This window comes from Flavobacteriales bacterium (genome assembly GCA_026129465.1).
In the GTDB taxonomy this organism is placed as follows: domain Bacteria; phylum Bacteroidota; class Bacteroidia; order Flavobacteriales_F; family PHOS-HE28; genus PHOS-HE28.
Genome location: JAHCIA010000001.1, coordinates 3,783,015 through 3,840,685 on the forward strand (window position 1 = coordinate 3,783,015; position 57,671 = coordinate 3,840,685).

Genomic DNA, 57,671 nt, shown 5'->3' on the forward strand with positions numbered 1-57,671 from the left:
TCAGGCCAGGCCTTGCGCAGGTCCGTGCCATCGATGTTCCCCCACACGGCCCGCAGCGGTTTCCAGCGTGCCAGTTCGACCGCCACGGCCGCGCCGCCAATGTCGCCCGCATGCCAGATCTCATCGCAGGCCGCGAAGTGCTCCTCCAGCCGGGGGTCGAGCCAGCCGTGGGTGTCGGAGAGGAGACCGATGCGCATGATGGGCCGTGAAGATGGGCGATCCGCCGATGCGCTCGATGGGCGGATCGGGCAGGATATTCCCCCGGGGTACCTTTGCGCCCCGCGTCCTGGGCATATGGTATGGTATGCCCATGGCGGCTGTTCCGAGCATGCCCCGCTACTTCCTTGAACTCGCCTTCAACGGCACGGCTTACAAGGGCTGGCAGTTCCAGCCGGCGGCGCCCAGCGTGCAGGCCGAGCTGGAGCGTGCCCTGCGTTTCGCGCTGCATTTGGAGAAGGTGAACGCGGTGGGCTGCGGACGGACGGATACCGGGGTGCATGCGTCGCGCTACTATGCGCACTTCGATGTGCCTGACGACCGCAGCTTGGGCGAGCGCTTCGCCTACAGCCTGAACAGCCTGCTGCCGGGGGATATCGCCGTGTACCGCACCATCCCCGTGGCCGACGACGCGCATGCGCGGTTCAGCGCCACCGAGCGCGGCTACGCCTACCGCATCCACCGGGAGAAGGATCCCTTTTTGCAGGACCGCTCGCATCCGTTGCGTCCCACGCTGGACGTGGAGGCCATGAACACGGCCTGCCAGGTGCTGATCGGCCGTCAGGATTTCAGCAGCTTCTGCAAGGCGGGCAGTGATGTGAAGACGATGATCTGCGATGTACGGCAGGCGGAATGGGCCACGAGGCCCAACGGCTACCTCTTCCGCATCAAGGCCGATCGCTTCCTGCGCAACATGGTGCGCGCCATCGTGGGCACGAGCCTTCGCATTGGCAAGGGCTTGGCCACGCCGGAGCACATGGGCACCGTGCTCGCCGCGCGCGACCGCCAGGCGGCAGGGCGGGCCGCTTCCGCTTGCGGCCTCTACCTGGAACACGTCGTCTATCCATTCATCGACACGGCGACCGGGCCGCTCAACACCGGGCTGGCCACATGAGCAACGCCGCCGCCACCACCGCCACCACGTCGCCCGCATCCACCAGCGCGCAGGGCAAGGCATTCGACGGCGCGCTCTTCCGCCGCGTCTTCGCCTTCACCGGGCCCTACCGCCTCACGTTCTGGATCACCTTCACGCTCACCATTGTGCTGGCGGGCCTTGGCGTGGTGCGCCCGTTGATCATGGGCCGTATGATCGACGACCACGCCATGACCGGTGACGCGCAGGGCCTGCTGCATGCCGCCTTGATCGTCTGCGGCCTTCTGGTGGTCGAGACCATCATCCAGTTCTACCAGGCCTACTGGACCAGCTGGCTCGGCCAGGCCGTCACCTTCGACCTGCGGCAGAAGCTCTACGCGCGGATCATGGGCTTCAAGCTCCGCTGGTTCGACCGCACGCCCATCGGCACACTGGTGACCCGCGTGGTGAGCGACATCGAGACCATCGACCAGATCTTCTCCCAGGGCCTGCTGCTGATACTGGGCGACCTGCTGAAACTGGCCGTGGTGGTGGTGGCCATGTTCGTATGGAACTGGGAGCTGGCGCTGCTGAGCATGGTGCCCATACCGCTGTTGCTATGGTCCACCAACATCTTCAAGAACAGCATCCGCAAGAGCTTCCAGGATGTGCGCACCCAGGTGGCCCGTTTGAACGCTTTCGTGCAGGAGCACATCCAGGGCATGTCCGTGGTGCAGCTATTCGGCCGTGAGCGGCAGGAGTACGAGAAGTTCCAGGCGATCAACCGCGAACACCGCAAGGCGCACATCCGCAGTGTGCTCGCCTACAGCATCTTCTTCCCGGTGGTGGAGATCCTCAGTGCCATTTCGCTCGCCTTCCTGGTGTGGTGGGGTGTGAAGGATGTGCTGGGCGGTGGCGCCACGGTGGGCGACATCTTCATCTTCATCTTCTTCATCAACATGCTCTTCCGGCCCATCCGTCAGTTGGCCGACCGGTTCAATGTGCTGCAGATGGGCATGGTGGGCAGCGAGCGCGTCTTCAAGGTGCTGGACACCGAGGCCGGCATCGCCGATCGCGGTACGCTGGGCACGGAGGACCTGCGCGGCGACATCGCCTTCGAGGGGCTCTGGTTCGCTTATGCGGAGGACGACTTCGTGCTGAAGGACGTGAGTTTCTCCGTGCGGGCAGGGGAGATGGTGGCCCTGGTGGGCGCGACGGGGTCTGGCAAGAGCTCCATCATCAACGTGTTGAGCCGGGCCTACGACCACCAACGCGGGCGTGTGACGCTGGACGGGCGCGACATCCGCGACTACCGGCTGGCCGACCTGCGCCGCAGCATCGCCGTGGTGCTGCAGGACGTGTTCCTCTTCAGCGACACGGTCCACCACAACATCACGCTGAACGACCCCGCCATCACCCGCGAGGATGTGATCGCGGCAGCCCAGGAGGTGGGTGCGCATGACTTCATCATGCGGCTTCCGAAGGGCTATGACACGGAGGTGCGTGAGCGGGGGGGCATCCTCAGCACCGGACAGCGGCAGCTGATCGCCTTCATCCGCGCGGCAGTGCACCGCCCCAAGGTGCTGGTGTTGGACGAGGCCACCAGCAGCGTGGACAGCACCAGCGAGCAGCTCATCCAGCAGGCCACCGAGCGGCTCACGAAGGGGCGCACCAGCATCGTCATCGCCCACCGCCTCAGCACCGTGCAGGGCGCCGACCGGATACTGGTGCTCGATGCGGGCCGTATCGTGGAGTCGGGCGACCACCAGGAGCTGCTGGCCCAGAACGGCCGCTACCGCAAGCTGTACGATCTGCAGTTCCGGTAGCAGGGTGGCTTGCCGCCATTGACGCAGCGGTCGTGACCGTTCCCCGTGGGGTATTAACTCGGGCGCGGCATGGTGCTTAGGTTTACATGACACCATGGTTCCACCACCATGTTCCCAATATCGAACTGGCATGGTAAAGGCGACAGGGCCGCTGGTCCGATCGCGCGATGGGCATATGCTGTGATCCTGCATATGCTGTTCGCTCCGGCGTCGGAAGCCGCGCCGATCAAGGGACTTCCGGAGGATGTGATCGCCGGGCAAGGTGCCTTCCTGGAGAACAGGGGCCAGTGGGACGATCCATCGCTGTTCAGAGCAGCCCACGGTGACCTGCATGTTTTCATGGAGCGCGATGCGATCACATTGTCGTGGGTGAGCGCAGGCGGTCCGGACGGCCATGCGGGATGTCCGAAGCAAGGTGCCATTCCATCGCCGAGCCACGTGAAAGGCCACGCCTGGCGCATGCGGTTCCAGGGTGCATCACCGGATGTGCTCGTGGCGGGGGAGCGGCCGGGCCAGGCACGATACCATTTCATCAAGGGGCAGGATCCACAGCGCTGGGCCTCGCATGTCAGGTCCTATGAGGCGGTGCGTTACCAGGGGCTGTGGGACGGTGTGGATATGCTGTTCCACCAGAACGGTACGGGTTTCAAGTACGATGTGCTACTTGCCCGGGCGGACCAAGTGGGCGTGGTGGGCTTCCTGTATGAGGGACATGACGGGATCTTCCTCGATGCCGAGGGCAGGTTGACCATTGTGACCTCCATGGGTGAATTGATGGAGATGGCGCCTGTGGCGTGGTATGCCGATGGCCGCAGGGAGGCCGTGCCATGCCGGTTCACATTGGTGGGCGACCAGGTGGGTTTCGCATTCGCACCGGGTGTGGATCCGGCCCGCCCGGTGGTCATCGATCCGCAGTTGCTCGCATGCACCCTTTCCGGTATGACCCAGTTCTGGACCGGGACGGTCAGGGCCGTTAGCGCCACCCATGACGCCATGGGCAACCCGATCATGTGCGGATACACGGCATCACTGTTCTTCCCGGTCACCCTTGGTGCCTTCGGGCAGACCTCGAACAATGTCATCGGGGATCCCGAGTGGGCATACGATATCGTCATCGGCAAGTACTCCGCCGATGGAACGCAGTTGTTGTTCGGCACATACCTGGGCGGTACGGGCACGGACCTTCCCATAGCCATGCGTGTCGCGCCGGATGGCGAGTTGATCCTTTATGCCAATACTGCATCACACGACTACCCCGTAACGCCGAATGCGTTCGACCCTTCCTTCAACGGAGTGGGGGACATGGCCATCACACGCTTCACCCAGGATGGGTCCGGGCTGGTCGGCTCCACGTACGTGGGATCCGGAAATGTGAATGGGTACAATTCATTGGTCTTCGAGTATCAGGACAATCACCAGGGAGATCTCAAGCTTGATGCTCAGGGGCGGATCTGGGTGGTGGGGGCCACGCTCGGTGCTTCGTTCCCCACCACGCCGGGGGCCTACCAGCCACCGTTCATGAACTTCCAGAACGGTGTCATCTTCTGCATGTCGCCCGATCTCTCCACCATGGTCCACGGCGCCTACCTGGGCACATTGAGCGCGGACATGATCCACGATATCGCCTTCAACGCCGCAGGTGAACCCTACGTGTGTGGTGCGACCATGGGAGCATTGCCCACCACCCCCGGTGCCTACCAGCCCGTGAACCAGGGCGGCGTGGATGGGTTTGTGGTGCATTTCAGCGCCGATCTCTCCACCATTCTCCATGCCACCTACGTGGGTACTCCGGCCTGGGACGAGGCCAATTTCATCGTGATCGACAATGCTGGTGACGTCTATCTGCATGGTATGTCATCGGGGGTGCAAATGGAGCTTCATCCCGCGGATATCCATCACCATGCGGATGGCACCAACTTCTTCATGAAACTCGATGCCAGCCTTTCCACGCGCATCTTCAGTTCCAGGGTGCATCCACCCCTTTCGGATGGCAACGGCAACATTTTTCCACCCATTCCGGTGGCTTTTGATGTGGACCTCTGTGGGCGGTTGATGAGTACCATCATTTTCGCCAGGCCCGATCTGGAAGTGACCCCCGATGCCCTCTGGTCCACGGGTGGTCTGTACGTGTCGGTGTATGCGCCCAACATGGCGGGCTTGGCGCAGGCTACGTACCTGCAAGGCTCCAACCATGCCTATGGCGGGCGGGCGCGCTATGATGAGGACGGTGTGCTCTATCTCGCCGCTTGCAATGATGTGATCCCCTTCGGAGTATTTCCCACCACCCCCGGGGCTTTCGGGCCGGCACTCTTGACCGTTTATGGGGAAGGTGGGATCTACAAGCTGCGCATGGACGAAGTGACCATTCCGCCACAGCCCTATGCATCACCCACAGTCGTCTGTGTGAACGACACGGTGCAGTTCGGTCAGCTTGGTGTGGGAGTAATGGCCGTATGGGACTTTGGTGACGGCAGCCCGACGCAGACCTCCGTGGGGACCTGGCATGTGTATGATGCGCCCGGGGCTTACCAGATCGCCTTCATCACCATGGGCGATGGCATCTGCGACCATGGGGACACCATCTTCCTGGCCGTACAAGTACATGCCCCGGTCGCGCTATCGGCCGCGTTCGATCTGGCAACCGACTTCTGCGCAGGACTTCAGGTGGATGCCGTGGCGGATGATGTCCCGGATGTGCTGCACGCGTGGTCCACGGGCGATGGTGCGGAATATGAAGGACCGGTGCTGAGCCATGTGTACCAAGCGGCAGGCGGCTACTGGATCACGCATGTGGTGATCTCCACGGGAGTGTGCGCCTCCTCGGATACGGCGCAGCAGTGGGTCACGGTGGAACCGGGTGTCTTGGTCGCAGCCGCGTTCGATGTGGAATTGACCACGGATTGCAGCGGGGTGCTCTTTGTGGCAACGGATGCAAGCACTGGTATGGCACCGGTCCATTCCTGGGACATGGGCGATGGAACGCTGCTGCAAACGGCTTCTGTAGAGCACCTCTTCGCGGTACCCGGTTCGTTCACCATCACGCTGTTCGTTACGGACAGCCTGTCATGCAACCTCGCCGATACGGCCCAATATGTTCTGGCCGTGCCGGATGTGACCGTGCTGGAAGCCGGCTTCACATGGGAGTTGGTGCCGGGCTGCGGCCAGGTCACCGTGATCGCTTCCGATTCCAGCATCGGGGTGGCGCCTGTGATCCTCTGGACCACCAGCGATGGTGCCAGCTACACCACAACGGACATCACCCATGTCTTCACGGAAGCCGGTGCGCATACGCTGACCCTGACCGTGAGCGACCCCTTGGGTTGTGCGCCACCTTCGAGCTTGGAACTGCCCGTGCTGGTGGAGCCGGAGGCCGTGCCCCAGGCGGCATTCGCCGCGCAGCAGGTGGGCAATTGCGCCATGCTCACGGTGGGTATCGTGGATATGAGCACCGCAGCTTCTTGGGCCATCGCCACCTGGCACATGGGCGATGGCACCACCTATGAACAGGCTCCGGAGTTACACACCTACGCCAATGCGGGTTCTTATGTGATCACCTTGTCGCTGGTGGACCCCTTGTGTGGCACTTCCGCCCAGACACAAACAACGGTGATCATGGAGGGCGCCATCCATGTGGTGATCGAAGGCGATCCGGTGTTGTGCCCCGGTGCCACCAATGAAATGATGGCCGTGGCGGAGGAGGGGGCCTTCACCTGGTCCGGCGGTCAGTCTGGCCCTTCCATCTGGGTCGATTCCCCCGGCACCTATACGGTCACGGTGGTCACGCCACTGTGCCAAGGGAACGCATCACTCACCGTTACAGAGCCGCCCCGGCTGGCTTTGGGCGACACGCTGGATGCCTGCCCTGGCAGGGCGGTACATATGGCCTCCAACATCGCCGGCCAGGAAGCGCTTTGGAGCAACGGGGCCACCGGCCTGTCCACCCATATCCTTACGCCCGGCGACCATTGGCTCACCCTCGTGGATGCATGGGGATGCCTGCAGTCGGATACCATCCACCTGCGCGTTATCGAGGACGATGGCGCGGTATACGTGCCCAATGCCTTCACGCCCGACGGGGACGGGTTGAACGACCATTTCGCGGTATTCGGTGCCACAGGGTTGTTGCGGGAGATCGAGGTCTTCGACCGCTGGGGCCACCCCTTGTGGCACGCCAGGGGGGAGGGGCACCAGTGGGACGGGACCACCCGCAGTGTGGCGCTGCCGGCCGGTGTGTATGTGTATCGCATCCGGTACGACCATCCGTGCGAGGCCGGTGGACGCGAGCGCTATGGGCATGTGACCCTGGTGCGGTGATCGGGCCACGTTCGGCGGGCGCACCGCGTCATGAGGGGGCGTTGTTATCTTGCACAACCTATGATCAGGACCATCACCCTCACCGCTTCCCTGTCGATCTCCCTGGGTCTTGCCGCCCACGGCCACGACCACAAGAGCGCCGCCCTGCAATTCCACCTGAACAAGGGCCAATGGCCCCAGCAGGTGCTCTACAAGGCCAGTACCCCCACGGGTGCGGTCTTCGTTGAGCGGGATGCCTTCACCTACCTGGTGATGAGCGGAGGGGACCGGATGACGCACGCCCAACAGGACCGTCCTGCCGAGCCCTTGCACATGCACGCCTTCAAGGTGCGCTTCGAGGGCGCTTCGGCGCAGCGCCACAACGGGAGCCATGCCTTGCCGCACTACGTGAACTACTTCCTGGGCAACGACCCCGCGCAATGGGCGGGTGGGGTGCCTGTTTATGCCCAGGTGGACCTGCACGAGCTCTATCCGGGCATCGGCATGCGCATCGATGGGCACGACGGCATGAAGTACGACTGGCTGGTGGCGCCCGGCGCGGACCCCGCGAACATCGTGATGCGCTACGAGGGCCAGAATGCCCTGCGCCTGGAGCATGGGGTGATCTTCGTGGAGACCACGGCCGGCCGTGTGGTGGAGCAACGCCCCGTGGCCTGGCAGATGGTGCATGGCGCCAAGCGGCCGGTGGAATGCCGATACAAGCTGGAGGGCGACCGCGTCCGATTCGACCTGCCCTACGGCCATGACAAGCGCTATCCCCTGGTGATCGACCCTGTGGTGGTGTTCAGCAGCTACAGCGGCAGTTTCGGTGACAACTTCGGCTTCACCGCCACCTATGACGACAGTGGCCATCTCTACGGGGGGGGCATGGTACGCAGCTCGGGCTATCCCGTAACGGTGGGCGTGGTGCAGCCCAACTACGCGGGTGGAGAGAATGACATCGCCATATCCAAGTTCACGCCCACCGGCAATGCGCTGGTTTGGAGCACCTACATCGGTGGATCGGCCAACGAGGTGCCGCACAGCATGGTGGTGAACAGCAACGACGAGCTCTACATCCTGGGCACGACCAACTCCCTGAATTTCCCCACCACGGCCGGCTGCTGGCAGACCTCCTTCGCCGGGGGCACCAACCCGCCTTTCGCGGTGACCTCCTATGGCTTCAGCTATTCCAATGGCAGCGACATCGTGGTGGTGCACCTGAACAGCACGGCCACGGCCTTGATAGGCAGCACATACGTGGGTGGCAGCGGCAACGACGGCCTGAACCAGCAGATACCCACCAACCGCAACTACGGTGACCCCTTCCGCGGAGAGATCATCATGGATCCCGAAGAACGGCCGTTGGTGATCTCCAGCACGGTGAGCGCCAACCTATTCACCTCGCCCAACGCGGTACAATCCAGCATCGCCGGTGGTGTGGACGCCTACGTCTTCCGGATGGATCCCCAACTGACCACCATGTTGTGGGCCACCTATTTCGGCGGCGCGGGAACGGACGCCGGCTTCGGCATCCAGATCTCCAGCACGGGCGAGATCTACATCACCGGCGGCACCACCAGCACCAACCTGCCGGCAGGCCAGGGGCCGGCGGCCTTCGCAGGTCTGCAGGGCGGCACCGATGGCTTCATCGCCCGCTTCCACCCATCCGGCGCCCCCTTGTTGTCGCGCACCTACGTGGGCACCACCGGGTTCGACCAGAGCTACTTCGTGCAGCTCAACAACCAGGATGAGGTCTTCGTGGTGGGGCAGACCACCGGACCCTATCCGATCACGCCCGGCAAGTACAACAACCCCAACGCCACCCAATTCCTCCACAAGTTCAGCGCGGACCTCTCCACTTCCATTTGGAGCACGCGGATCGGCGGCTTGGGCAGCGAACACATCTCGCCTTCGGCTTTCCTGGTGAGCAATTGCGACCAGATCTACTTCAGCGGATGGGCCGGCAGCACCAACTCTTTCGGCTCCGCGGGCCTGAGCAGTTCCACCTTCAACCTGCCGGTGACGCCCGACGCCTTCCAAAGCACCACCAACGGAAGCGACTTCTACCTGATGATGCTGCAGCCCGAGGGGGAGGCATTGGGCTACGCCACCTTCTTCGGCGGCACCAGCGCCGAACACGTGGACGGCGGCACCAGCCGCTTCGACAAGAATGGCATCGTTTACCAGGCCGTGTGCGCCGGTTGCGGCCTGCTCTCGTATCCCACCACCCCAGGTGTCTGGAGCAACACCAACAACAGCAACAACTGCAATCTCGGTGTCTTCAAGATCGACTTCGAGCAGGCGGTGATCGTGGGCATCGACGTGGACGCCAGTGGGCTCACCGCCTGCCTCGGTTCGCCGGTGATATTCACCGCCGTTGGTACCGCCTCCGATTGGTGGTGGGACCTGGGCGACGGCACCACGGGGCTCACCGGCACACCCATCACCCACACCTACGGTGCACCAGGTGAGTATACCGTGATGCTGATCGGCACGGACGAGAACTCCTGCAACTTCGCCGATACGGCCTACGTGTCCGTGACCATCATCGATCCGCCGGAGGTGGAGGCCATGTTCGATTGGGCCGCCACCAGCGATTGCCAGGGTTCCTCTGCGGAGTTCTTCAACATGGGCACGCCCGGCATGAACTACGGCTGGCTCTTTGGTGACGGATCCACCAGCAGCACCACCAACCCCTTGCACACCTATCCCGGCCCCGGCACCTATGAAGTGACCTTGACGGTGACCGACCCATTGTGCGGCGCAACGGCCTCCATCACCCAGACCATCGAATTGGAGGTACCATCCATCGAAATAGAGCTGCCGCCCGTGGCGTCGATCTGCGATGGCGTATCCATCCTGGTCGACGCAGGCCCTGGTTTCGATACATACAATTGGAGTACAGGGGCCACAAGCCAGACGATCACCGTGAGCCAGGCCGGCACCTACTGGGTGATCGTGACCGAAGGCATCTGTGTGGGAAGCGACACCGTGGTTGTAGCCCTGCAGCCGCCGCCCCCAGGCCTGCCCGATGTGCTCGCCTGCCCCGGCGACCCCGTGTCGTTGTCCGTGCCCTTCCCGGTCTCCACCGTGCTGTGGAACAACGGCGCCACCACGCCCACGATCACCGTGGAGGACAGTGGCGAGTATTTCTATTTCGCGGTGGACACACTGGGCTGCATCGTGCGCGACACCATCCAGGTGGAGCGCATCACCCTCTCGGAAAGTGTGACCAATGTGCCCAATGTTTTCAGCCCCAATGGCGACGGCCTGAATGATTCCTTCAAGGTGGACGGCAACTACTTGGAACGTTTCAAGATGGAGATCTTCAACCGCTGGGGCCAGATGATGTTCGAGAGCACCAACCCGCTGCTGGGGTGGAATGGTGGCCTGGACAATTCCGGCTCCAAGGTGCCGGATGGCACCTACTACTACGTGATCTCCTTCAAGGACCGCTGTTCGGACGAGGAGCTTACCACGCGCACCGGGCACGTGACGCTGCTGCGGTAATGCCCGTGGTCAAAGCTTGAGGAACCTGGCGGTCCGCGATGCTTCGCAGGCCGCCAGTGCTTCCGGGGTGCCGGTGAACACGATGTGCCCACCTGCTTCGCCGCCTTCCGGTCCCAGGTCGATGACGTGGTCGGCGCACTTGACCACCTCCGTGTTGTGCTCGATGACGATGAGGCTGTGGCCGTTCGCGAGGAGCATGGCGAAGGCTTTCAGCAACTTGGCCACATCGTGGAAGTGCAGGCCGGTGGTGGGTTCGTCGAAGATGAAGAGCGTGGGCTTCTCGTCCTGGCCCTTGCCCAGGAAGCTGGCGAGCTTGATGCGTTGCGCCTCGCCGCCACTGAGTGTGCTGCTGCTCTGGCCCAGTTTCACATAGCCCAGGCCCGTTTCCTGCAGCGGCAGCAGTTTGTTCACCACGCGCTCACTGGCCTTGTCGCGTGGCGCGTTCTCCCGGAAGAAGGCGATCGCGTCGTCCACGGTCATGTCCAGCACATCGGCGACATCGCGGCCCGCATAGCGCGCGTCCAGGATCTCCTCCCGGAAGCGCTTGCCTTTGCAGGCGTCGCACGTGAGGCTGATGTCGGCCATGAACTGCATCTCGATGTGCGTGACACCCTCGCCCTGGCACTCGGGGCATCGGCCGCCCTCCACATTGAAGCTGAAGAAGCTGGGCTTGTAGCCGCGCGCCTTGGCGGTCTCGGTCTCGCTGAACAGTTGGCGGATCTCGTCCCAAGCCTTCACGTAGGTGACCGGGTTGCTTCGGCTGCTGCGGCCAATGGGGTTCTGGTCCACCAGTTCCACGGCCTGCACGCGCTTGATGTCGCCTTCCAGCGCGCCGTGTTCGCCGGGCCGCTCGCCAAAGCCTTCCAGCGCGCGTTTCAACGCCGGATGCAGCACGCGCTTCACCAAGGTGGTCTTGCCGCTGCCGCTCACACCCGTGACCACGGTGAGCATGTTCAGCGGGAACTCCACGTCCAGGTCCTTCAGGTTGTGCTCACGGGCGCCCTTCAGCACCAGTTTGTCCTTCACCGCCCGGCGGCGCTCCGGGATCGCGATCCGTTCACGGCCGGTGAGGTAGCGCGCCGTGAGGCTTTCGCTGTGCAGCAGATCGGCGTGCGTGCCGCTGAAGACCACCTGGCCGCCGTGCGTGCCGGCCATCGGCCCCATGTCGATGATGTGGTCGGCGGCGCGCATCATCTCTTCATCGTGTTCCACCACGATCACCGTGTTGCCCAGGTCGCGCAGTCGTTCCAGCACGCCGATGAGCCGCCGCGTATCGCGGGGGTGCAGGCCGATACTGGGTTCGTCCAGGATGTAGAGACTGCCCACCAGGCTGCTGCCGAGGGATGTGGCGAGATCGATCCGTTGCGTTTCACCACCGCTGAGGGTGTTGCTCCGGCGGTCCAGCGTCAGGTAGCCCACGCCCACGTCCACCAAGTAGCGCAGCCGGTTGCGGATCTCCTTCAGCAGCCGGTCGGCGATGCGCGCGTCGTGCTCATCGAGCCGCAACTCCTCGAAGAAGGTATGGAGATCGCTGATGGGCATGCGCGCCAGTTCGGAGATGTCGTGTCCACCCACCTTCACGTAGCGCGCCTCCCTGCGCAGGCGCCCGCCCTCGCAATCCGGACAGGTGGTCTTGCCCCGGTAGCGGCTGGCCAGCACCCGGTACTGGATCTTGTAGCTCTTCTCCTCCACATATCGGAAGAACGCGTCGATGCCATGCAGACCCTTGGCGCCCTTCCACAGCAGGTCGCGCTGTGCGGTGGTCAATTCGCGGTAGGGGCGGTGGATGGGAAAGTCCTGTTTGGCGCTGTCGCGGATGAAGTCGGCCTGCCACTCGCTGAGCTTTTCGCCGCGCCAGGGGGCCACGCAACCATCATAAAGGCTCAGGCGCTTGTCGGGCACCACCAGGTCGGGGTCGATGCCGATGATGCTGCCGTAGCCTTCGCAACGGGGGCAGGCGCCCACCGGGTCGTTGAAGCTGAACAGGTTGGGGCTGGGTTCCTCGAAGTGGATGCCATCCAGCTCAAAGCGGTCGCTGAAGCCCATCTGGCGGCCATCCTCGCCCAGCAGGATCAGTTCCCCCTGGCCCTCGAAAAAGGCCGCTTCAGCACTGTCGGCCACGCGGCTTTCGGTCTCGCTGTCACCCGGTGCCACCACAATGCGGTCAAGCACCAGGAACCAGGTGCCCTTCAGGGCCTTCTTCTTCGCGAGCAGGTCCTCGATGCGGTGCACGGCCTCACCATCGTGCACACGCGCGAAACCTTGTTGCTGAAGGATATCGAGGTGCTCGGCGGCCCCACGTCCTGCAGGCACATGGATGGGCGCGAGCATCAGCACGGTGGAATCGGCGGCATAGCCGTTCACCCCCGCCACCACATCGTCCACGGTATGGCGTTTCACCACGCGACCACTGATGGGGCTGCAGGTTCGGCCGGCACGCGCGAAGAGCAGCTTGAGGTGGTCGTAGACCTCCGTGCTGGTGCCCACGGTGCTGCGCGGATTGCTGCCCATCACCTTCTGTTCGATGGCGATGGCCGGGCTGATGCGCAGGATGCGGTCCACGTCCGGTTTCTCCAGCCGCCCCATGAATTGCCGCGCATAGCTGCTCAGGCTTTCCACATAGCGCCGTTGCCCTTCTGCGAAGAGGGTGTCGAAGGCGAGACTGCTTTTGCCGCTGCCGCTCAGCCCGGTGATCACCACCAGCTTGCCGCGGGGGATGTCCACATCGATGTTCTGCAGATTGTGGACGCGCGCACCCTGCACGCGGATCATGCCGCCATGGGGTTTGCGCACGCCAGCCTGTTGGCCGTTGGCCTGGCTCTTGGCGCTGTGGATCGGGGTCGGGGAAGGCAAGGGTGGGGTTCCCTTCAGGAAGCGGGCCGCGAAATTAGGCACCGGCTTGCCGCGCTTGGGGCGTGCGGCTATCTTTGGGCTGTCGCCTATCCGGAGCAAGGCACGCAATATGCCCCTCACAGGCAGCGTTCCTCCGGTCGGTAACGTCTACTGAACGATATCCCCGGGTCACATTCCCGGAAGAGCACCAACCAACACCCTTCGCCGATAAGCAGGACCTCTACCCCGATCACGACGATCCTTTACGGACCAAAACGGGAAGGCCATGCTTACGAAGGTGCTCAACGACCAGGAACTCGTACGTCTGTATCTCGAAGGGGATGAAAAAGCCTTCGAGACATTGCTCCACCGCCACAAGCGGAAGGTGTGGTCGCACATCTACCTGATGGTGCGCGACCGCGAGATCGCCGAGGACCTCTTCCAGGAGGCCTTCATCAAGGTGGTGCATACCCTGAAGACCGGCAAGTACAACGAGGAGGGGAAGTTCCTTCCCTGGGTGATGCGCATCGCGCACAACCTGGTGATCGACCACTTCCGCCGCAACAAGAAGATGCCCCTGGTGCGCAGCACGGATGACCACGATGTGTTCGCCACGCGGTCCCAGCCCGGCAAGAACGTGGAGCAGCGTATGGTGAACCTGCAGATCGATGCGGACGTGCGCAAACTCATCGACCACCTGCCCGAGGAGCAGCGCGAAGTGGTGATCATGCGCACCTACCTGGGCATGAGCTTCAAGGAGATCGCCGAGCACACCGATGTGAGCATCAACACCGCTTTGGGCCGCATGCGCTACGCGCTGATCAACATGCGGAAGATGATCCGCAAGTACGAGATGGTGCTGGACCGGGCCTGAGGGCCATCGGCCATTTGGGCTCCCGTTGCGCGGTGGAACACCGGGCAACGGGAGTCCTTTTTTGGCCCCCCTGCGTGGGGGTGGCCTGGCACCTGCCAACTTCCCTCCAACGGGTATGCAATACCGCCCCGATAACCCCGTTCATGGTCAAGTGAAACCACCAAACCCCTCTTGATGACAAATTCTACGCTCGGAAAGAAGTCGCGACGTATCCGCAGGCCCATGACGATCGACCTCCAGCCAGGCCCCCGGCAGTCCACCATCCGCATGATACTGGGTTATTCCCGGGCGGTGAAGGTGGTGGTTGCTCCGCCGGTAGGAGAGATCGCCTTGGTGCTGAACTGACCCCCGGCCAAGCCGGAAAGGCAAGCCCCCGAAGCGAATGCCTCGGGGGCTTGTCCGTATGGGGGTATCAAGCGGCCATCTCCCGCATGCCTATCATGCGGCCGCGGTCGGGGTCCCAGACCTTCAACCGGAAGCAACGCACGATATCCGCCGGGGCCAGCGAGGTGGTCTTCGCCTGCCGCAAGGCGGGAATGGCCCTGTAGACCTCGGGCAGACGGTAGAAGGGGATGTGGGCGTTGAGGTGGTGGATGTGATGGAAGCCGATGTTGCCGGTGAACCAGCGCATCACCGGGCCCATGCGCATGAAGCTGCTGCTGTCCAGCGCGGCCTTCACGTAGCTCCAGCCATCCTTGTGGGCGAAGACCACACCGGGGAAATTGTGCTGGGCGTAGAACAGGTAGCTGCCCAAGGCGAAGGTGACCAGGTAGGGCAGGAAGAATGCGAAGACCAGGATCTGCCAGCCGAAGAAATACCAGGCGGCCCAGCCCATAGCGGCATGGAGCACCAGGGTGAGGAGGCTGTCCCAATGCCGTCCGCGGTTGCTGATGAAGGAACTCAAGCACATGCCGATGATGAACACGAACACGTAGCCGAAGAGGATGGCGAAGGGGTGGCGGATGAAGAGGTAGGCGAAACGCTCACCGGGACCCAGGCTGCGGAATTTCTCCAAGGTCACCACGGGGAAGGAACCGATGCTTGTAGTGTAGAGCTTGCTGTTGTGCTTGTGGTGGTGGTCGTGGCTGCGCTTCCAGATGCTCGGCGGGCTGAGCATGAACATGCCGAACACATAGAAGAAGGCGTTGGCCAGCGGACTGCGGTTGAGGATGGTGCGGTGCTGATGGTCGTGGTAGAGGATGAAGAGGCGCACCAGCGTCAACCCTGCCAGAACACCGAAGAGGGCCTTGGCCCAAAGGGGTTCAAAGTGGAAGATGGCCCAGTAGAAACCCACCGCCACGGCCAGGGCGATGACCAGTTCCAGCCAGCTGCGCCAGCGCACTTCCTGGGCGAATGGACGTGTGGCCAGGATCAGGTCCCTGTCTTCAGGGTTGGTCCGGTCGGTCACACGGCGGGCCGTTTGTGCTTCCATCGTTTGTGTGTCCAGAGCCAAAGGTCGGGATGAAGTCGGATATCTCGTTCCAATCGCCGGGTATGGATCTCCGTGATCTCTCCTTCCCGGGTGCTTCGGGGCTCAGGCACAAGGGTTTCCACTTGCATGTGGTAGAACCCGCGCCTGGGCCGGGTGATGCTGATATAGATCACCGGCTGGTCCAGCTTGCGGCTGAGGGCTTCAGTACCTGGGAATACGGGGGTGTCCTGTCCAAGAAAGGTCATCCAATAGGCGCGCTGGGGGGAAGGGGTCTGGTCGGCGATGAAGGCCGTGGCGGTAAGCAGGTGCTTGTCGCGCAGCATCAGCTTGCTGGCCTCGCGCATGGGGTAGAGGCGGGTGCCATGCCGGGTGCGGGCATGCGTGATCAACTTGTCGAACCGCTTGTTCGCCAGCGGGTGGTAGATGACATACAGCAGGGGGATGTCCTTCTCCTGGCTGTACCTGGCACCGGCGAGTTCCCAGTTGCCGAAGTGGCCCAGGACCAGGATGATGCTGCGGTCCTGCCTGGCGTATTCCCGCAGGATGTCGACGCCCTCGAAGGCGATCCGCCGCCGCACCGCTTCCGGCGATACGGTCAGGGTCTTCAGGGTCTCCAGGGTGAGGTCACAGAACCAGCGGTAGAACCGGGCCGCGATGGCGCGTATCTCCTGCTCGCTCTTCTCCGGGAAGCTGTTGCGCAGGTTGGTGAGCACCACGGTCTTCCGGTAGCCCATCACGCGGTATACGAGCAGGTAGCACAGGTCGGAGAACAGGTAAAGCAGGGGGAAGGGCAACAGGGAGATGCCATAGATGAACGGCAGCGCGATGTAGTAACCGAGGGTGCCCATGCGGAACGGTGCACGAAGATCGCGCTTCACGGGCGCTCGACCGGCCGCCGGAACACCAGGCGGAACTCGTTGGGCCTGATCCACGTCTGCGGCCCCACATGGACCAGTTCATCGGCTTCCTGGTCAACGATAGCCAGCTCCTGGCCCGGCGGCACCCACAGGAAGTAGTCCGGGGCGCGTCTGCCCGGGAAGCGTCTTGCCACACGCAGCTGCTCCAGGTCGTGCGGGTTGATGGGGAAGCGCGGATGGATGAGGATCACATCCTGGCCGAGTACGCGGTGGCGGGGATCGATATGCATGAAGGCACCTTCGTAGACCGGTGCCCGAGCCGTGGGCAGGATACGCATGAAGGAACGCCCGCTGTTGAGCACGAAAATGTACTCCTGATCGTCGGCCGCGCCTGCCACGAAGCCGGGGCCTTTGCAGGCGATCAACAGCGGCAGGAGAAGCAGCGCGCGCATGCTTCCGAAGGCACGACCGGCGGAAGGTCTCACTTGAACAGGGCCTTCCGCCCGATCACGCTGCAGATGGGACACTTCCGCGGATCGTGCCCCTTGGCCGGACAGTGTTCACGCCCGAAGTAGATGATCCGCAGGTGCAGGTCCGCCCATTCCTCCTTGGGGAAGAGTTTCTTCAGGTCGGCCTCGGTATGCTCCACGCTCTTGCCTGTGCTGAGCCCCCAGCGCCATGCCAGCCGGTGGATGTGCGTATCCACCGGGAAGGCAGGTACTCCGAAGGCCTGCACCATCACCACGCTGGCGGTCTTGTGGCCCACGGCGGGCAGGGCTTCCAAGGCGGTGATCGAGTCCGGCACCTTCCCTCCATGCTTGTCCAGAATGATCTTGGAAAGCCCATGGATGCCCTTCGATTTGGCCGGCGCAAGACCGCACGGGCGTATGATGTCCTCGATCTCCTGCACCGTCAACTTCACCATTTGCTGCGGGGTACGCGCCTTGGCGAAGAGCAGCGGCGTGATCTCGTTCACCTTCTTGTCGGTGCATTGCGCGCTGAGCACCACCGCCACCAGCAGGGTGAAGGGGTCCTGGTGGTCCAGGGGGATGCTGGTTCGCGGGTAAAGCCTGGCGAGGGTGCGGGAGACGAAGGCCGCCTTCTCCTTTCTTGTGGTGATCGCTCCCTCGTCCATCAGGGCACAGTGGCGAAAGTGTACGGTGACCCGTTGATCAGGAAACTGTGCGAACGCGTCCTGCCCCCAGCCTCCAGATGCACCACGTTCTCCTGCTCATCGAAGAGGTCCTGCAGCAGCGTTGCATGCACGGTGAGCGCACCGAGGTATCCCACGTCATCCACTTGCAGGTAGCCATAGAGGTCGTCCATCTCCACTTGCTTGCCGAGATACTTCGCCTGCAATGGCCTGCCGTCCATGTTCAGCTTCAGGTGCCGCAGCAGGTATCCGGCGATCAGGCTGTCGGCTTCGGGAAGCTCCTTCCCAGTGCCCAGCTTCAGGTCGCGGTCGCCGCTTTCGGGCAGGAGGGTGTGTTCAAGGTCATGGGTCGTCATCCGCCAGGTGATGTCCAGCGTGCGGGTCTCCGGGTTGTGCCGGATGGTGCAGATGGAGACGTAGAAGTCGTGGAGCAGCAGCGCTCCGACCAGCCCGTGTGCCAGCAGCAAGGTCTTCATGTACGGCAAAGGTGGGGAAGGTGTGGTGAGTGGCGAGCAACGAGTGGCGAGTGGATGCCCCCAAGACGACCGATTTCAGCGGGGACATTCACTCGCCACGCAATGGGTCGGACCGTGCGCCGGACACTCGCCACTCACCACTACCTTCGCCAACATGCATCGCCTGCACTTCCTCGCCGCCACTGCGGCCCTCTTGATCTGCACAACGGTATTTCCCCAGGATTCCCCCCGCTACGGCCGCGACAAGTTCCGCCAGTTGGAATGGGAGCTGCCCACACCCAACACCTACCGCACCGCCAGCGGGGCACCCGGCCACCAATACTGGCAGCAGAAGGCCGACCACGACATCCGCGTGGAGCTCGACGACGACAAGCAGACCGTCACCGGCAGCGAGACGGTCACCTATTACAACTACAGCCCGGACAAGCTGGACTACCTCTGGATCCAACTGGACCAGAACATGCGCGCCAAGGACAGCGACAGCCACAAGATCCGCACGGGCACCCTCAGCGATTCCATGTCGGTGGAACAGATCGCTCGCATGGCCAATGTATTCGATGGCGGCTACCGCATCACCAAGGTCACCGATGCCAGTGGCAAGGCGCTGAAGTACACCATCAACAAGACCATGATGCGCATCGACCTGCCGCGTACCCTGGCGCCCAACGGCACGTACAGCTTCAAGATCGATTGGTGGTACCCGGTGCAGGACCGCATGAAGCACGGCGGCCGCGCAGGTTACGAGTACTTCGAGGAGGACGGCAACTACCTCTATACCATCGCGCAGTTCTTCCCCCGCATGGCCGTGTATGCCGACTACCAGGGCTGGCAGCACAAGCAGTTCCTGGGCCAGGGCGAGTTCACGCTCACCTTCGGCGACTACAAAGTGGCCATCACCGTGCCCAGCGACCACATCGTAACGGCCACCGGAACGCTCCAGAATGAAAGCGCCGTGCTCACCGCCACCCAGCGCGAACGTTTGGCCAAAGCGCGCACCGCCACTGAACCGGTTATGATCGTGACCGAGGACGAGGCCCGCGAGGCCGAGAAGAAGAAGGCCACCGGCAAGAAAACTTGGGTCTTCCAAGCGAAGAACGTGCGCGACTTCGCCTTCGCCAGCAGCCGAAAGTTCATCTGGGATGGCATGAACCAGCCCGTGGGCGGCAACAACGTGCTGTGCATGAGCCTCTACCCCAAGGAGGGCAACCCGCTGTGGGAGAAATACAGCACCAAAGTGGTGGCCCACACCGTGAAGACCTACAGCAAATTCACAGTGGATTACCCGTACCCGGTCTGCATCAGTGTGCACACGGACCGCATCGGCATGGAGTACCCCATGCTCAGCTTCAACGGCGGACGACCCGAGAAGGACGGCACCTACAGCGAGCGCACCAAGTACGGCATGATCGGCGTGATCATCCACGAAGTGGGGCACACCTTCTTCCCCATGATCATCAACAGCGACGAGCGCCAGTGGACCTGGATGGACGAGGGCCTCAACACCTTCGTGCAGTACCTCACCGAGCAGGAGTGGGACCACGACTACCCCAGCCGCCGCGGACCGGCGCGCCACATCGTGGACTACATGAAGGGTGACAAGAGCGGCATCGAACCCATCATGACCAACAGCGAGAGCATCACGCAGTTCGGCAACAACGCCTACGGCAAGCCCGCCACCGCGCTCAACATCCTGCGCGAAACGGTGATGGGCCGCGAGCTCTTCGACCACGCCTTCAAGACCTACTGCGAACGCTGGAAGTTCAAGCACCCCACACCGGCCGACTTCTTCCGCACCATGGAGGACGCCAGCGCCGTGGACCTCGACTGGTTCTGGCGTGGCTGGTTCTTCACCACCGACCACGTGGACATCGCCCTCACCAACCTGCGCTACATGCGCGTGAAGCCGCTGGACCCCAAGGCCCGCGAGGAACTTGCCAAGGCCGATCGCGCTGCGCAACCCCGTGAGCTCGGCAATGAGCGCAACCGCGAAGCCTTCGAGACCGTGGTGATGCGCGACCACGCCACGCGCGACTTCTACAACAGCTACGACCCGCTCACCGCCACGCCGCGCATGCAGGAAGCCTACGACAAGATGATGGCGCGCCTCACGCCTGAGGAAAAAGCCCTGCTGGAGCGCGACCTGCACTTCTACGAACTCAGCTTCGAGAACATCGGCGGGCTGGTGATGCCGCTGATCCTGGAGTGGACCTACGCCGATGGCAGCACCGAGGTCGAACGCATCCCCGCCGAGATCTGGAAGACCAGCGACAGCATCAGCAAGGTCTTCATCAAGGACAAGGACGTGACCGGCGTAGTGCTCGACCCCTTCCTGGAGACCGCCGACACCGACCTCAACAACAACGCCTGGCCGCCGCGCATGGTGCCGACACGGTTCGATGTGTTCAAACGCGGCGAGTGGCGCGGCGGAAGGTCGAATCCGATGCAGGAGCAGCAGGGTGGGCAGGGAGGGCCGGGGAGTGGTAGGTGATCACCCCACTACCCACAGTACCTCCGGCTCCAGCCTGAACCGCACCTCGTGCCCGATCTCCAAGGGCTCGCCGTCCAGGTGCGCCAGCGTGCCGGCCTGTTTCACGAAGGCTACTGTGGCCGGGATGTTCGTCACGTTCGGGTTGCCGTCCGCTCGGTGGTTGTACACGTCGTAGAAGGCCTTCACCAGTTGGAAGAACGGTGGCTTACGGACAAGGCGTAATTCCGCGATGCCATCGTCAGGTTTGGAACCGGGGCTGATGTCCGCGCCGTTGCCGAACTCGCGTGTGTTGCAGAAGACGAGCATCAACACTTGCTGTGCGATGGTGCGGCCATCCACTTGGACTTCCACAGGCATGGCCGGTGAACCGAAGATGTCCTGCACGATGATGCGCGCATAGGTGAACATGCCGCGCGTGCTGCTCTTGTCGAACTTGTCGGCCACGCGTGCATCGAAGCCGATGCCCGCCGTGCCGAGGAAGGGATGGTCGTTCAGGTAACAGACATCCATGCGCTTCGGTGGCGCGGTGAAGGCGTGCCGCAGCGCCGCTTCCGGCTTCAATGGAAGTCCGATGGAACGCGCGTACCCATTACCACTGCCCATGGGCACCACACCCAGCGCCACCTCCGTGCCGATCAAGCCCTTCGCGATGCTGTTGTTGGTGCCGTCCCCGCCCACGCTGATCACTCGCTGGTAACCCTCGGCCACCGCCTGGCGCGCCAGTTCGGTGCCATGGCCAATGCCGCCGATGGTATGGACGGTGAGCGTCACGCCCAGTTCAGCCGCGATGCGTGCGGCCAGCTCCTGTACCGTGAGCGCCTGCTTCTTCCCCGCACGGGGATTCATCACCAGCATCGCCTTCATTCGGGAACGGGTTTGGCCACGAGTGTTCCGTTCAAGAGGTGATGGTTGAACTGTTGGATCGCGGCCTTCAAGCGTTGCTCCAGGCGCGCTGCGTGTTCTTCCTGTCCGGCGGACGGCCCCGAGCCGCTGCCGGCCGGGTGACTCCCTACCACCTGTGTACCATCGAACCTGAGTCGCATCTGCGCATCGATGATGGTGTAGATGCCGTTGTTGACCCAGACGGCACACGCCGGGGTCGTGCTGGCGAGCGCATCATGGCCGAAGCTGAAGAAGGGATCGGGGTGGCCGATCATGGCCATGACAGTGGGCAGGATATCGATGTGCTGGGTGGCGTGTTCCACGGCCGCAGGGGTGATCCAAGGCGCTACGAAGAGCAGCGGCACCCAATAATCGATGGGCAGGTCACCATGTTTGCCCGTGCGTTCCAGATCGGCGGTGTGGTCCGCGGTGATGACGAACAGCGTGTTCCCATACCACGGCATGTCCTGCGCGGTGCGGAAGAATCCACGCAGCGCGTCATCTGCATACAGCAGCGTGGGGTGTATATCCTGTGTGCCGCGGGCGAATCGCTCGGTTTCCGCCTTGGGCAAACGGTAGGGGTGGTGGCTGCTGAGCGTGAAGACCGTGCTGAGGAAGGGTTGCGGTTCACGCGCTAGTTCCTCCGCCCAGAATCGCAGGAAGGGCCGGTCGCGGATCCCCCACTGACCATCGAAGTCCTTGGCCCCGCCCGGGTACTCGTTCATGCCCACATAGCGCTGGAACCCCGCCGACCGCGTGAATCCATCGAGGCCCATGGTGCCGTTGCGCCCGCCATGGTAGAAGCTGGTACCATAGCCACGCGCGTCAAGGAGATGCGCCAGCGAGGTGAATGGCGTCGCAGCATATCGTGAGGATAGGAAGGCCTCGTCCATCAACTCAGGCATGGAGGCCAGGATGGCGGGTATGCCGTCGATGCTGCGCCGGCCGTTGGCATACGCCCGGGTGAAGTTGATGCCTGCGCCCATCAGGGAATCCAGGAAAGGCATCCAACTCTGGTCGCCGGACAAGGTGCCACTGTAAACGGCCGAAAAGCTCTCCAGAATGATGATCACCACATTGGGGCGATCGGGCATGCCGGGCGCGTGCTGGTGGCCGGCCCTGTGATGATGTACCACGGGCCACAGCCGATCGGCCTCCTCCTGCGGCATGTAATGGCGTTCCGCGAGCGATGGCTTGCCGAAACTCATCAGCATGGTGTAAGGGGTTGAGAGCACCACCGGCGCCAGGCTGGGACCGGCATGCCGCGTAGCATCCATGGGCTGTAAGGGCATCAGTTGAAGCCCCCCCCTTGATGCGATCACAAGGAGAACAAGAGCCGTGGAACGCCACCCCAGGCGCCAGCCCAAGGGTATCGGATGGCCTTGGTCCAACCGGCCGATCGCGCGGTATCCCCACACCATCAGGCTTATGGCCGCAAGGAACGCGAGCACCAGGTACCAGTAGCCCACGAGGAAGGTGGGCGCCAGGTCCATCAGGTCGCCGCCCCCCGTGGCGATCGTGAGCAGATCGCTCGTGCTGCGCCGCAGCGTGAAGGCATAGTAGCCCACGTCCACCGTGTTCGCGAGGATACCCAGTCCATTGATGACAAGGAAAAGCACCAGTCCGGCTCGTTCCAACACCCGGCCGGGGCGCGGAAACAACAGGACCAACACCACCCAGGGCAGGTTCATCCAGGCCAAGGCGAAGAGGTCGAAACGAAGGCCGCCGATATGCGCGGCCATCGGCACGGCGGGGAACATGGCCGCGTTGTGCCACACGAACAACAGCCGCAACAGGCCGTGTATCGCCAACACCAGCCCCAGGCGGAGCAGCAACACGGTGAGGGGACCGGCGCGCATGGCGGCGAAGATCGGCACAAGCCGCAATGGTTATCGGTGGTGGCCCCGGATACCTTTGCGCCGCGATCAGCACCCCATGTCATTCCCCACCACCGACGAGCGCCAGCTCCGCTATGAGCGGGGCACCCACACGGACGAGTTCCTCATCAGCACCTACGAGAAGCTGGTGTATCCGCGCATCATCGAGGAGAAAATGCTGAGCCTGCTGCGGCAGGGCAAGATCAGCAAGTGGTTCAGCGGCATCGGACAGGAGGCCATCGCCGTGGGCGCCACCATGGCCCTGCAGGAGGATGAGTACATCCTGCCGATGCACCGCAACCTGGGCGTGTTCACCACACGGGGTATGCACTTCCGGAAGCTGTTCGCGCAGTGGCAGGGCAAGGCCACGGGCTACAGCAAGGGCCGCGAACGCAGCTTCCACTTCGGCAGCCAGGAGCACAAGGTGGTGGGCATGATCAGCCACTTGGGGCCGCAGATGGGCATCGCCGACGGCATCGCCCTGGCCCACAAGCTGAAGAAGGAGAACCGCTGCACGATCGTCTTCACCGGCGATGGCGCCACCAGCGAGGGCGATTTCCACGAGAGCGTGAACGTGGCCGCCGTGTGGGACCTGCCGGTGCTGTTCATCATCGAGAACAACGGCTATGGACTGAGCACGCCCAGCAGCGAGCAGTTCCGCATGAAGCAGTTCACCGACAAGGCCATCGGCTACGGCATCGAAACGGTGCAACTGGCGGGCAACAACATCCTGGAGGTGTACGATGCGCTGGCCTGGTGGGCCAACAGCGTGCGCGAGAACCCGCGGCCGGTGCTGGTGGAGTGCATGACCTTCCGCATGCGCGGCCACGAGGAGGCCAGCGGCACCAAGTACGTGCCCAAGGAGTTGTTCGAGGAGTGGGGCCGGAAGGATCCCGTGGCGAATTACGAAAGCTGGCTGGTGGCCACGGGTGTGCTCAGCATCGCCAAGCGCGACGAGATCCGCAAGCGGTTGAAGGACGGTATTGAAGCGGACCTGAAGGTGGCGTTCGAGGAACCGGAGCCGGTGTACGTGGTGGAGCGGGAGCTGGCGGATGTGTACGCGCCGGAAGTTGACAGTTCTCAGTTGTCAGTTGTCCGTCCGCCCCTGACAACTGACAACGGACAACAGATTACCGGAGACCACCCCGAGAAACGCTTCATCGACGCCATCCAACAAGGTCTGGCGCAAAGCATGGAGCGCCATCCGCAGCTGGTGCTGATGGGGCAGGACATCGCCGAGTACGGCGGGGCCTTCAAGATCACTGAGGGTTTCGTGGAGAAGTTCGGCAAGGAGCGTGTGCGCAACACGCCGTTGTGTGAGAGCGCCATCCTGGGCGCGGCGCTGGGACTCAGCATCAAGGGCATGAAGGCCATGATGGAGATGCAGTTCGCCGACTTCGTGAGCGAGGGCATGACGCAGATCTGCAACAACCTGGCGAAGATCCACTACCGCTGGGGGCAGAACGCCGATGTGGTGGTGCGCATGCCCACCGGCGCGGGGGTGGGGGCGGGGCCCTTCCACAGCCAGAGCAATGAGATGTGGTTCGTGAAGACGCCCGGCCTGAAGGTGGCCTACCCCAGCAACCCCTACGATGCCAAAGGCCTGCTGATGACCGCCTTCGAAGACCCGAATCCGGTGATGTTCTTCGAGCACAAGGCCATGTACCGCAGCATCAGCGGACCGGTACCCGAGCAGCCCTACGCCATCCCTTTCGGCAAGGCACGCGTGGTGCGGGAGGGCGATGCGCTGAGCATCATCACCTACGGCATGGGCGTGCACTGGGCCACGGCCGTGCAGGAGGAGACCGGCATCGACATCGACATCATCGACCTGCGCACCTTGGTGCCGTTGGATGTGGACACCATTCTGGCCAGCGTGAAGAAGACCGGCAAGGTGCTGTTGCTGCACGAGGATACGCTGACGGCAGGTTTCGGCGGCGATCTGGCGGCCATCATCGCCGAACAGGCCTTCGAATACCTGGACGCGCCGATCGTGCGCGTGGCCAGCTGGGATACCCCCGTGCCTTTCGCGGTGCCGTTGGAACAGGGTTTCCTGCCGAAGGGGAGGTTGAAGGCGGCGGTGGAACGGTTGGCGGGGTATTGATCGGGGCGCGGTTCACCGCACCGCCACCCACACCATCCCTGCCGCTGCAGCCACGGCCATGCCCACGAACCCCGGGGTGACCAGCCGCCGCATTTCTGCGCCACCTACCACCATCACGATCGTGAACTTCACCAGGGTGTTCACCGTGGCAGCGATCAGGATGGTGATCATCGCCTCCGTTTCCCAGGAGGCCTCCCTGGCCATGCGCGCCATGCTCAGGGTGATGGCGTCAACGTCCGTGATGCCGGCCAGCGCCCCGGCCACATAGGTGCCCGCCTGTCCGAAGCGTTCATCGGCCCATACCACCAGCCAGCGCACCAGCGCGTAGAGCACGGCGAACTGCAAGGCCACCCGGAAGTTGAGCGGGTTGGTGAGCAGGGGCTGTGTTTCGGGCTGGTGCTTGTTGGACCGTTGCATCCACCATGCGGTGATGAGTCCTGTGGCCGCGATGAAGGCCAACGGCAGGGTCAACGTCAATGCCAGTGCCTTGTTCACCACATAAAGCTCCAGCAGCATGCGCAGGAACATGATGGCGGCGGCCGCGATGATGCCCAGGGCGAGGTGTCTTGCGCCAGAGGTCTGGTCATGGCCTTTGCGTGCGAAGCTCAGCGCCACGGCCGTGCTGGACACCAGTCCGCCGATGACACCGGCCAGCAGCGTACCGCGGTGGGTGCCCATCACCTTGGCCAGCAGGTAGCCCACCAGGCTGATGCCCGAGACCAGGATCACCATGGTCCAGATCTCCTTGGGGTTCCACGTGCCGTTCGGTCCATAGCCTTCGTTGGGCAGGAAGGGCAGCACCAGCACGGAGATGATCACGAACTCGATGATGGCCCGCACCTCCTGCTCGGTGAGCATGGTGACGAAGCGGTGCAATGGCAGCTTGAACGACAGAAGCAGCAGCACCAGCACGGCCACGATGATGATGAAGAGCAGGTGCCCCTCGTAGGCGAGCCCTCCCAGCAGGAAGGTGATCAGCGCGGTGATCTCGGATGTGGCGCCGATCTCGCCTTTGCGGATGCTGGCCACATAGGAGGTGACCAGCAGGGCGATGAAGCCCGCGAGGATGATCCCGAAGAACCAGGCGCCGAGGTTGTGGGCCGAGAGGGCGGCGAGGAAGCCCAGCAGCGCGATCAGCGTGAAGGTGCGCAGCCCGGCGAACTGCTTCTCCACCAGCGGCGAGGGGTCCGCGGGCTTCTCGCGCACGCGCTTGGCGAACTCGCGCTCCAAGCCGATCAGGAAGCCGATGCCTGCCGCCACGGCCAGCCGCACCACAAGGTGCACATCGGTGCGGGTCCAGACATCCTCGAGTTCATCCATGTTGCGCCGGATGGTCCCCCGAAAGCTACACCGATGCACGAACTCCCACCCAAGGACCGACATTGTGCACGTTACATGGCATTGACCTTGGTCCAAGTGGGGTACCGGACCACGTCATCGGAGGCACGAGGATGCGGTCTCTGCTGTTGGTGATGATCTGAACGCTTTTGCGGTGCGGGCGTTGACAAGTCAGCGCGGAAGCCCACCATCTCCCATTTCTCATCGGGCTACTTTGGCGCCGCATCATGAGCATGCGTTCGGTCGCTGAGGACAATGCTGTGCGGCGCTTCTGGCGCAAGCTCGGTCCAGGGCTCATCACCGGAGCCAGCGACGACGACCCCTCAGGCATCGCCACCTATTCCCAGGCAGGTGCGGCCTTCGGCCCAAGGCTCCTTTGGGCCCTGGTGCTCACCTATCCCATGATGGTGGCCGTTCAGGAGATGTGCGCGCGCATCGGCCTGGTCACGGGCAAAGGCCTCATGGGCGTTATCGCCGACCACTACCCGCGCTGGCTGGTGCGTACCGTACTGTGGGTGGCGGCACCGGCCATCGTGCTCAACATCGGCGCCAACATCGCGGGCATGGGGGCTGTGGGCAACATGGTCTTCCCGGCCATTCCGGACTACGCCTTTTCCGTGCTCTTCACGGCCATTCTGCTCTATGCCATCATCCTCTGGTCCTACCGTCGCATCGCACGCGTGATGAAATGGATGTGCCTGGTGCTGTTCGCCTACCTGGTGATCCCCTTCCTGTCCGACACGGATTGGCGTGCGGCCCTTGCCAGCACGGTGCTGCCCACCTTCGAGGCCGGCCCCGGATATTGGATGATGCTCGTGGCGGTGCTGGGCACTACCATTTCGCCCTATCTCTTCTTCTGGCAGGCGAGCATGGAGGTGGAGGAGCGCAGGCGGCGCGGCATTGTGGTGGTGGACAAGCCGATGCTGGGGGCCATGCGGATCGATGTCCGCACCGGTATGCTGCTGTCCAACGTGGTGGCGTGGGCCATCATGCTCACCTGCGGCACGGTGCTCTTCAATGCCGGTGTGAACGAGATCACCACCGTGGAGGAGGCCGCCATCGCGCTGCGGCCGCTCGCAGGCGAGGCCTCCCACCTGCTCTTCGCCCTGGGCGTGGTGGGCACCGGCTTTCTGGCCATCCCCGTGCTGGGCGGCGCCCTCAGCTACATGGTGGCCGAAGCGTATGACTGGCCACAAGGCTTGGACAAGCGCTTCAGCGAGGCGCCGGCCTTCTACGTCACCCTGGCTGTTTCGCTGGTGGTGGGCCTGGCCATCGATCTTCTGCCGATCACGGCCATCCAAGGGCTGCTCTGGACGGCCGTGCTCTATGGCCTCACCGCTCCGGTGCTCATCGCGGTCATCCTCTTCATTTGCAACGACCGCCGCGTGATGGGTGAGCATGTGAACGGCTGGCGGCAGAACGTGGTGGGAGGCATCACGCTGGTGGCCATGTCCACAGCGGCGATCCTGCTGCTCCGTGAACTGTGGCCCTGAGGCCCAACGGACGGTGCCGGCGGCGCAGCGGTGCTACTGGACACCCTCCACCGCCACCATCCACGTCTTGGAGGCGCTTTGCCGGATCGCCTTGGCGGGGCCGTATTCCGGTGATGACCACCAGCGTTTCGCCGTGGCCAGGTCCGGGAATTCCAGGATGACGATGCGCCCGGGTGGCCGATCGCCCTCCAAAAGTTCCGTGCTTCCCCCGCGCACGAGGAATCGCCCGCCGTATGGTTCGAGCGTGGCCGGGGTCAGTTCCTTGTAGGCGGCGTAGGTCGCCGGATCGGTGATGGTGACATCGAAGATGAGGTAGGCGGGCATGTGCTTGGGAATGAGGCTTGAAGGTAGGTGCGTCCGGGGGTGATCAACAGCGGCCTCTTGGTAATACCCCGGCAGGGGGTCCATGGCCATGGCGGCCCCCGGCGGATCTTGGCGCCATGGCAGTGGCGATGTTCGAGGCGAGATATGAGCGCATCCTCCGTGGGCGGGAGCAGGGCTATGAGGAGTTGCAGGACTTCCTGGGCCGCCATGCCTGCCTGGGGCCTTTGGTGCGCACCGGCCTGTTGCGCCGCCGCGATACCAATGGGGAGTTCCAGCGTTACCACGGCTACATTCCCACGGAAGCCGGCGGCTATTTCCTGCTGCACATCCCCGAGAAGGAGTTGATCCTTGTACGGCCAGGCTTGAGCGGTGAGCTGATGACCGCCATGAAGAACGATCCCGCTCCTGCGGCGCCCTTCAGGCCCACCTACGTGGAACCCACCGCCGATCAGTTCGCCGCCGTGCGCCACATGCGCGAGCAGGCCGGCCGCGATGTGTGGCGTGTGCAGCGCGCCGATGAACTGCAGCGCATGCTGATGCGTGGCCACATGGACCTGCGCACATTCACCAAGCGCACGGGCATCGGCGAAGGGGTGCTTTTACGACTGGGTCTTGTGCGCCAGCGCGGCGAACGTGACCACGAGCACGCGTTGCATCTGGAGATCACGGAGGAGGGCGCCCAATATCTGCTCGTGGCCGATCCCTGGGAACTGCTGCTGGTGAAGCCCGGCATGGAGCTGCCGCTCTTCGCCGCCTGCGAACCGGACAAGGCCGCCTACTGGTGCGCCTTGCCCTGATCGGGCGCTATTCCGCGCTTCTGCCTTTGCCCACCTGGAAGTCGCCAGCCTCGAAACGGCGCAACAGCTCCGCGACACGTTTCGCCCGCGTGGCCGTGGTCTTCGCGCTACCCACCCAATAGCACATGCCGCGCCGCATGCCGGGATTGAGCTTGTCCCAGGCGTATTTCATCTCCGGCAGGAAATCGAGTGTTTCGGCCAGTTCTTCGGGAATGTCCAGTTTGTCCGGATCGGGGTGCTTCCAGAATTCCACCTCCACGATATCGCCTTCACGCGTGATCCCCGCGGCCCTGCGGATGTCACCGCCGAGGATGATCACGTGCATCCCGCTCTTCTGCGGCATCAAGGCACGGTCCACCGGATGGCCGTTCACCGTGCCCAACACACGCACCCGGCCCCGCGTGCCGAACTCCTGCTCCACATCGAACGGTACCTCCACATACATGAAGGGCATTTCGCCGCGCTTCTTTTCCAGCGGAGCGGCAAAGCGATGGATCTTGACGTGTCGTTCCATGCGACTCCACGCGACCTGCGACATTCGACCTGCAGCGTAAAACTACCCCCCGGCCTTCTTCGCCTTGTAGCCTTTGTCCGTCAGCCACGCCAGCACCTTGTCGCGGTGGTCGCCCTGCAGCAGGATGTTGCCGTCCTTGGTGTTGCCGCCCACGCCGCACTTGCCTTTCAGCGCGCGACCCAGATCGTCAAGGTCGGCCTCCTTTCCCACGAAACCCACGATGCGTGTCACCTCCTTGTTGCCCTTCAAGCGGTCCAGATGGATGCGCAGGCTTTGTTGTTGCGGCGGAAGGGTGGCAGGGTCGGCGCTGGTGGCCATCGCCTTGTTGGTGCTGTACACCAGTCCGCCTCCACCGGAGGGTGTTGGTCGTTTCTTCATCGCAGGGCGAAAGTAGCCCCCGGTGTCACCGGTACATTTCGGGAACATCACGCGTATGTCATCCGGACTTGAAGTACGGGCCGTCTCCGGCCGGGAGGAATTGGAGCGCTTCGTGCGCCTGCCCTTCGAGCTGGCCGCGCGCCATGCCGCCGACCAACGGCCCAATGCGGTGCCGCCCCTCCTGGGCGATGAACGCGATCTGCACGATCCGGAGAAGAATCCCGCGCTGGCCGACAGCAAGGTGGAGCATTGGCTGGCCTGGAGGGATGGTGGACCCGTGGGGCGTGTGATGGGCATCATCCATCACCCGTGGAACGAACGATCGGGCGACCAGGGCGCGCGCTTCTTCCAACTGGCCTGCGTGAAGGATGCGGAGGTGGTGAAGGCCTTGTTGCAGGCGGTGGAGGCGTGGGCATCCGCACAGGGCATGGTGCGCATCTACGGCCCCTTCGGCTTCAGCGACCGCGACCCGCAGGGCCTGCAGGTGGAGGGTTTGGAGCATATGCCGGTGGTCAGCACACCGACCAACCCGGATTGGCTGCCGCCGATGGTGGAGGCCCTTGGCTATGCGCCCATGGAGGAAATGGTCAGCTACAGGTTGGAGGTCACACCCGGCATGGCCGCACGCTTCGCTCCCGTAGCTGAGCGCTGCCTCGCCGCGAGCCGCCTGCGCCGTATGCGGCTGGTGTCGAAGCCCGCCTTGCGCAACTGGGTGGTGCCGGTGCTGCGGCTGGTGAACCTCACTTACGAGGACATCTTCGGCTTCGTGCCGATGAAGAAGAAGGAGATGCAGGCATTGGCGGAGAAATACATGTTCATCCTCGATCCCGAATTGGTGGAACTGCTGGTGGACGAGCACAACGAACCGGTGGCCTTCGTCATCGCGGCGCCGGACATGAGCGAAGGATTGATCAAGGCGAACGGTCGATTGCTGCCCTTCGGCTGGGCGCACATCCTGCGCTACATGCGCCGCGCGAAGCAGCTCGATCTGCTGCTCGGCGCTGTGCGTCCCGATCTGCAAGGCAAGGGACTCACCGCCGTGCTCGCGTTGAACCTGCTGACCACCGCCGAGAAGCGCGGCTTCACACACCTCGATAGTCACCTGGTGATGGCGCGCAACACGCGCATGTGCGCACAGATGGAGCGTTTGGGCGGCAAGGTTTGGAAGCGGTACCGCGTGTTCGCCAAGCCACTGTCAGGTCTTTCGTGATCAAGGTGTCCGCTGTAGGGCACTCGCCGGAGCGTCCGCGCCATTCCACAGATCGGGGCGGGGACACCACGGTACCGCGTCCGAATGACACCGGGCAGCGTGCCCTGGCGTGCAGGTTCCCATCCGGAAAGGTTTTTGCACAGGACCCACCGATCACATCATCCACGAATTCCCATGCGACCATGGAACGCCACATCACACTTTCCCTTCTATTCATCGCGATCACGCTGCAAGCGCAGCACACGTACGAGCTGACCTTGGAGAGCGGCGTCTTCCACCCCGAGTTCATGGTGGTGGAGGCCGGCGATCGGATCGATGTCCGGTTGACCGATGGCCATACGCTGACCGAGGTCTCGGCCGCCACCTTCAGGGCTGGAGGCTTCCTCCCGAATGGAGGCATCCACATCGGCGCAGGCACCACATACGACGGTGACCATGCCAGTTTCCACCTCGATGAGCCCGGCGACCACTACTTCGTTTCCGAAGGCCGCAATGGAGCGGTCGTGAAGACGCACATCGTGGTGATCTCCTCCAGTGATACGGGCTTTTCCCCGCATCCTGACCGTGAGCGTCCGCGCATCTTTCCCAATCCGGCCGATGACCAGGTCCGTTTCGGGGGGCTGGAGCACCTGGAGATCCTGGTGGTGGAGGCTTTCGACCAGGGTGGCCGTTTGGTGATGCGGGACGTGGTGCGCGGCGGAGAGCCGATGAACCTCATGTCCCTGCCTTCCGGCCACTACACCCTCCGCCTCACCGACGGCATGTCGATGATGTACGGGACCGAACGTCTGGTGATCAATCGCAAGGGCTTCGGTTCCTGAAGCCGTCGGTCAGCGTGCCAGGTAGCCACCATCCACCGCGTAGTATGCGCCGGTGACGAAGCTCGCTTTGTCGCTGGCCAGCCAGACGACCAGTTCCGCCACTTCCTCCGGTGTGCCCAAACGTCCGATGGGGTGCATGGCCGCTATGCCTGCGAGTTGATCCTCATTCATGTGGTTGGTGAGCAGTGGTGTGCGGATGAAGGCCGGTCCGACGACGTTCACGCGGATGCCTTGTGTGGCGTATTCCATGGCGGCGTTCTTGGTGAGGCCCACCACACCGTGCTTCGCGGCAACATAGGCGCTTGCCGTGGCGAAGCCCACCTGCCCCAGGATGGAACCCATGTTGATGATGCTGCCACCGCCGCTTCGCAGCATGGCCGGTATCTGGTAGCGCATGCCGTAGAACACGCCGTTCAGGTTCGTGTTGATCACCTGTTCCCAACCGTCGAGCGGATACTCGCCCGTGAGCGCTGGTGGTCCGCCGATGCCCGCGTTGTTCACCGCGATATCCAAGCGGCCGTATGCCTGTAGCGCGATCTTCACCTGGTGCTCGTTGTCCATCGCCCGGCTCACGTCCGTGCGCACCACCGTGCCTTCGCCGCCCCGCTCCTGGACCACCTTCAGCACGCGGTCCGCATCCTCGCCCACGATGTCGCTGAGCACGACCTTCGCGCCTTCCCGCGCCAACGCGATCACACACGCCTCGCCGATACCCGATCCCGCCCCGGTCACCAAGGCCACTTTGCCATTGAGTTCCTTCATGGTGCCAAGCTACCCGGCCACTGAAGGAGCTGGCCTGATGATCGTCAGCGTAGGCCGGGAAGCCCCGCTACCTTTGGCGTCCACAAGCACGCAAGCATGCCCGGCACAGAACTTTTCGGCGAAGAGGAGAAGAAGGAAGTGATGGACGTCCTCAACACGGGCGTGCTCTTCCGCTACAATCATGATGCCCAGCGCAAGGGCCATTGGAAGGCGAAGGACTTCGAGGCGGAGATCGCCAGGTTCACCGGAGCGAAATATGCCTTGGCGGTGAGCAGCGGCAGCACGGCGGTGAGCAGCATGCTTGCGGCTTGCGGCGTCGGGTATGGCGATCACGTCATCGTGCCGCCATTCACCTTCGTGGCAACCATCGAGGCCGTGCTCTTTGCCGGAGCCATTCCCGTGTTCGCGGAGATCGATGAGACGCTCTGCCTGAGCGCCGAAGGCATCCGCGCGGCGATCACACCGAAGACGAAAGCCGTTCTGCTCGTTCACATGTGTGGGGCCTCGGCCGATCTCGATGGCATCCTTGCCGTTTGCAATGAGAAGAACGTCATGCTCATTGAGGATACCGCCCAAGCGCTCGGCGCCACCTATAAGGGCAAGCACCTCGGCCTCTTTGGCAAAATGGGCAGCTTCAGCTTCGATTTCTTCAAGATCAACACCTGCGGCGAGGGCGGCGTCATCATCACCAACGACGAGCATCTGATCAAGACCGCCGAGTACCTCAGCGATCACGGCCACAACCACGAGGGCGACAACCGCGGCATGGAGCAACACCCGATCATGGGCACCAACTTCCGCATCGGCGAGATCAACGCCGCCATTGGCCTGGCACAGGCGCGCAAGCTGCCCTACATCCTGAGCCAACAGCGCAAGCACAAAGCCATCATCCAGGAGCGCCTCAGCAAGATCCCCGGCCTGCAGTTCCGTCGCCACACCGACGATGCCGGCGACAGCGCCACCTTCTTCCACCTGCTGCTGCCCAATGAACAGGTCGCCCGCGCCACCGTCAAGCTGTTCTCCCAGGCCGGCATCCCGCATGGCTACTGGTACGACAACATGTACCACTACATCAAGCAGTGGGACCATGTGAAGGACCTCCGCATGCCCTTCCGGATGGTGGCCCACGAACTTGGCCTGCCACAGGACCTGCACACCCTGAAGTTTCCCCAAAGTGATGCGGTCATGAGCCGACTCATCAGCTTCAACATCCGCGTGACGTGGACCGTGGAGGAGTTGGATGCGCTGCTGGGGAAGATGGAGGGAGCCATCGTGAAGGCGATGGAGGGGGTGAGCGTGTAGATGTTCGGGGCGTTCCCCTCGCAGAGCCTCGGGTCGGGCTATCCGCTGCAAGTCCGCACTCGTCGTTCCTCCTCGCTTGCGGGCTTCCCGCTTCTATCCCTAACGCGGAACAACGGCTGCGACCCCTTCGGGGTCGTTGTCGCAGGTGATGTGCCTGGAACTACATGCTGTGACCCCTCCGGGGTCATCCCGAGCTTGAATTTTTCGCGGAGGTGTTCTAACGAGGTGGGGGGCTTTTGACCCCGAAGGGGTCACAGCATGTAGTAGCCCGAAGGGCGTTGTCGCGTCACAGGTATTCCGACCCCGGAGGGGTCGCAGTAGTATTAGGGCATTGTCGCAACGCAGGCATTTTGACCCCCAAGGGGTCACAGCATAAGTAGCATTGTCGCCACGCAGGCATTTCGACCCCGAAGGGGTCACAGCATGTAGCCCGAAGGGCGTTATCGCATTGCGGGTATTTCGACCCCGAAAGGGTCGCAGCCGGAGTTCATCACAACAGGTATTTCGGGTCGTATTCCACACCCGCCTCATCCAATAGCCCGATGAATTCCTCCTTGAACGTCTTCTTCCGATGGTGTTCCTCTTGCCGGGCGATATAGTCCTTGATGCCATCACGTTCCCGCCAACCCACCGAAAAGATACCGTAGCCTTCCTGCCATTGGAAGGTCCGTAGCCCTTACGCCTGACGGATCCAGTCGGTGGATGCCTTCTTCAGTTCGCGCACTACATCCGGTATCTGCATCGTGGGCTTCAGGTCGAAGAGGATGTGCACATGGTCCACCCAGCCGCCCACGCCGTGCGGTACCCCGCCGATGCCGCGGATCGTTCCGCCCATGTATTCCCATAGCCTTGGGCGCCAAGCCTTGTCCAGGCATGCCACACGATGCTTGGTGCCGAAAACCAGGTGGTAGTGGAGCTTGAAATAGGTGGACATGACAAGTGGGGGTAGCTACAAGGTTGAAGTTAATGCAGGCTGCGACCCCTTCGGGGGCGGGTGGCATTAGTGTGTGCTTGAGTACAGGTCATGAACTCCTAATAGGTTGCTCTGCAAAGCAGCGGACCTTACCTTCATCTCGTCTACCCGTGGAGTTCCTATAAGATCGACTTCAGATCCATGCGATCCATCCACTTCTTCCTTCTTGTTGCCATTTCGCTCAGTTCCCATGCCCAATTATGGGAACGGGCCGACCAACGCAGCGAAGTCATCCAATTGACCAAGGTGCTTCCGATGGGAGGCGGTCGTTGGGCGGTGATCGGTTACGCCGAATGGGGAAGCCCCATGATCAGTGTGCGCAATGCGGATGGATCCATTGCGTGGGAACAGGTGGACAATATCAGTACAGGCCAAGGCTTTGGCGACGTGGTCTTTATGCCTGACAGCGGTTTGCTGCATGTCGGCGCCGTGGATGGGTGTGACTACATGGGACCGGAAAGCCGTGTGCGCCGCTATTCCCCGGATGGTTCCGTGCTCTGGGAAAGGACCATCGAACCATTATTCACGTATCCACCGACCATGGCTGCCCAAGGCTCCATCGGTCAGGTGGCTGTTGCATCCTCCGATTCGGTGTACATCATGGACCTGGATGGGAATAGCACCGGTGGATTTCAGGTTACGACCCCTGACATTCTCAGAATAGCATGGGCCGGTGATAGCGCCCTGTTTATGATCCGCACCACTGACCTCATGCTGGTGGACTTGGAAGGGAACGTACTCGCATCGACTTCAATAGGGCCCATGGTGGCGGATCTTCATTGGAACGGCCAGGAATTGTTCATGCTGTCGAACGATAGCGTGCGCCGATTCAGCTCGGATCTCGTCCCGATCGGTATCGCAGCGTTGCCGGACCTTGATCAGAATAGCACCTTCACTGCTTCGGAAAATGGACTCTTTGTAACGACGGCTGCGTGCCTGTATCAACTGGCAGCGAATGGCACGCCCACATTGCTCTTTCCCTGGCCTGCACTTCCCAACCATGGCACCACAGCTTGTGCGATCCGTAACGGAACGGTGCTTTCGATCGGCCACACGAACATCAGTGGGCGAAGCACCGGGATCATCCGCACGCTTTCCATGATCGGGGATGCGCCCCAATACGATCAGGATGTGGAGGTCCTTCTGCAGGTTGATTCCACATGGACGGAGTTCGTAGGGGGCATTTATCCGTGGAACAGGCACGCATATGTCACCGGCTTCGTGGTGAACCACGGCCCGGATACCCTGCACAGTGTGGTGCTGAGCATGTGGGTCCAGGTGCCCTACCTGTTCTGCGGTCCACACACGAACCGGATCGATACCTCCGGCTTTGCGCTGACCCCGGGGGATACGCTGAGCCTTCCCTTCGGTGGGGTCCAAGTCCAATTGGGTCTGCAACAAAGCCAGGCCGAGGGAGCGGGGGAGATCTGCATCGTGGCCCTGGCCCCCGACCTTCTTGCCGACCGTGCACCGGAGGACAATACCGCATGTGCTTCGGTGGACTATGTGCTTGGCGTGGAGGAACCAAAGCGCAAGGCCTCCCTTTCACTTGCACCCAACCCGGCGACCAGCACATGTATGTTGTCCGGTTTGGGCGCCTTGGATGCTCCCCTTCGCCTGACCATCATGGACCCCACCGGGCGTATGGTCGCTGAGCATTCCAGTGAGGCTGCTTCCGACAACATCCAGTTGGACATCAGCGGACTTCCTCCTGCTACATACATCTTCATCGCTGCAGGGGTGCGTAACAGGGCGGTGTTGAAGCTCGTGGTCGCTCGTAATTAGAGGTAACGTTCCAAAGCGTTGATGTGACTGCTCCCGCGTTGAGGGCAGTTCGCGCCACACAGGTGATCACCGGCAAACTCTCCCTTCCTTTGCACCCCACTTCGGTCGTTGATCATCATCTGATCATCCGATCGTCTGATCTGCTGATCCATGCAATTGTTCCGCAACTTCAAGTCCGTCACCAAGACCTGCTACGGCCGCGGCAGCTTCGGCAAGCTGGGCGAGATCCTCGAACCGCACCGCAACACGGGCAAGGGTTTCATGGTCTTCCTGGTGGACCTCTACTTCCAGGGCAACGAGGCATTCCTGGCCCGCATCCCGAAGCGGGAAGGTGACGAGATCATCTTTTGCAGCACCGCCAAGGAACCCACCACCGAGCAGATCGACGGCCTGCGCGATGACATCCTCGCACGGCGTGGGCTACCCGCAGGTCTCGTCGGCATTGGCGGTGGCAACGTGATGGACGTGGCGAAGGCGCTCTCGCTGATGTTCACCAACGAGGGCAGCAGCGTGCAGTACCAGGGCCTCAACCTGATCAAGAAGCCCGGCATCTACCACTGCGGCGTGCCCACCATCAGCGGCACGGGCGCCGAGGTGAGCATGACCGCCGTGCTCACCGGACCCGTGAAGAAGCTGGGCCTGAAGTGCGACTGGACGGTCTTCGACCAGATCGTGCTGGACCCCGACATGATCGCCACCGTGCCCAATGACCAGTGGTTCTACACCGGCATGGACACCTATATCCACAGCGTGGAGGCCATCACCGGCACCAAGAAGAACACCTTCGCCGAGGCCTATAGCGAGAAGAGCCTTGAGATGTGCCGCGAGGTCTACCTCCGAATGGACCGCAGCGACCCCAAGAGCGACGAGTACCTGATGGTGGCCAGCTACATGGGCGGCCTCAGCCTCACGTACAGCGAAGTGGGCGTTTGCCACGCGCTCAGCTACGGGCTGGGCAAGATCCTGGAGATCCACCACTGCATCGCCAACTGCATCGCCTTCAATCAGCTGGAGGACGTCTATGGCGACTACGTGCAGGAGTTCAAGGGCATGGTGGAGCACAACAAGGTTCACATCCCCCAGGGCCTCGCGAAGGACTGGAGCGAGGAGACCATCAGTGCCATGGCCGAAGTGGCCTACAACCTGCCGCACATGTGGGACCACGCCTTCGGCCCGGACTGGCAGCAGGTACTGGACCGCGAGCGGATCAAGGGGTGGTACAGGAGGATGTGATCACCGCTTGTGCGGATCGAACTGCGCCACGCGGGCGGCCATGCGTTTCGCGGCACGGTCCAGCAACTGGCTGCGTGTGTTGCCCCGGGCGATCTCATCCTTGTTGACCCGCACGATCTCGCTCAGGTGGATGCGCCCGCTTTCGGCGTCCAGCAGTTGCATCTGCACCTCGATCTCGCGCCGCAGGATCTCGTCGTAGCGCAGGATCTTGCCGGTGACCACATAGCGCGCGCCGATCAATTTGCCCGCCTCCACCACGTAGCGGTCGTCATACACGCCGCTCATCTGCCGCTGTTGCTCGGCCAGGAGCTGGTCCATGTTGTCGCGGTCCACCAGTACGAGCAGCGGTTCGCGCGTGTCGAGCACGCTTTGCTTGAAGGTGGCCGCCAGATGGGATTCGATCACGCCTTGTGAGGTGAGCGCCAGATTGCCGGCGTACAGCCCGTGATTGAACAAGGGCACGAAGGCCAGGATCACCTGGGCTTTCTCCTTGGCCCGGGCTTGCAGCGTCCAGGACTCCTTGTAACCGGCGTCGCGGTCGGTCACCTTCTTGAAGGCCCGGAAGGCATCACGCCACATTTCCAGTTCCATGGCGCGTTGGCCCTGCCTGTACAAGGGCTCCAGTTGGGCGAGTTTCAGCAGGTATTCCGCATCCTTGCGCTCGGGGTCGAGTTGCGCGCTGCGTGCGGCGAATTCCTCGGCCTCAGCGAAGCGGTCCGCGCGGAAAGCCGCGTCGGCCCTTTCATACGAGCGGCCCGCGGCGCTCCGCTGCGCATCGCGGCGGCGCGGCTCCAGTAGTGGGTCCCAGCGCAGGTCCAGCCCTTTGCGATCCATGCGCTGCTTGTATGCCGCCGCTTCCTGGCGCTTGCGATCACCGCCATCGAGATCGTCAGCGAAGTAGAGTCCGGATGCGTCCGCCTGCATCCGGTCGAAGAGGCCCTGTGCCGTGCGCTTCATGCCGGTATGGGCCTCCACGTTGCCCTGCTTCTTCCTGGTGTGGATGCGCTCATAGTGATCGAAGGCTTCACGCAGCATGCCGGCACGTTCGTAGGCGGCGGCTTTTTCCAGCTGCTTGCGCTGCGCCACCGCGTGCACGGCCAGCAACGACAGGAGAAGCAGCAGGATGGAACGCATGGTCGGCAAAGCTATGCGCCGCACCAAGCGATCGCCATGCCGAACCCCGGTACCTTCGCCCGATGCACCGCGGTCGCCTCTGGCCCTACCTGCTGTTGAGCCTCCTTGGCGTGCTGCTCTTCGCCCTGCACCTCATGTTCGGCTCCGTGCGGATCCCCTTGACAGAGGTGTGGGCGGCCCTTGGTGGCGGTACCGTGGACGATGGCTCCCGGGTCATCGTTCGGGCCATGCGCTTCCCGGGCGCCGTCACCGCGATGCTCGCCGGAGCCGGTCTTGCCGCGAGTGGCCTGCTGATGCAGACGCTCTTCCGCAATCCGCTGGCCGGGCCTTCGGTGCTGGGGATCAATTCCGGCGCGAGTCTCGGCGTGGCGCTGGTGATGCTCGCGCAGCCCGTCTGGATGCGCATCGCCTGGGCCCAGGACCTGGCCCCATGGCTGGGCGCCTTGTCCGGTGCGGCCGTGGTCTTGTCACTCATCGTGCTGGCCGATCGCCGCGTGGGCGACGGTATCACCTTGCTGATCGTAGGCCTGATGATCGGCTACCTCTGTTCGGCCTTGATCAGTGTGTTGCAGGTGGCGAGCCCGGCCGCGGCGTTGAAGGGATTCGTCATCTGGGGCATGGGTTCATTCGGTGGTGTGGATCCAGGGCGACTGCCGTGGCTGGCATGGCCGGTGATGCTGGGCCTCGTGGCGTCCTTGATGTTGATGAAGCCGCTGAACGCGCTTCTCCTGGGCGAGGAGCAGGCGGCCACCCTGGGCGTGCGGGTACCCGCCCTGCGCCTTGGGATCATCGTGGTCACCGGCGTGCTGGCCGGCAGCATCACGGCTTTCTGCGGGCCGATCGCCTTTCTTGGGCTGGCCACACCGCATGTGGCACGCGGGCTGTTTCGTACCAACGACCACGCCCGCCTGCTGCCGGCCACGATCCTCTGCGGTGCCGTGCTCGCCCTGATGGCCGATCTGGTGGCGCGCCTGCCGGGTGCTGCGGAAGCGCTTCCGCTGAACGCGGTCACCTCCTTGTTCGGTGTGCCTGTAGTGGTGTGGGTACTCCTGCGGGGAAGACGATGGACCAGCGCATGAACAACGACCTGCTCCATACGGAAGGCTTGGCGGTGGGCCATGCTGGGAAGCCGGTGCTGTCCGGTGTGGACCTGCGCCTTGGGCACGGGAAACTGGCTGCGCTCATTGGTGTGAATGGCAGCGGCAAGTCCACCCTGTTGCGCACCATCGCGGGAATTCATCCGCCCATCGATGGCCGCCTGCACGTCAAGGGAAAGGACATACAAGCGATGGGCGCCCGGGAGCGTGCGCGTGCCGTTTCACTTGTCTTCACCGGCCGCACACATCTGGGCCTGCTGGATGTGCGCTCCGTGGTGGCCTTGGGCCGTCAACCCTGGACAGGTCACTTCGGTCGGCTTTCCGCGGTGGACCTCGACCATGTGGAGGAAGCCTTGCGCACCACCGGACTGCATGGACTCGCCGACCGCGACATCGCGACCTTGAGCGATGGGGAGCACCAGCGCGTGATGATCGCCCGGGCGCTGGCGCAGGACACGCGACTGATGCTGCTGGACGAGCCTACGGCCTTCCTCGATCTGGTGAACCGTGTGCGGGTGATGCGTTTGCTGCGCGAACTGGCCCACGCCGGCGATCGGTCCGTGTTGATCTCCACGCACGACCTGCGCACCGCGTTGGACATGGCCGATGTGCTTCTGCTTGCGCATCAGGGCGTCGCATGGAGTGGCAGCCCCGCCGAAGCCTTGGAGCAAGGTGTCCTCGCGCGGGCCTTCCAGGATGAAGGCATGTGCTTCGACCCTCGTACGGCGACCCTGCGTTGAGCGCCCGGGCCAGGGCGAAAGAAAAGGCCGCCCATCGCGGAGCGGCCTTCCCTGTTCGGCGACGAGGGCGTCACTTCTTCAATGCATCGCGGATCTCCATCAGGAGCTTGTCTGTGCTGCTGGGTTCCGGCGGTGCCGGGGGAGGAGCGGCGGCCTCCTTCTTCTTGAAGCGGTTGAGGCCTTTGATGACCATGAAAATGGCGAAGGCGATGATCACGAAGTCGAGCACCGTCATGATGAACGAACCGTACTTGATCGCCACGGCGGCTGCCTCGCCCTCGGCTTCTTTCACCACCAACTGCAGCTCTGAAAAATCAACACCGCCCAGGAGCACGCCGATGGGGGGCATGATGACATCACTGACCAAGGAGGAAACGATCTTGCCGAAAGCACCGCCGATGATGATACCGACGGCCATGTCCACGACGTTGCCTTTCATCGCGAACTCCTTGAACTCTTTCAACATGCCCATGGGTGTTTGTGTTAGGGGGTTTGGACGCGCCAATGTAGCACGCGCCATGATCCCTTGATCAATTGGCCGGCAGGGTGCTCCAGGTGCGCACCTGCACGGCGCTGCGGTCGCGCAGCCCCCAGGTGGCCGCCAGCAAGGTGATGGGCACGTCCTGGGCCACCGGCCGGTCGAGGACGAGCGACCGGTAGAAGAGGGGTTTGCCCGCTTCCCTGGGGTAGAGGAGCAGTGGCCTGGAAAGGTGCATGGTATCCGTGCCCGCGATGGCCATGTCCACGATCACGGGCAGGCTGTGCACATTGGCCACCGAAAGACGCCTGCGTTCGCCACCCCCGGCTTGGGTGTAGGCGAGCAGCAGGTCGCGTGGGCGAAGCGTCTGGCGTACCACGGTGAGATCATGTTCGATCACATCGCGGGTGAGTGCGGCATCCGGCATGGCCGCGCGGAGGATCTTTTCCTTCTCATCCAGCCCGGCGCTGACACGGTCCAGCATGGCTTCCACGCGGCCCAAGGTGCTGAAGGTGTCCAGCCAGGCGATGTAACGCAGGTGGATGGCGGTATCACCGAAGAGCCTGCCATGGAAGGTGATGGCGCGTCCCTGTGCCCGGGCGGCCTCTTGCCCACGTACGCCCAGCAGCATGCCGATCGGTTCCCCCGCCAGGCCCCGTTGTGGCAGAGCGATGAGTTTGCCTGTGAGGCTGTCTGCCAGGAAACGCATGGACCACCATTCCACGGCGGCCGTGGCGCCGAACAGGTCCGACAGGGCCAGCAGACGTGCGAGCCGATCCACATCCAGGATGGCCGAAGGGGTGGAGCGCCCATCGCGCAGGGCCTCCAGGGCGATGACGGCGGATTGGAAGCGGCGCGCGGCCTCGGGGTCTTCCAGCACCCGGTCCAAACGTGAGGCAAGTATGGGTGCGGTGAGCCAATCGCCTTGCGCGGGCATTTCACTGGGGTAGATGCGTTGCGCCATGGCGCGGCGCGTGTTCGTGAGCAGGCCATCGTCGAAGCGCACCACAGGCCCCGGACCCAGGCCCCATTGCTTCAATTGCCTGCCGTCCACCCGGCCTTCCACGGCATACAAGCCCAGATCGCGGCCGTTCAGGTGCAGATCGATGAAGCCATGGCCCAGTGCCGGGATGCCCTCCTCCTGCAGCAGGCGCAGAAAGAGCCACGCCCAAAGTTGCCGCGTGTCGTCCACCGGCACCAGATCGAAGGTGGACATGCCCAGCAGGCTGTCGTCGGGCGAAAGACGAACATGCCAGGGCCAACGCCTGCCGGACAAGATCTCGGCGTTCCCTTCACGCAGTCCGGCCCATGCGCCCAACTCACGATCGTCCACGGAGGCATTGGCGCTGAACAGCGGATTGCCAGCGCTTTCCAACCAACCTTGTTCCGTGGCGATGGCGCGGATGCGATCCAGGCTGTCCTGGTCGGTCTCGCTGAATTCGAGCTTCAGCACGGACACCGCCGGGGGCTTGCCCCGGAAGGCGTTCAGCACCGGGTGCGTCGCGCGGCGTATCCCCGGATCCAGCACCTGGTGCACGAAACCGGTGCGTTCCGAGTAAACTCCCATGAAGTACATCATGGCGATGAGTACCAGCGCCAGGGCGGAATGGAGCAGCCTGGTGGCGCGCGACCGCCAGCGAGCGGAACGATCGGTACCGGTGGTGGTCACGGTGCGCTGGTTCCTTCCCCGGCGCGTGGTACGAAGCGGAAGCGCTCCACCCGTGGCGTGCCGCGCTCCATGCCGGAGACATCCACCGCCCATCCGGGGCCTTCCTCCGGCCTGTACACGATACGCTGCGGGAAATCATGATCGGGGTTCACGAAGACCATGCTGTCGCGGTCGGCCGTCCGACGAAAATGCACGGGCAGGCCGCCATTCTGCGATGGTATCGTGGCGCTGTACCAGGTGCCGCTGTCCGTGAAGTGGATGCCGAGCTGCTCGATGAAGACCGTGTCGGCGCCGGACATCACGAAGCCCAGGCCTTCCAAGTGACCATTCCCGGTACGGTGCCATTGCTCATGGAACACGGTGCGGCCATCGCTCATGGGCGACACCCATTCCCCCAGTAGTCCATCGGCCAATTCGGGGCTGGCGGCAGGCGGATCGGCGGGGAGTGGGTCTTCCACGGCGCGTCCGCCATCGCATGCGGCCAGGGCCATGAGGGGAAGGAGAAGAGCGAAGCGTGGCATGACCCCGAAGGTAGGACCACCCGCTGGGATCAGCGCAGTTCCTTGAGCAGCTCGCGGTGCTGTTCCTTCAGCCGGTCCACGTCGCGCGCCAGCTTCTCGATCTTCTTCTCCATGTCCTTCTTCATGGCCTCCCCACTGGCGGTCTTGAAGTTGAACATGCCCATGTTGCGATCCATCTGGCGCATCTCATTCTCCAACTCCTCGATCTTGCGCTTCACGAAGCGGCTCTCACGCTCGATGCGGTCGCGTCCGTCGGGCGCCGCCTTCAGGCTTTCGATGTGGTCGCGTGACCGCTGGCGCACACGCGCCTCGCCCTCCATGCGCAGCGCCCCGTAATGCTTGTCCAGCGCCGCACGGTAGCGCTCACTGAAGCTGTCGTACAGTTTGGGCGATACGCGGCCGGAGCTCATCCACCGCTGGGAGAAGGTCTTCAGCGTCTCGATGTCGGCGTTGCGGTCGCCGGTGAGTTGGAAGCCTTCCAGTTCGGCGAGCAGCGCCTCCTTGCCCTTGACGTTCTCGGCCTGTTCGGCGTCCAGTTGGGCGTAGACGGCCTTGCGCGCCTTGAAAAAATGGTCGCAGGCTTCACGGAAGCGGTTCCACAGTTTGTTCTCATCACGCGGACCCGCGCTGCCGGCCTCCTTCCACCGCTGTTGCAGGGCCTTGAACTTGTCGGCAGCCTGCCGCCACTCGGTGCTGTCCTTCAGGGCCTGCGCCTCTTCCACCAGGGCCATCTTCATTTCGCGCGCCTCGCGGAACTTCTCCTTCATCGCGTTGAAGTGGTCCTTCTTCGCGTCGAAATAGGCGTTGCATGCCGCGCGGAATTCCTTCCAAACGCGTTCGTTCTCCTTCTTGGTGGCGAAGCCCACCTGCTTCCAGGCGTTCTGCAGTTCCAGCACCTGCTCGGTGAGGGCCTTCCAGTCCTTCTGACCCTCCTCCCGCGCGGCGGTGCCGATGGCGATCACCTTGTCCACGAGGCTCTGCTTGGCAGCCAGGTTGGCCTCGTGCTCCGCGCGGCGGGCCTTGTAGTGTTCATGGATCTTGTCGTACACCGCGCGGGTGGCGTTCCAGAAACCATCGCGCACGATCTCCCACTCCTCGCGCAGCACCGGACCGATCTGGTGCCACTTCTCCTGGTATTCCTTCACCAGCGTCTCCAGCTCCTTCACCCCGTCCTTTTCCGCCAGGGCCTGCATGTCGCTGATCAGGGCCTGCTTCAGTCCGGTGTTCTTGCGCAGGTCGTGGTCGCGCAATTCCTGGTAGATGCGGATGTGGTAATAGAAGTCGTCGCGCAGATGCGAGTAGTCGCTCTGCAGTTCGCGGTAGGCTTGTTGCGGCACGGGGCCGATGGACTTCCACTTCTCCTGCAGTTCGCTGAAGCGCTTGAATGCGTTGCCGATGTTCTCCTCCCCGGCGATCAGAGAGCGGAGTTCGTCCATGATCTCGCGCTTGGCGGCCAGGTTGGCGGCTTCTTCGCGGGCCTTCTGCCGGCGGATGTCGTTGACGCGGGTGTTGAACGCGTCGAGGAGTTGCTTGAAGCGCTTGTCCTCCTCATCGTGCAGTGGAGCGGATTCGATGTGCAGCTGGCCCTCACTGCCGTTCACCGCCGGGGTGGCCTGCGCGGCCTCCTCCACCAGGGCGGCTTCCGCTTCGGCGGGAGCATGGTCATGGTCGGCGGCCACCAGGGCCTCGAAGGCCTCCTTCACCGCTTCCACCGCCTCTGCGGCCTGCTCCACATCCTCCTCCTCGACCAGCTTCTGGAGCCGCTCGATCAACTCCGACTTGTTCGCCATGCGTCGCTTTGCTCGGACGCATCGGCGTCCACCCGCTCAAATATAGAAGGATGGCTTGCACCGATGCACGCGCATGGTCATACCGCCAGGCCGAGCATGCACACATCGTCCACCTGTTCGGTGCGTCCACGCCAGGTGTCAAAGGCCTGGTCCAGCACGCGCGCCTGTTCGTCCAGCGGCAGGTGGTGGTGCTCGTCCAGCAGCGTTTTCAGGCGTTCGCTCATGAAGCGCTTGCCATTGGGTCCGCCGAACTGGTCCACGTACCCATCGCTGAACAGGTAGATGCGATCGCCGGAACTGTAGGCGATCCGGTGCACGGTGAAGCGGCGGTCCAGATCGTGGTGCGCACCCCCGATGGGTTTGCGGTCCCCGTTGATCACTGTCACCTGGCCTCCATGCGACCAATAGAGCGGCCTGAAGGCTCCGGCGAAAAGGATCTCACGGGTGCGGCGGTCCACCCGGCACAGGGCGATGTCCATACCGTCGCCCGATCCCTGTTTGCGGCCCTGTTGATGCAGGGTGGTCACCAGACGGGTGTTTAGGATGTTGAGCAGTTCGGCGGGGTCCTTGTCGTGGTGGCGCGGCACGATCTCGTTCAGCAGGGAGCAGCAGATGGTGGCGAGCATGGCGCCGGGCAAGCCATGTCCGGTGCAGTCGGCGGCGGCTACGAAGCAGCGGTCCTCATCCACACGATGCACCCAGTGGAAATCGCCGCTCACAAGGTCCTTGGGGCGGTCGATGACGAAATGGTCGTCGAAGAAGGCATCATAGGCTTCGGGCCGTGGTACCAGCGCACGTTGGATCTTGCCGGCGTAGGCCATGCTGTCGGTCATGCCGGCGTGGCGGGCCTGCAGGCTGCCCATCTCATCCTCGTCGCGTTTCAGCCAGCGGCCCACGGAGCGGTAGAGCACCACGGCCGAGACGGCCAGCAGCAGCACGGCGATGAACAAATTGCGCCAGAGGGCGGCCAGGGCGCGGGCATCGGCTTCGGCAGCGGGGTGGAGGGCCACCACGTGCGCCACGGTGCGCCCATCGGCATCACGCAGGGCATCGCTCGCCAACAGCACGTCGCCGGCGGAGATCCTGCCCTCCTTGGAGCGCAGCACATTCGCCGCTTCCGGAACCGGCATCTGGTAGGCGGGCGTGGTCTCCGAGGTCACGAGTTCCACCGGAGCACCCTGGGCGTCCAAGGTCACGATGCGCAGCGGGCTTTGCAGACCCAGGCGGTCCGCCGTGCGGCGCAGGTGGTCGTGCAGCACGTAATAGCGCGCGTCCTGCGTGTTCTTGATGATCAGGCCCGGTTCCCGGTATTTCTCCAGCAGCAGGTCCACGTGGCGGGCGTCCAATTGTGCCGCCAACGAAGCGGTGGCCGTGCCCAGGTTCTTGAGGGCTTCCTGCCGTTGTTCGCGGCGATCGGACAGATGCGCAAGGGCGATCACCGTGATGCTCAACATCAGCAACACGGCGTGCACGGCCAGCAGGACCTTGCGTGTGGTGCGGGGTTTCGCGTTCGCCAATGCCGTAGTGCCCGGATGTTCCAACGGGCGGGCGTTCCTACGGCCTTTTTGGGTGGAAGGTTGGGTGGCGCAGGCCGTAGGAGTCTGCCGGCCGACAGGTAGGGTCAGCAAGTTGAGGGGTTGGATGTCGATTCATCCGCCAACCGACCACGATCGCCAACCTTCAACCACCCCTCACCCCATGAACGGATACCGGTGGTCCGTGGGGGGCACGAAGTTCTCCTTGATGGTGCGCGGGCTCACCCAGCGGATCAGGTTCAGGTAGCTGCCGGCCTTGTCGTTGGTGCCGCTGCCGCGCGCGCCACCGAAGGGCTGCTGGCCCACCACCGCACCGGTGGGCTTGTCGTTGATGTAGAAGTTGCCCGCGCTGTGGCGCAGCGCCGTGGTGGCTTCCACGATGGCCTGGCGGTCCTGGCTGAAGACGGCGCCGGTGAGCGCGTAGGGGCTGGTGCCATCGAGCAGCTTCAGGGTCTTCGCCCACGCGTTCTCCGGGTAGACGTGGATGGTGAGCACCGGCCCGAAGATCTCCTCGCACATGGTGGTGCTGCGCGGGTCCTTCGTCACGGCCACCGTGGGCTTGATGAAGTAGCCTGCCTTCTTGTCGTAGGTGCCGCCCGCGATGATGCTGATGTTCCTACGGTCCTTCTTGAGACCGTCGATATACCCCGCGATCTTGTCGAAGGCGCGCTCATCGATCACCGCGTTGATGAAGTTCTTCAGGTCGCGCGGGCTGCCCATGCGGAAGCTCTCCACGTCGGCGAGCAGTTCCTTCTTCACCGTGGGCCAGAGGTTGCTGGGGATGTAGGCGCGGCTGGCGGCGCTGCACTTCTGGCCCTGGAACTCGAAGGCGCCGCGGCTCAGCGCGGTGGCCACGGCGAGCGGGTCGGCGCTGGGGTGCGCGATCACGAAGTCCTTGCCGCCGGTCTCGCCCACGATGCGCGGGTAGCTGCGGTACATCCCCACGTTGTTGCCGATGGTCTTCCACAGGTGCTGGAACACGCCGGTGCTGCCGGTGAAGTGCAGGCCGGCGAAGTCGGGGTGGGAGAAGATCACTTCACCGGCGGCGGGGCCGTCCACGTGGATGAGGTTGATGACCCCATCGGGCAGGCCGGCGGCGCGGAAGATGTCCATCACCACCTGCGCGCTGTACACCTGGCTGTCGGCGGGTTTCCAGATGGCGGTGTTGCCCATGAGGGCGGGCGCGCTGGGCAGGTTGCCGGCGATGCTGGTGAAGTTGAAGGGCGAGATGGCGAAGACGAAGCCTTCCAGCGGGCGATACTCCAGGCGATTCCAAGTTTGCGCGGGGCTGAAGGGCTGGTCGCGGTAGATCTGCTGCGCGTAGTGCACATTGAAACGCAGGAAGTCGGCGAACTCGCAGGCGGCGTCGATCTCGGCCTGGTAGGCGTTCTTGCTCTGGGCCAGCATGCTACTGGCGTTGATCGCCGCGCGGTACGGTCCGCTGATGAGGTCGGCGGCCTTGAGGAAGATGGCGGCGCGGTCCTCCCAGCGCATGTTCTCCCAGTCGCGCTTGGCCCGCATCGCTGCGTTGATCGCGGCTTTCACATGGCTTTTGTCGCCGTAGTGCGCGTGGCCGAGGACGTGCTTGTGCTCATGCGGCGGGCGTGCGGCGCGGCGGTCCTTGGTCTCAACGGCCTTGCCACCGATCCACATGGGCAGCTCGATCTTCCGCTTCATGCGGGCATCGTATTCGGCCAGCAGTTGTTCCCGCTCGCGGGAGCCGGGCGCGTAGCTGAGCACGGGTTCGTTGATGGGAGCGGGGCTGTGGAAGATGGCGTCGGTCATGGGGGATGGATGTTCCTGGAAAGGCGCGGCCGCCCTTGGTGGGCGGCCGCGCAAAGATATCCGGCATCGGTGGTGCGCTGGTCAGCGAACGGTCACCGCGCGGCGCTCAGGCTCGTACGAGTCGCGTGTCACGCCCAGGTCCTTAATCACGCCATCCTTCAGGCTGTAGACCCAGCCGTGGACCTTCACCTTGCGTCCGTTGGCCCAGGCATCGCGCAGCAGCGAGGTGCGGCTCAGGTCGTACACCTGCTCGGCCACGTTCAGTTCCACCAGACGGTCGAAGCGCTTGTCCTCGTTCCGGATGCCCTTGAGTTCATCGGTATGCAGCCGCACCACATCGCGGATGTTGCGCACCCAGTTGGCCGCGTAGCCGCCGAACTCATTGCCCATGGCGGCCTTCACACCGCCGCAGCCGTAGTGGCCGCACACGATGATGTGGTCGATCTTCAGCACGTTCACGCCGTAGTCCACCACGCTCAGCAGGTTCATGTCCGTGTGCAGCACCATGTTGGCGATGTTGCGGTGTATGAACATGTCGCCGGGCATGGTGCCGGTGATCTCGTTGGGCGGCACACGGCTGTCGCTGCAGCCGATCCACAGGAAGAAGGGATCCTGGTGCTTGGCGAGTTCCTTGAACAGTTTGGGGTTGACCTTGTGCATGCGCTTGCTCCAGTCCTTGTTGTTGCGGAGCAGCGCCTCGTGCAATTTGGGGTCGTTCTTCTTGGTCGTTTTGGTCTTCTTGCTCATGGTCGTGGTTTCTTTTTCTGGTCCCTGTGTCAAGGGGTGATGCGTTCGGCCACCTCGCGCACCTGCTCACCCAGTTCAGTGGGGCGCTTGCCGCGTTGTGTCCTATCCTTGAAGCCGACGAGTTCGCAGCTGATGCCGCGCTTCGCCGCCTCGCCGATGAATTCTTCGATGATCTCGCGCACGTCCGGGTCCAGGTCCACCGTGCGGCGCGCATCGATGATCACCTTGGCCCCGTCGGGCAGTTCGCCCAGGGTGCGCTTCACACCGGCCTTGTTCAGGAAGGTGACGTCCTCGCTGAGCTCGATGTGGATGGGCATGCCGGGCAGGTGCTTGCTGGGGTCGAAGTGGAAGGGTGTGCTGTAGTTCTTCCAAAGGATGTGGATGATGGCCACACCCAGGCCGAGGAAGACGCCGGTGAGCAGGTCGATGAAGGCCACACCCACCACGGTGACGATGAATGGTGCGAATTGCATGAAGCCCGCCTTCCACATGGTCTTGAATTGCGATGGCTTGGCCAGTTTGTAGCCCACCATCAGCAGCACGGCGGCCAGGCTGGCGTTGGGAATGAGCCGCAGCACGCCGGGGATGGCCAGCACGCACAGCAGCAGCAGCATTCCGTGCAGCACGGCGCTGAGCTTGGTGCGCCCACCGCTCTGGATGTTGGCCGAGCTGCGCACGATCACCTGCGTGATGGGCAGGCCGCCGATGAGGCCGCTGAGGGTGTTGCCCAGGCCCTGCGCGTGCAACTCCCGGTTGGCGGGGGTGACCCGTTTCCAGGGATCGAGCTTGTCGGTGGCTTCCACGCACAGCAACGTTTCCAGGCTGGCCACGATGGCCAGGGTGAAGGCCACCGTCCAGAGTTTGTAGGACATCAGTGCGCTGAAGTCCGGCATCACGATGATGCCTGAGAGGTCGGCATCGCCGAGGTTGCCGAGGTTCGGCAGGTCGGGCAGTTCCACGTAGTGCCCCAGGCCTACTTCCAGCAGCGCATGGCCTTGGAACAGCATGGCCAGGAAGATGCCCGCGGCCACGGCCATGAGCGATCCCGGCACGGTGGCCAGCGCCTTGATGCGGCGCAGGAAGGGCCGCTCCCAGAGTATCAGCAGCGCGAGACCAACCAGGGTGATCACCACGGCGCCCGGGGTGATGCGGTCCATCATGTTGCTGAATTCGGTCACCTGGTCGTAGTGGTCGGCCTCCTCGAAGGTGAAGTGCTCCACGCTGTGCTCATCGTAGCCCATGGCGGGGAAGATCTGCTTGCGCAGGATGAGGATGCCGATGCCTGCGAGCATGCCCTTGATCACCGAGTTGGGGAAATAGTAGGCGATGATGCCGCCCTTGAGGAAGCCCAACGCGATCTGGATCAGGCCCGAGATGACCACGGCGGCGAGGAAGAACTCGTAGGTGCCGAGATCCTCCACCGCGGCGAGCACAATGGCGATAAGGCCCGCCGCCGGGCCGCTGACACCCAGGGGGGAGCCGCTGGCCAGCCCCACCACCACGCCGCCCACGATGCCCGCGATGAGACCCGCGATGGGTGGCGCGCCGGATGCTGCCGCGATGCCAAGGCAGAGTGGCAGCGCCACGAGGAAGACGACGATGGAGGCAGGAAGGTCCTGTTTCCAATGGGACAACATGCGGGAACGGTTTGGATGGATCCGAAGCTACTGACCAGCGAAAACGGTGGCGCGTGGTGCGGCACGTGGCAACGGCGCGCACAGGGCGGGCCGGCGGTCAACCCATCCAGGGCGGTGGGTGCGGAACCTCCCCGTAGAGGGGCATGCAGGGCACATCGGCCGGTGACCAGGGATGCGCGTCGTCGTCGTCTGATCCACCGTGGTCCGGCATCACCACCCAGGTGAAGGCCACGGCATGTTTGGTCTCCTCCTCTTCGCCCACCGGGCTGGGTGTGGGAACACCATACTCATCGCAGATCACGCGCGTGCCGCTGGCGTTCATCACCCACGGCATCATCCACAGCCAGAAGGCCACGAACAGGGCCAGTGCGCGGATCGCCAGGCCGTACACCAGAAGTGCACGGGAGGTGGGGGCGAAGGGGCGTGTCACGGCCGCGAAATTAGGGGCGGGCCGCTTGGCCCCCGGAGGTTTGTCACGAATTAACACCCGGATGATGCCTCAGTTCTCCAGCGCGGGCCAGCACAGGAGGAAGGGCGGAATGCGCACGCGGAACATGCTGCCATCGTCCATGCGGCGCATCAGATAGCTGCCTTCCATGCGCCCCAGACCGCTGCGCAGATCGCAGGCACTGGAGTAGGTGAAGGAACCGCCCGGCAAGAGCACAGGTGTCTGGCCCACCACGCCGGGGCCTTCCACTTCGCGTTCGCTGGCCAGGCTGTCGGTGATGGTCCATTGCCGGCGCAGCAACTGCACCGTGCCACGGCCCGTGTTCACCAAGGTGACCCGGTAGCCGAAGACGAAACGACCTGCGCGCGGATCGCTGTGCGCCGCATCGAATCGTGCGCGCACCGTCACTTGTATGTCGTGCGATATCGCCGTGGACATGGTGCAAGGTTAAGTGGTATTGGTAGTTGGAACTTGGGAAGTTGAGAAGTTGGGGGTCTATCGTTCGCGTATGCGATCACCACCGCGCAGGTTACATTCACCGGCCACCATGCCAGCGCGCTCCATCCTGTCCATCGCCTGCCTGCTGTTCGCCTCCTTCGTGCTGGGGCAATCCGGCGCCGCGAACAAGAGCAAGCCGGTGGCCGCTGCGCCACGCGCCATCTATCATGCCGATGAGGACCTGTGGACGCTGGATCCGCCTTTCGCGGCCGATGAGCCCTACGTGTTGCAGGACCGCAACGGCCTGGTGATCGGCGGCGCCACCCTGCGTGCCGGTGCGGCCATCGACCTGTCCGGCCTGCCGCCGGGCATCTACGTCATGCGCTTCTCGCGGCGCAATGTGGTGGTGCCCATCACCCGGGAGTGATCGCCGCGCCGCTACCTTGGCGCTCCTTTCACCCATGACCACCATGCGCCTTCCGTTGTTGCCGGCACTGCTCCTCATCACTTCCGCACAGGCCCAGTACCAGGGTCCCGAAAGCGTGGAGTACGACCCCGTGGGCGACCGTTACCTGGTGAGCAATACGCAGAGTTCCTCCATCAAGGCGCGCGACCAGGCCGGTGTGGTCACGGACTTCGCCACGGGCCTGCCCAATGCGCCCTATGGTCTGGAGATCATGGGCGATGTGCTCTACGCCTGCATGGGCAATGGCGTGCGCGGCTTCAGCCTGACCACCGGGCAGCAGGTGTATGTGCGCAACCTGGGCGCCAGCTTCCCCAACGGCATCACCACCGATGGCACGCACCTCTACATCACGGACTTCGCCAGCGGCGCGCGCCGCATCTACAAAGTGGATCCCGTGGCGGACAGCCATGTGACACTGGTGGCCAACACCGGCCAGCAACCCAACGGCATCGTGTGGGATCCGGTCGGCGACAGATTGGTGGTGGTCTTCTGGGGAAGCAATGCGCCGATCAAGAGCTATGACCGCATCACCGGCGCCGAGACCGTGCTGGTGGCGAACACCGGCGTGGGCAACATCGATGGCGTCACCATCGACTGCAACGGCGACTTCCTCATCGCTTCGTGGAGCCCGGCGCGCATCACACGCTACGTTTCCACCTTCGCTGGCGGCGGAACGAACCTCAACGTGCCCGGTCTGAACAATCCGGCGGATATCGACTTCGACGAGTTGCACCAGCGCGTGTGCATCCCCAACACCGGATCGAACACCGTGGTGCTCTTCGACATCAGCGCGCAATGCCTGCCCACCAGCGTGGATGTGGTGGATCATGTGTCGATCCAGGTATGGCCCAGCCCCACCAGTGGGCCGTTGTGGATACAAGGGGTGCCCACCGGGGAGCCCTTCACGCTGCGCGATGCGCTGGGTGCGACGGTGCTCTCCGGCAGCACCATGCGCGGCACCGCGCTGGATCTGGCCGCGTTGCCGACCGGCCTGTACTTCCTGCACCTGCCCCTGCGTGCCTGCATCCGGCGTGTGGTGAAGGAGTGACCGCCGCTCGATCATCGTCCGGCACCGCGCGGATGCGCACCGTCACAGGCAGATGGTCGCTGTCGGCTTGGCACCATTCGATGCGGTCCTTGGGAAGATGATCGAGGTGGGTCCGCAGATATGGGTGCAAGGGTCGCTCGTTCGCCTGCCAGGTGCGGAGCTGTCGCCACGATGTCGCTCACTCCACACAGGTGTCGTTGAGCAGGGTGAAGCGGAAGGAGAGACGGTTGTGCGCGACGGGATGATCAACCTCCATCGCCCTTTTCGAATTTCAGCGGGTTATCTTTCATGTCCCAAGACCCTATCGCCATGCGTTCCACATTCCATTTGTTGCTGGTCGCCGCTTTGTTCCTGTCGGCCTGTTCCACCCCCGGTCCTGCGGAAGAAGCACCGGAAGTGACCGCCAAGCGCGGCTGCGGACCCACCCTGGTGCACGACCACGACTGGTACACCAGCGGCAAGCGCCAACCCTTGCGCGAAGGGCTGGACGGCCTGCACTACCCGATCACCACGGACGCCTCCCTGCCACAAGGCCGGCGGGACAGTGTGCAACGCTACTTCGACCAGGGCCTGATGCTCGCCTATGGATTCAACCACGCCGAAGCCGCGCGCAGCTTCTGGCAGGCCGCGCTGGACGACACCACCTGCGCCATGGCGTGGTGGGGCTTCGCCTACGTGATGGGCCCCAACTACAATGCCGGCATGGAGCCGGACAACTACCAACGCGCCTGGGACGCCGTGCAGCAGGCCATTCGCCGTATGGACGCTTGCACCACCAAGGAACGCGACCTGATCGACGCCATGGCGCAACGCTATGCCCATGAACCGCCCGAAGACCGGGCGCCGCTGGACGAGGCCTATGCCAGTGCCTTGCGCGTGCTGGCCCACCGTTATCCGGACGATCCGGACATCGCCACGCTCTTCGCCGAAAGCCTCATGGACCTGCACCCCTGGGACCTTTGGGGAAGGGATGGCGGCGTGAAGCCCTGGACGCCGGAGATCATCGCCGCGCTGGAACGCAGCATCAAACTCTTCCCGGACCACCCCGGTGCGCACCACCTGTACATCCACGCGGTGGAAGCCTCGCGTTCGCCGGACCGCGCGCTGCCCAGTGCCGCCTATTTGGAGCACGCCGTGCCCGGCAGCGGCCACCTCACGCACATGCCCGCGCACATCTACATCCGCACCGGCCGCTACCACCAGGGCGTGGTCACCAATCAGCGCAGCGTGAAGGCCGATGAGAAGTACATGGCCGCCTGCCACGCGCACGGCATCTACCCGCTGGTCTACTTCCCGCACAACATCCACTTCATCAGCGCCTGCGCCGCCATGGGCGGTGAACGCGAACTGGCGTGGGAAAGCGCGCTGGACCTGCGCGCCAGTCTGGCACAGGACCTGATCCATGCGCCGGGATTCGCCGCGCTGGAACACTACCACGCCTACCCGTGGATGGTGGCCGTGAAGCTGGGCATGTGGGACCGGCTGGCCAGGGAGTCGGCGCCGGACAGCATGCTCTACGGGGCGGCGCTCTGGCATTTCGCGCAGGGCATGCGGCAGGCGCGCACCGGCGAAGTGTCCAAGGCACAGGTATCGCTGGAAGCCCTACGCCGTTTGGTGGCGGATGAGCGCATGCAGACGCTGACCATCTGGGAGGTGAACACCGTGCCCGGCATCCTCGCCGTGGCCGAACCGCTGTTGCGTGGCGAGATCCTCGCTGCGCAAGGCGATCTGGAGGCGGCGATCGAAGCGCTGTACCGGGCCGTGGACGCCGAGGATGCGCTGCAATACCAGGAGCCGCCCGACTGGCCCTTCCCCGTGCGGCACGATCTGGGCGCGCTGTTGCTGCGTGCCGGACGTTCGGCCGAAGCCGAGCAGGCCTACCGCGAGGACCTTTTCCACTGGCCGGAGAACGGCTATGCCCTGCAGGGCTTGCGCTCCGCGCTGCGCGCCCAGGACCGCCACGATGCCGCCCGCGACCTGGGACCGCGCATAGACAAGGCTTGGGAGCACGCCGATGCCGCGGTGCGCACGGCCATGCGTTGAGCGGGCCAGGGCTGTCGCGCCTTGGCTCAATGAACCTTGAATGGACATGCATTCGCGGTTCATCCAGGTCATACACGGATCTCATGGAAGCGGCATTGCTGTCCGACACCTGACCATCAACGTCCCTATACGGTCAGGAACGAACGGAATGCAGCGGCTTCAGCCCACCAGTATGCCGACCTGACCTGAGCGATCCTCAGCGTGGGGCGGTCCCATCAGGTGCTTACGCCCTGGTGAACTGGCGCCGCTTCACGGGATGCGAGCGAACTTGCGTGATCTTTCGACATGTCGCCCGAAGAGAACCTGCGTCTTTTCCTTGGCACCTTGGTGCCCCGTGAGATCTGCGCCACGATCCGTGAGGCGGCGGCCCCACACCTGCGCGATCGCGCGTGGCGTGCGGCACCCGAGCGGCAATGGCATGTCACCGCGCTCTTCGTCGGCCAACGGTCTGCGGCGGACCTGGAAGTCATCCGCGACGCAGCGATACGCATCGCCGCGAGCACAGCACTCCTCAACTTGCACAACGGCGTGCTGTGCACCATGGGCCAGGAGCGCCCCACCATGATGTGGCTGCGCTTTCCGCCGCATGCCGGCCTCACCCAACTGCACCATGCCCTGGCGCGCAGCACCGGTACCACACCGGTGCCCTGGCCGGTTTACACGCCGCATGTGACCATCGCGCGCAGCAAGGGATCACCGAATGCTTTCGTGGAAACGCGCATCACCGTGCCGGAACTCGCACTGGCGGAACTCACGCTGTTCCGCTCCGATCCCGGACCGGAGGGCACGGTGCACACCGCACTGGAAAGCTGGAAGCTCGGCGGGTAGCGCACGGTTTTCTTTCCAAGCTGCATGTTGTACCCCTGAAAATACCCTGGTCAGGGTATTGTGGCCGCCGCTGTGCGACCAAAAGCTTTGTGCACGGCCAAGGGGCCCGATGCGACAAACCTCTTTCACCATGGACAAGTCCAAGCTCCCCACCATCGTGCTGGCCCTGCTGATGCTGGCCACGCTCTTCCTGGTGTACCAGAACTACCGCCTGCGCGTGTCCTTGGATGGTTTGCGATTCGACGCCTGCGCCCGCGCCGAGACGCAATGCCGCGGCGCGTGCGATCAGGTGCGCGACCAGGCCCTCATGAGCGCAAGGCTCGATTCCGGTCTTTGTGTCCTGCCACGTCACCAGCGCATCACCGAGTGCCAGGTGCGTTTCGTCAACGATCCTGCGGCGCGCAGCCAATGCATCGAGGATGTGGAAGCGGACTTCCAGCGATGCATCGCACCCTCGCAGGCGCGGAAAGCGCGCGCACTGGAAGTGCATGAAAGCTGCCTGGCCGATTGCGCCGCGCGCTTGCGCGATTGCCACCGGCAGGATCTTTTCGACCAGGCCCAGCGGTGGCGGGACCGTTTCATGGAGATCGAGAAAGTGGTGGATCCGCGGCAGCCGCCACGGCCGGGCTTGCCTTAAGGGCTCAGCGCCGTCGCCGGGAGG

The 57,671-nt window shown here is 63.5% G+C and carries 49 protein-coding genes (2 of these 49 cut by a window edge); 21 read left to right on the forward strand and 28 right to left on the reverse strand.

Annotation, left to right across the window (positions count from 1 at the left end):
* A protein-coding gene (locus tag KIT10_15905; protein ID MCW5900742.1) for a metallophosphoesterase family protein crosses the window boundary here: on the reverse strand, window positions 1-200 show its start. Its footprint begins 304 nt before the window's first position; 200 of the gene's 504 nt are visible here — the first part of the coding sequence; its start codon is at window positions 198-200; its stop codon lies off the left edge, out of view.
* A 128-nt stretch (window positions 201-328) separates the two neighbouring features.
* On the opposite strand from KIT10_15905, the gene truA reads away from it, so the two are divergent.
* The 4 genes from truA to KIT10_15925 all read left to right on the forward strand — a co-directional run bounded on the left by truA (window position 329) and on the right by KIT10_15925 (window position 10,701).
* Window positions 329-1,111 carry a tRNA pseudouridine(38-40) synthase TruA gene (truA, locus tag KIT10_15910; GenBank protein MCW5900743.1) on the forward strand — a complete coding sequence of 261 codons (783 nt, stop codon included), beginning with the start codon at window positions 329-331 and terminating at the stop codon, window positions 1,109-1,111.
* On the forward strand, window positions 1,108-2,895 hold the full coding sequence (locus KIT10_15915; protein ID MCW5900744.1) for an ABC transporter ATP-binding protein: 1,788 nt from the start codon (window positions 1,108-1,110) through the stop codon (window positions 2,893-2,895). The genes truA and KIT10_15915 overlap by 4 nt, the downstream gene beginning before the upstream one ends.
* A 192-nt stretch (window positions 2,896-3,087) precedes the next feature.
* A complete protein-coding gene (locus KIT10_15920) occupies window positions 3,088-7,209 on the forward strand; it encodes a PKD domain-containing protein (protein ID MCW5900745.1) in 4,122 nt (1,373 codons plus the stop codon).
* Window positions 7,210-7,269: 60 nt separating this feature from the next.
* Window positions 7,270-10,701 (forward strand): gliding motility-associated C-terminal domain-containing protein, encoded by a 3,432-nt coding sequence (locus KIT10_15925; GenBank protein ID MCW5900746.1) that lies wholly within the window; start codon window positions 7,270-7,272, stop codon window positions 10,699-10,701.
* 9 nt (window positions 10,702-10,710) lie between these two features.
* On the opposite strand, the gene uvrA is transcribed toward KIT10_15925, so the two are convergent.
* Window positions 10,711-13,473 carry an excinuclease ABC subunit UvrA gene (uvrA, locus tag KIT10_15930; protein MCW5900747.1) on the reverse strand — a complete coding sequence of 921 codons (2,763 nt, stop codon included), beginning with the start codon at window positions 13,471-13,473 and terminating at the stop codon, window positions 10,711-10,713.
* Window positions 13,474-13,819: 346 nt separating this feature from the next.
* Here uvrA and KIT10_15935 point away from each other — a divergent pair, with 346 nt between their 5' ends.
* Window positions 13,820-14,407: a sigma-70 family RNA polymerase sigma factor gene (locus KIT10_15935; GenBank protein ID MCW5900748.1), complete on the forward strand. Its 588-nt coding sequence runs from the start codon at window positions 13,820-13,822 to the stop codon at window positions 14,405-14,407.
* A gap of 412 nt (window positions 14,408-14,819) precedes the next feature.
* Here KIT10_15935 and KIT10_15940 read toward each other — a convergent pair whose 3' ends face one another.
* The 5 genes from KIT10_15940 to KIT10_15960 are packed head-to-tail and all read right to left on the reverse strand — an operon-like array spanning window position 14,820 to window position 18,325.
* Window positions 14,820-15,839, reverse strand: a complete 1,020-nt coding sequence (locus KIT10_15940) for a fatty acid desaturase (protein ID MCW5900749.1) — start codon at window positions 15,837-15,839, stop codon at window positions 14,820-14,822.
* On the reverse strand, window positions 15,812-16,687 hold the full coding sequence (locus KIT10_15945; GenBank protein ID MCW5900750.1) for a lysophospholipid acyltransferase family protein: 876 nt from the start codon (window positions 16,685-16,687) through the stop codon (window positions 15,812-15,814). The genes KIT10_15940 and KIT10_15945 overlap by 28 nt, the downstream gene beginning before the upstream one ends.
* 26 nt (window positions 16,688-16,713) lie before the next feature.
* Entirely contained in the window at window positions 16,714-17,148 is a 435-nt protein-coding gene (locus tag KIT10_15950) for a hypothetical protein (GenBank protein MCW5900751.1), read from the reverse strand.
* 29 nt (window positions 17,149-17,177) lie between these two features.
* On the reverse strand, window positions 17,178-17,831 hold the full coding sequence (nth, locus tag KIT10_15955) for an endonuclease III (GenBank protein MCW5900752.1): 654 nt from the start codon (window positions 17,829-17,831) through the stop codon (window positions 17,178-17,180).
* Window positions 17,831-18,325: a hypothetical protein gene (locus KIT10_15960; protein MCW5900753.1), complete on the reverse strand. Its 495-nt coding sequence runs from the start codon at window positions 18,323-18,325 to the stop codon at window positions 17,831-17,833. The genes nth and KIT10_15960 overlap by 1 nt, the downstream gene beginning before the upstream one ends.
* Before the next feature lie 154 nt (window positions 18,326-18,479).
* On the opposite strand from KIT10_15960, the gene KIT10_15965 reads away from it, so the two are divergent.
* Window positions 18,480-20,813, forward strand: coding sequence for a M1 family metallopeptidase (locus tag KIT10_15965; GenBank protein MCW5900754.1), 2,334 nt, complete (start codon window positions 18,480-18,482; stop codon window positions 20,811-20,813).
* Here the strand turns inward: KIT10_15965 and KIT10_15970 are convergent, their stop codons facing one another.
* Together KIT10_15970 and KIT10_15975 are read right to left on the reverse strand one after the other, a co-directional pair.
* Window positions 20,814-21,677: a hypothetical protein gene (locus KIT10_15970; GenBank protein ID MCW5900755.1), complete on the reverse strand. Its 864-nt coding sequence runs from the start codon at window positions 21,675-21,677 to the stop codon at window positions 20,814-20,816.
* Window positions 21,674-23,554, reverse strand: coding sequence for an LTA synthase family protein (locus tag KIT10_15975; GenBank protein ID MCW5900756.1), 1,881 nt, complete (start codon window positions 23,552-23,554; stop codon window positions 21,674-21,676). Before KIT10_15975 ends, KIT10_15970 begins: the two co-directional genes overlap by 4 nt.
* Before the next feature lie 76 nt (window positions 23,555-23,630).
* On the opposite strand from KIT10_15975, the gene KIT10_15980 reads away from it, so the two are divergent.
* Window positions 23,631-25,676, forward strand: a complete 2,046-nt coding sequence (locus tag KIT10_15980; protein ID MCW5900757.1) for a dehydrogenase E1 component subunit alpha/beta — start codon at window positions 23,631-23,633, stop codon at window positions 25,674-25,676.
* Between the two features lie 12 nt (window positions 25,677-25,688).
* Here the strand turns inward: KIT10_15980 and KIT10_15985 are convergent, their stop codons facing one another.
* Entirely contained in the window at window positions 25,689-26,996 is a 1,308-nt protein-coding gene (locus KIT10_15985) for an MgtC/SapB family protein (protein ID MCW5900758.1), read from the reverse strand.
* A gap of 251 nt (window positions 26,997-27,247) precedes the next feature.
* Here KIT10_15985 and KIT10_15990 point away from each other — a divergent pair, with 251 nt between their 5' ends.
* The gene (locus KIT10_15990) at window positions 27,248-28,507 is read left to right on the forward strand and encodes a divalent metal cation transporter (protein ID MCW5900759.1); all 1,260 of its coding nucleotides are present in this window, start codon (window positions 27,248-27,250) and stop codon (window positions 28,505-28,507) included.
* Between the two features lie 33 nt (window positions 28,508-28,540).
* Here KIT10_15990 and KIT10_15995 read toward each other — a convergent pair whose 3' ends face one another.
* Window positions 28,541-28,831, reverse strand: coding sequence for a DUF1330 domain-containing protein (locus tag KIT10_15995; GenBank protein ID MCW5900760.1), 291 nt, complete (start codon window positions 28,829-28,831; stop codon window positions 28,541-28,543).
* 116 nt (window positions 28,832-28,947) lie between these two features.
* Between KIT10_15995 and KIT10_16000 the strand changes: the two genes are divergently transcribed.
* On the forward strand, window positions 28,948-29,628 hold the full coding sequence (locus tag KIT10_16000) for a hypothetical protein (GenBank protein MCW5900761.1): 681 nt from the start codon (window positions 28,948-28,950) through the stop codon (window positions 29,626-29,628).
* Window positions 29,629-29,635: 7 nt separating this feature from the next.
* Here the strand turns inward: KIT10_16000 and KIT10_16005 are convergent, their stop codons facing one another.
* Both KIT10_16005 and KIT10_16010 read right to left on the reverse strand, forming a co-directional pair.
* Window positions 29,636-30,142 carry a DUF1905 domain-containing protein gene (locus tag KIT10_16005; protein ID MCW5900762.1) on the reverse strand — a complete coding sequence of 169 codons (507 nt, stop codon included), beginning with the start codon at window positions 30,140-30,142 and terminating at the stop codon, window positions 29,636-29,638.
* A 42-nt stretch (window positions 30,143-30,184) separates the two neighbouring features.
* Window positions 30,185-30,520, reverse strand: a complete 336-nt coding sequence (locus tag KIT10_16010) for a translation initiation factor (GenBank protein ID MCW5900763.1) — start codon at window positions 30,518-30,520, stop codon at window positions 30,185-30,187.
* Window positions 30,521-30,575: 55 nt separating this feature from the next.
* On the opposite strand from KIT10_16010, the gene KIT10_16015 reads away from it, so the two are divergent.
* A complete protein-coding gene (locus tag KIT10_16015; GenBank protein ID MCW5900764.1) occupies window positions 30,576-31,730 on the forward strand; it encodes a GNAT family N-acetyltransferase in 1,155 nt (384 codons plus the stop codon).
* 182 nt (window positions 31,731-31,912) lie between these two features.
* On the forward strand, window positions 31,913-32,551 hold the full coding sequence (locus KIT10_16020; protein ID MCW5900765.1) for a T9SS type A sorting domain-containing protein: 639 nt from the start codon (window positions 31,913-31,915) through the stop codon (window positions 32,549-32,551).
* 9 nt (window positions 32,552-32,560) lie between these two features.
* On the opposite strand, the gene KIT10_16025 is transcribed toward KIT10_16020, so the two are convergent.
* Complete coding sequence (locus KIT10_16025; GenBank protein ID MCW5900766.1) at window positions 32,561-33,313, reverse strand: SDR family oxidoreductase; 753 nt, start codon at window positions 33,311-33,313, stop codon at window positions 32,561-32,563.
* 96 nt (window positions 33,314-33,409) lie between these two features.
* Between KIT10_16025 and KIT10_16030 the strand changes: the two genes are divergently transcribed.
* A complete protein-coding gene (locus KIT10_16030; GenBank protein ID MCW5900767.1) occupies window positions 33,410-34,615 on the forward strand; it encodes a DegT/DnrJ/EryC1/StrS family aminotransferase in 1,206 nt (401 codons plus the stop codon).
* A gap of 490 nt (window positions 34,616-35,105) precedes the next feature.
* Here the strand turns inward: KIT10_16030 and KIT10_16035 are convergent, their stop codons facing one another.
* Together KIT10_16035 and KIT10_16040 are read right to left on the reverse strand one after the other, a co-directional pair.
* Window positions 35,106-35,246 carry a hypothetical protein gene (locus tag KIT10_16035; GenBank protein MCW5900768.1) on the reverse strand — a complete coding sequence of 47 codons (141 nt, stop codon included), beginning with the start codon at window positions 35,244-35,246 and terminating at the stop codon, window positions 35,106-35,108.
* A 45-nt stretch (window positions 35,247-35,291) separates the two neighbouring features.
* The gene (locus tag KIT10_16040; GenBank protein ID MCW5900769.1) at window positions 35,292-35,549 is read right to left on the reverse strand and encodes a transposase; all 258 of its coding nucleotides are present in this window, start codon (window positions 35,547-35,549) and stop codon (window positions 35,292-35,294) included.
* Window positions 35,550-35,729: 180 nt separating this feature from the next.
* On the opposite strand from KIT10_16040, the gene KIT10_16045 reads away from it, so the two are divergent.
* Window positions 35,730-37,373 carry a T9SS type A sorting domain-containing protein gene (locus KIT10_16045; GenBank protein ID MCW5900770.1) on the forward strand — a complete coding sequence of 548 codons (1,644 nt, stop codon included), beginning with the start codon at window positions 35,730-35,732 and terminating at the stop codon, window positions 37,371-37,373.
* Between the two features lie 150 nt (window positions 37,374-37,523).
* Window positions 37,524-38,606 (forward strand): iron-containing alcohol dehydrogenase, encoded by a 1,083-nt coding sequence (locus KIT10_16050; protein ID MCW5900771.1) that lies wholly within the window; start codon window positions 37,524-37,526, stop codon window positions 38,604-38,606.
* On the opposite strand, the gene KIT10_16055 is transcribed toward KIT10_16050, so the two are convergent.
* The gene (locus tag KIT10_16055) at window positions 38,607-39,740 is read right to left on the reverse strand and encodes a hypothetical protein (protein MCW5900772.1); all 1,134 of its coding nucleotides are present in this window, start codon (window positions 39,738-39,740) and stop codon (window positions 38,607-38,609) included.
* Window positions 39,741-39,802: 62 nt separating this feature from the next.
* Between KIT10_16055 and KIT10_16060 the strand changes: the two genes are divergently transcribed.
* A complete protein-coding gene (locus KIT10_16060; GenBank protein MCW5900773.1) occupies window positions 39,803-40,819 on the forward strand; it encodes an iron ABC transporter permease in 1,017 nt (338 codons plus the stop codon).
* Window positions 40,816-41,577 carry an ABC transporter ATP-binding protein gene (locus tag KIT10_16065; protein ID MCW5900774.1) on the forward strand — a complete coding sequence of 254 codons (762 nt, stop codon included), beginning with the start codon at window positions 40,816-40,818 and terminating at the stop codon, window positions 41,575-41,577. The genes KIT10_16060 and KIT10_16065 overlap by 4 nt, the downstream gene beginning before the upstream one ends.
* Before the next feature lie 70 nt (window positions 41,578-41,647).
* Here KIT10_16065 and mscL read toward each other — a convergent pair whose 3' ends face one another.
* The 10 genes from mscL to apaG form a co-directional block, all read right to left on the reverse strand.
* Window positions 41,648-42,049 (reverse strand): large-conductance mechanosensitive channel protein MscL, encoded by a 402-nt coding sequence (gene mscL, locus KIT10_16070; protein ID MCW5900775.1) that lies wholly within the window; start codon window positions 42,047-42,049, stop codon window positions 41,648-41,650.
* Window positions 42,050-42,107: 58 nt separating this feature from the next.
* Window positions 42,108-43,724, reverse strand: a complete 1,617-nt coding sequence (locus KIT10_16075) for a hypothetical protein (protein ID MCW5900776.1) — start codon at window positions 43,722-43,724, stop codon at window positions 42,108-42,110.
* Complete coding sequence (locus tag KIT10_16080) at window positions 43,721-44,245, reverse strand: hypothetical protein (protein MCW5900777.1); 525 nt, start codon at window positions 44,243-44,245, stop codon at window positions 43,721-43,723. The genes KIT10_16075 and KIT10_16080 overlap by 4 nt, the downstream gene beginning before the upstream one ends.
* 29 nt (window positions 44,246-44,274) lie before the next feature.
* On the reverse strand, window positions 44,275-46,035 hold the full coding sequence (locus KIT10_16085; protein ID MCW5900778.1) for a DUF349 domain-containing protein: 1,761 nt from the start codon (window positions 46,033-46,035) through the stop codon (window positions 44,275-44,277).
* 77 nt (window positions 46,036-46,112) lie between these two features.
* The gene (locus tag KIT10_16090) at window positions 46,113-47,576 is read right to left on the reverse strand and encodes a serine/threonine-protein phosphatase (protein MCW5900779.1); all 1,464 of its coding nucleotides are present in this window, start codon (window positions 47,574-47,576) and stop codon (window positions 46,113-46,115) included.
* A 150-nt stretch (window positions 47,577-47,726) separates the two neighbouring features.
* Window positions 47,727-49,355 carry an L-glutamate gamma-semialdehyde dehydrogenase gene (pruA, locus tag KIT10_16095; protein ID MCW5900780.1) on the reverse strand — a complete coding sequence of 543 codons (1,629 nt, stop codon included), beginning with the start codon at window positions 49,353-49,355 and terminating at the stop codon, window positions 47,727-47,729.
* A gap of 81 nt (window positions 49,356-49,436) precedes the next feature.
* A complete protein-coding gene (gene can / locus KIT10_16100; protein ID MCW5900781.1) occupies window positions 49,437-50,102 on the reverse strand; it encodes a carbonate dehydratase in 666 nt (221 codons plus the stop codon).
* A gap of 29 nt (window positions 50,103-50,131) precedes the next feature.
* Complete coding sequence (locus KIT10_16105) at window positions 50,132-51,739, reverse strand: SulP family inorganic anion transporter (GenBank protein ID MCW5900782.1); 1,608 nt, start codon at window positions 51,737-51,739, stop codon at window positions 50,132-50,134.
* Window positions 51,740-51,836: 97 nt separating this feature from the next.
* Entirely contained in the window at window positions 51,837-52,169 is a 333-nt protein-coding gene (locus tag KIT10_16110; GenBank protein MCW5900783.1) for a hypothetical protein, read from the reverse strand.
* A 69-nt stretch (window positions 52,170-52,238) separates the two neighbouring features.
* Window positions 52,239-52,625 (reverse strand): Co2+/Mg2+ efflux protein ApaG, encoded by a 387-nt coding sequence (apaG, locus tag KIT10_16115; GenBank protein ID MCW5900784.1) that lies wholly within the window; start codon window positions 52,623-52,625, stop codon window positions 52,239-52,241.
* A 109-nt stretch (window positions 52,626-52,734) separates the two neighbouring features.
* Between apaG and KIT10_16120 the strand changes: the two genes are divergently transcribed.
* The 5 genes from KIT10_16120 to KIT10_16140 all read left to right on the forward strand — a co-directional run bounded on the left by KIT10_16120 (window position 52,735) and on the right by KIT10_16140 (window position 57,647).
* Window positions 52,735-53,052 carry a hypothetical protein gene (locus KIT10_16120; GenBank protein ID MCW5900785.1) on the forward strand — a complete coding sequence of 106 codons (318 nt, stop codon included), beginning with the start codon at window positions 52,735-52,737 and terminating at the stop codon, window positions 53,050-53,052.
* Window positions 53,053-53,086: 34 nt separating this feature from the next.
* Window positions 53,087-54,139 (forward strand): SMP-30/gluconolactonase/LRE family protein, encoded by a 1,053-nt coding sequence (locus tag KIT10_16125; protein ID MCW5900786.1) that lies wholly within the window; start codon window positions 53,087-53,089, stop codon window positions 54,137-54,139.
* A gap of 309 nt (window positions 54,140-54,448) precedes the next feature.
* Entirely contained in the window at window positions 54,449-56,182 is a 1,734-nt protein-coding gene (locus KIT10_16130; GenBank protein MCW5900787.1) for a hypothetical protein, read from the forward strand.
* 285 nt (window positions 56,183-56,467) lie between these two features.
* Window positions 56,468-57,010 (forward strand): 2'-5' RNA ligase family protein, encoded by a 543-nt coding sequence (locus KIT10_16135; protein MCW5900788.1) that lies wholly within the window; start codon window positions 56,468-56,470, stop codon window positions 57,008-57,010.
* Window positions 57,011-57,140: 130 nt separating this feature from the next.
* Window positions 57,141-57,647: a hypothetical protein gene (locus KIT10_16140; GenBank protein MCW5900789.1), complete on the forward strand. Its 507-nt coding sequence runs from the start codon at window positions 57,141-57,143 to the stop codon at window positions 57,645-57,647.
* A 4-nt stretch (window positions 57,648-57,651) separates the two neighbouring features.
* Here the strand turns inward: KIT10_16140 and KIT10_16145 are convergent, their stop codons facing one another.
* Window positions 57,652-57,671, reverse strand: the final stretch of a protein-coding gene (locus tag KIT10_16145; GenBank protein MCW5900790.1) for a DUF853 family protein. Its footprint extends 1,507 nt past the window's final position; 20 of the gene's 1,527 nt are visible here — the last part of the coding sequence; its start codon lies beyond the right edge, outside the window; the stop codon is at window positions 57,652-57,654.

Bases quoted from the DNA above. Each gene is read 5' to 3' on its own strand.
- truA (MCW5900743.1), top strand. From the start codon at position 329: ATGCCCCGCTACTTCCTTGAACTCGCCTTCAACGGCACGGCTTACAAG.
- KIT10_15915 (MCW5900744.1), top strand. From the start codon at position 1,108: ATGAGCAACGCCGCCGCCACCACCGCCACCACGTCGCCCGCATCCACC.
- KIT10_15920 (MCW5900745.1), top strand. From the start codon at position 3,088: ATGCTGTTCGCTCCGGCGTCGGAAGCCGCGCCGATCAAGGGACTTCCG.
- KIT10_15925 (MCW5900746.1), top strand. From the start codon at position 7,270: ATGATCAGGACCATCACCCTCACCGCTTCCCTGTCGATCTCCCTGGGT.
- uvrA (MCW5900747.1), bottom strand. From the start codon at position 13,473: ATGATCCGCGTGCAGGGTGCGCGCGTCCACAATCTGCAGAACATCGAT.
- KIT10_15935 (MCW5900748.1), top strand. From the start codon at position 13,820: ATGCTTACGAAGGTGCTCAACGACCAGGAACTCGTACGTCTGTATCTC.
- KIT10_15940 (MCW5900749.1), bottom strand. From the start codon at position 15,839: ATGGAAGCACAAACGGCCCGCCGTGTGACCGACCGGACCAACCCTGAA.
- KIT10_15945 (MCW5900750.1), bottom strand. From the start codon at position 16,687: ATGGGCACCCTCGGTTACTACATCGCGCTGCCGTTCATCTATGGCATC.
- KIT10_15950 (MCW5900751.1), bottom strand. From the start codon at position 17,148: ATGCGCGCGCTGCTTCTCCTGCCGCTGTTGATCGCCTGCAAAGGCCCC.
- nth (MCW5900752.1), bottom strand. From the start codon at position 17,831: ATGGACGAGGGAGCGATCACCACAAGAAAGGAGAAGGCGGCCTTCGTC.
- KIT10_15960 (MCW5900753.1), bottom strand. From the start codon at position 18,325: ATGAAGACCTTGCTGCTGGCACACGGGCTGGTCGGAGCGCTGCTGCTC.
- KIT10_15965 (MCW5900754.1), top strand. From the start codon at position 18,480: ATGCATCGCCTGCACTTCCTCGCCGCCACTGCGGCCCTCTTGATCTGC.
- KIT10_15970 (MCW5900755.1), bottom strand. From the start codon at position 21,677: ATGAAGGCGATGCTGGTGATGAATCCCCGTGCGGGGAAGAAGCAGGCG.
- KIT10_15975 (MCW5900756.1), bottom strand. From the start codon at position 23,554: ATGCGCGCCGGTCCCCTCACCGTGTTGCTGCTCCGCCTGGGGCTGGTG.
- KIT10_15980 (MCW5900757.1), top strand. From the start codon at position 23,631: ATGTCATTCCCCACCACCGACGAGCGCCAGCTCCGCTATGAGCGGGGC.
- KIT10_15985 (MCW5900758.1), bottom strand. From the start codon at position 26,996: ATGGATGAACTCGAGGATGTCTGGACCCGCACCGATGTGCACCTTGTG.
- KIT10_15990 (MCW5900759.1), top strand. From the start codon at position 27,248: ATGCGTTCGGTCGCTGAGGACAATGCTGTGCGGCGCTTCTGGCGCAAG.
- KIT10_15995 (MCW5900760.1), bottom strand. From the start codon at position 28,831: ATGCCCGCCTACCTCATCTTCGATGTCACCATCACCGATCCGGCGACC.
- KIT10_16000 (MCW5900761.1), top strand. From the start codon at position 28,948: ATGGCAGTGGCGATGTTCGAGGCGAGATATGAGCGCATCCTCCGTGGG.
- KIT10_16005 (MCW5900762.1), bottom strand. From the start codon at position 30,142: ATGGAACGACACGTCAAGATCCATCGCTTTGCCGCTCCGCTGGAAAAG.
- KIT10_16010 (MCW5900763.1), bottom strand. From the start codon at position 30,520: ATGAAGAAACGACCAACACCCTCCGGTGGAGGCGGACTGGTGTACAGC.
- KIT10_16015 (MCW5900764.1), top strand. From the start codon at position 30,576: ATGTCATCCGGACTTGAAGTACGGGCCGTCTCCGGCCGGGAGGAATTG.
- KIT10_16020 (MCW5900765.1), top strand. From the start codon at position 31,913: ATGGAACGCCACATCACACTTTCCCTTCTATTCATCGCGATCACGCTG.
- KIT10_16025 (MCW5900766.1), bottom strand. From the start codon at position 33,313: ATGAAGGAACTCAATGGCAAAGTGGCCTTGGTGACCGGGGCGGGATCG.
- KIT10_16030 (MCW5900767.1), top strand. From the start codon at position 33,410: ATGCCCGGCACAGAACTTTTCGGCGAAGAGGAGAAGAAGGAAGTGATG.
- KIT10_16040 (MCW5900769.1), bottom strand. From the start codon at position 35,549: ATGTCCACCTATTTCAAGCTCCACTACCACCTGGTTTTCGGCACCAAG.
- KIT10_16045 (MCW5900770.1), top strand. From the start codon at position 35,730: ATGCGATCCATCCACTTCTTCCTTCTTGTTGCCATTTCGCTCAGTTCC.
- KIT10_16050 (MCW5900771.1), top strand. From the start codon at position 37,524: ATGCAATTGTTCCGCAACTTCAAGTCCGTCACCAAGACCTGCTACGGC.
- KIT10_16055 (MCW5900772.1), bottom strand. From the start codon at position 39,740: ATGCGTTCCATCCTGCTGCTTCTCCTGTCGTTGCTGGCCGTGCACGCG.
- KIT10_16060 (MCW5900773.1), top strand. From the start codon at position 39,803: ATGCACCGCGGTCGCCTCTGGCCCTACCTGCTGTTGAGCCTCCTTGGC.
- KIT10_16065 (MCW5900774.1), top strand. From the start codon at position 40,816: ATGAACAACGACCTGCTCCATACGGAAGGCTTGGCGGTGGGCCATGCT.
- mscL (MCW5900775.1), bottom strand. From the start codon at position 42,049: ATGGGCATGTTGAAAGAGTTCAAGGAGTTCGCGATGAAAGGCAACGTC.
- KIT10_16080 (MCW5900777.1), bottom strand. From the start codon at position 44,245: ATGCCACGCTTCGCTCTTCTCCTTCCCCTCATGGCCCTGGCCGCATGC.
- KIT10_16085 (MCW5900778.1), bottom strand. From the start codon at position 46,035: ATGGCGAACAAGTCGGAGTTGATCGAGCGGCTCCAGAAGCTGGTCGAG.
- pruA (MCW5900780.1), bottom strand. From the start codon at position 49,355: ATGACCGACGCCATCTTCCACAGCCCCGCTCCCATCAACGAACCCGTG.
- can (MCW5900781.1), bottom strand. From the start codon at position 50,102: ATGAGCAAGAAGACCAAAACGACCAAGAAGAACGACCCCAAATTGCAC.
- KIT10_16105 (MCW5900782.1), bottom strand. From the start codon at position 51,739: ATGTTGTCCCATTGGAAACAGGACCTTCCTGCCTCCATCGTCGTCTTC.
- apaG (MCW5900784.1), bottom strand. From the start codon at position 52,625: ATGTCCACGGCGATATCGCACGACATACAAGTGACGGTGCGCGCACGA.
- KIT10_16120 (MCW5900785.1), top strand. From the start codon at position 52,735: ATGCCAGCGCGCTCCATCCTGTCCATCGCCTGCCTGCTGTTCGCCTCC.
- KIT10_16125 (MCW5900786.1), top strand. From the start codon at position 53,087: ATGACCACCATGCGCCTTCCGTTGTTGCCGGCACTGCTCCTCATCACT.
- KIT10_16130 (MCW5900787.1), top strand. From the start codon at position 54,449: ATGCGTTCCACATTCCATTTGTTGCTGGTCGCCGCTTTGTTCCTGTCG.
- KIT10_16135 (MCW5900788.1), top strand. From the start codon at position 56,468: ATGTCGCCCGAAGAGAACCTGCGTCTTTTCCTTGGCACCTTGGTGCCC.
- KIT10_16140 (MCW5900789.1), top strand. From the start codon at position 57,141: ATGGACAAGTCCAAGCTCCCCACCATCGTGCTGGCCCTGCTGATGCTG.